Origin of the sequence: Faecalibacterium prausnitzii, assembly GCF_019967995.1 — a bacterium.
Lineage (GTDB): Bacteria > Bacillota > Clostridia > Oscillospirales > Ruminococcaceae > Faecalibacterium > Faecalibacterium prausnitzii_E.
The window spans coordinates 171,249-226,837 of record NZ_CP065377.1; the positions used below are offsets into that span (position 1 = coordinate 171,249).

General features: G+C 57.9%; 57 protein-coding genes, 2 tRNA genes and 1 pseudogene (2 of these 60 cut by a window edge). 24 read left to right on the forward strand and 36 right to left on the reverse strand.

The annotated features are described in order from the left end of the window. A protein-coding gene (locus I5P96_RS00835) for a DEAD/DEAH box helicase family protein (protein ID WP_411703352.1) crosses the window boundary here: on the reverse strand, positions 1 to 2,194 show its 5' end (the start). Its footprint begins 4,109 nt before the window's first position; 2,194 of the gene's 6,303 nt are visible here — the first part of the coding sequence; the start codon lies at positions 2,192 to 2,194; its stop codon lies off the left edge, out of view. Positions 2,195 to 2,355: 161 nt separating this feature from the next. After that, positions 2,356 to 2,709 (reverse strand): TnpV protein, encoded by a 354-nt coding sequence (locus I5P96_RS00840; RefSeq protein WP_117554805.1) that lies wholly within the window; start codon positions 2,707 to 2,709, stop codon positions 2,356 to 2,358. A 130-nt stretch (positions 2,710 to 2,839) separates the two neighbouring features. On the opposite strand from I5P96_RS00840, the gene I5P96_RS00845 reads away from it, so the two are divergent. Next, on the forward strand, positions 2,840 to 3,574 hold the full coding sequence (locus I5P96_RS00845) for a hypothetical protein (RefSeq protein ID WP_181968256.1): 735 nt from the start codon (positions 2,840 to 2,842) through the stop codon (positions 3,572 to 3,574). A 37-nt stretch (positions 3,575 to 3,611) separates the two neighbouring features. Here the strand turns inward: I5P96_RS00845 and I5P96_RS00850 are convergent, their stop codons facing one another. The 12 genes from I5P96_RS00850 to I5P96_RS00905 form a co-directional block, all read right to left on the reverse strand. Then, on the reverse strand, positions 3,612 to 4,019 hold the full coding sequence (locus tag I5P96_RS00850; RefSeq protein WP_117554806.1) for an arsenate reductase ArsC: 408 nt from the start codon (positions 4,017 to 4,019) through the stop codon (positions 3,612 to 3,614). Positions 4,020 to 4,051: 32 nt separating this feature from the next. Then, positions 4,052 to 4,870 (reverse strand): 4Fe-4S binding protein, encoded by an 819-nt coding sequence (locus I5P96_RS00855; RefSeq protein ID WP_097783386.1) that lies wholly within the window; start codon positions 4,868 to 4,870, stop codon positions 4,052 to 4,054. Positions 4,871 to 4,968: 98 nt separating this feature from the next. After that, on the reverse strand, positions 4,969 to 5,172 hold the full coding sequence (locus tag I5P96_RS00860; RefSeq protein WP_015537699.1) for a transposon-transfer assisting family protein: 204 nt from the start codon (positions 5,170 to 5,172) through the stop codon (positions 4,969 to 4,971). After that, positions 5,162 to 5,677: a YodL domain-containing protein gene (locus tag I5P96_RS00865; protein ID WP_117554807.1), complete on the reverse strand. Its 516-nt coding sequence runs from the start codon at positions 5,675 to 5,677 to the stop codon at positions 5,162 to 5,164. Before I5P96_RS00865 ends, I5P96_RS00860 begins: the two co-directional genes overlap by 11 nt. Positions 5,678 to 5,685: 8 nt before the next feature. Beyond that, positions 5,686 to 6,573: an LPD16 domain-containing protein gene (locus tag I5P96_RS00870; RefSeq protein WP_117554808.1), complete on the reverse strand. Its 888-nt coding sequence runs from the start codon at positions 6,571 to 6,573 to the stop codon at positions 5,686 to 5,688. Beyond that, positions 6,573 to 8,615 carry a DNA topoisomerase 3 gene (locus I5P96_RS00875; RefSeq protein ID WP_371290690.1) on the reverse strand — a complete coding sequence of 681 codons (2,043 nt, stop codon included), beginning with the start codon at positions 8,613 to 8,615 and terminating at the stop codon, positions 6,573 to 6,575. The genes I5P96_RS00870 and I5P96_RS00875 overlap by 1 nt, the downstream gene beginning before the upstream one ends. Before the next feature lie 99 nt (positions 8,616 to 8,714). After that, positions 8,715 to 9,446, reverse strand: a complete 732-nt coding sequence (locus I5P96_RS00880) for a DUF4366 domain-containing protein (RefSeq protein WP_117554913.1) — start codon at positions 9,444 to 9,446, stop codon at positions 8,715 to 8,717. Continuing rightward, positions 9,430 to 9,696, reverse strand: a complete 267-nt coding sequence (locus I5P96_RS00885) for a DUF4315 family protein (RefSeq protein WP_117477554.1) — start codon at positions 9,694 to 9,696, stop codon at positions 9,430 to 9,432. Before I5P96_RS00885 ends, I5P96_RS00880 begins: the two co-directional genes overlap by 17 nt. Before the next feature lie 14 nt (positions 9,697 to 9,710). Then, a complete protein-coding gene (locus I5P96_RS00890; RefSeq protein ID WP_223382760.1) occupies positions 9,711 to 11,444 on the reverse strand; it encodes a CD1108 family mobile element protein in 1,734 nt (577 codons plus the stop codon). After that, the gene (locus tag I5P96_RS00895; protein ID WP_223382761.1) at positions 11,441 to 13,834 is read right to left on the reverse strand and encodes a VirB4-like conjugal transfer ATPase, CD1110 family; all 2,394 of its coding nucleotides are present in this window, start codon (positions 13,832 to 13,834) and stop codon (positions 11,441 to 11,443) included. Before I5P96_RS00895 ends, I5P96_RS00890 begins: the two co-directional genes overlap by 4 nt. Continuing rightward, positions 13,806 to 14,171: a PrgI family protein gene (locus I5P96_RS00900; RefSeq protein WP_223382762.1), complete on the reverse strand. Its 366-nt coding sequence runs from the start codon at positions 14,169 to 14,171 to the stop codon at positions 13,806 to 13,808. Before I5P96_RS00900 ends, I5P96_RS00895 begins: the two co-directional genes overlap by 29 nt. 14 nt (positions 14,172 to 14,185) lie before the next feature. Beyond that, positions 14,186 to 15,052 (reverse strand): VirB6/TrbL-like conjugal transfer protein, CD1112 family, encoded by an 867-nt coding sequence (locus I5P96_RS00905; protein WP_223382763.1) that lies wholly within the window; start codon positions 15,050 to 15,052, stop codon positions 14,186 to 14,188. A gap of 292 nt (positions 15,053 to 15,344) precedes the next feature. Between I5P96_RS00905 and I5P96_RS00910 the strand changes: the two genes are divergently transcribed. Further along, positions 15,345 to 16,319 (forward strand): Fic family protein, encoded by a 975-nt coding sequence (locus tag I5P96_RS00910; RefSeq protein WP_223382764.1) that lies wholly within the window; start codon positions 15,345 to 15,347, stop codon positions 16,317 to 16,319. A gap of 34 nt (positions 16,320 to 16,353) precedes the next feature. Here the strand turns inward: I5P96_RS00910 and I5P96_RS00915 are convergent, their stop codons facing one another. The 14 genes and pseudogenes from I5P96_RS00915 to prmA form a co-directional block, all read right to left on the reverse strand. Continuing rightward, entirely contained in the window at positions 16,354 to 16,569 is a 216-nt protein-coding gene (locus I5P96_RS00915) for a Maff2 family mobile element protein (RefSeq protein ID WP_055186938.1), read from the reverse strand. 138 nt (positions 16,570 to 16,707) lie between these two features. Then, positions 16,708 to 18,474, reverse strand: coding sequence for a VirD4-like conjugal transfer protein, CD1115 family (locus I5P96_RS00920; protein WP_223382765.1), 1,767 nt, complete (start codon positions 18,472 to 18,474; stop codon positions 16,708 to 16,710). Beyond that, positions 18,471 to 18,929, reverse strand: a complete 459-nt coding sequence (locus I5P96_RS00925) for a PcfB family protein (protein WP_055186936.1) — start codon at positions 18,927 to 18,929, stop codon at positions 18,471 to 18,473. The genes I5P96_RS00920 and I5P96_RS00925 overlap by 4 nt, the downstream gene beginning before the upstream one ends. Before the next feature lie 30 nt (positions 18,930 to 18,959). Beyond that, a complete protein-coding gene (locus tag I5P96_RS00930) occupies positions 18,960 to 19,397 on the reverse strand; it encodes a DUF3846 domain-containing protein (RefSeq protein WP_317850518.1) in 438 nt (145 codons plus the stop codon). A gap of 126 nt (positions 19,398 to 19,523) precedes the next feature. Continuing rightward, positions 19,524 to 19,994, reverse strand: a complete 471-nt coding sequence (locus I5P96_RS00935) for a hypothetical protein (protein WP_223382768.1) — start codon at positions 19,992 to 19,994, stop codon at positions 19,524 to 19,526. Between the two features lie 67 nt (positions 19,995 to 20,061). Beyond that, positions 20,062 to 21,006, reverse strand: coding sequence for a ParB/RepB/Spo0J family partition protein (locus I5P96_RS00940; RefSeq protein WP_223382769.1), 945 nt, complete (start codon positions 21,004 to 21,006; stop codon positions 20,062 to 20,064). Beyond that, positions 20,963 to 21,790, reverse strand: a complete 828-nt coding sequence (locus tag I5P96_RS00945) for a ParA family protein (RefSeq protein ID WP_223383771.1) — start codon at positions 21,788 to 21,790, stop codon at positions 20,963 to 20,965. Before I5P96_RS00945 ends, I5P96_RS00940 begins: the two co-directional genes overlap by 44 nt. A 4-nt stretch (positions 21,791 to 21,794) precedes the next feature. Further along, positions 21,795 to 22,196: pseudogene (locus tag I5P96_RS00950) on the reverse strand (DUF6017 domain-containing protein); the annotation flags it as partial. Then, on the reverse strand, positions 22,196 to 22,825 hold the full coding sequence (locus I5P96_RS00955; RefSeq protein WP_223382770.1) for a helix-turn-helix domain-containing protein: 630 nt from the start codon (positions 22,823 to 22,825) through the stop codon (positions 22,196 to 22,198). The pseudogene I5P96_RS00950 and the gene I5P96_RS00955, both read right to left, overlap by 1 nt. Positions 22,826 to 23,500: 675 nt before the next feature. After that, the gene (locus I5P96_RS00960; RefSeq protein WP_223382771.1) at positions 23,501 to 24,079 is read right to left on the reverse strand and encodes a histidine phosphatase family protein; all 579 of its coding nucleotides are present in this window, start codon (positions 24,077 to 24,079) and stop codon (positions 23,501 to 23,503) included. 76 nt (positions 24,080 to 24,155) lie between these two features. After that, a complete protein-coding gene (locus I5P96_RS00965) occupies positions 24,156 to 24,593 on the reverse strand; it encodes a DUF188 domain-containing protein (protein ID WP_223382772.1) in 438 nt (145 codons plus the stop codon). Then, positions 24,590 to 25,258, reverse strand: coding sequence for an alpha/beta hydrolase (locus I5P96_RS00970; RefSeq protein ID WP_223383772.1), 669 nt, complete (start codon positions 25,256 to 25,258; stop codon positions 24,590 to 24,592). Before I5P96_RS00970 ends, I5P96_RS00965 begins: the two co-directional genes overlap by 4 nt. 164 nt (positions 25,259 to 25,422) lie before the next feature. Then, the gene (locus tag I5P96_RS00975; protein ID WP_097791732.1) at positions 25,423 to 26,166 is read right to left on the reverse strand and encodes an RsmE family RNA methyltransferase; all 744 of its coding nucleotides are present in this window, start codon (positions 26,164 to 26,166) and stop codon (positions 25,423 to 25,425) included. Between the two features lie 130 nt (positions 26,167 to 26,296). After that, positions 26,297 to 27,211: a 50S ribosomal protein L11 methyltransferase gene (gene prmA, locus I5P96_RS00980; protein WP_223382773.1), complete on the reverse strand. Its 915-nt coding sequence runs from the start codon at positions 27,209 to 27,211 to the stop codon at positions 26,297 to 26,299. Positions 27,212 to 27,554: 343 nt separating this feature from the next. On the opposite strand from prmA, the gene I5P96_RS00985 reads away from it, so the two are divergent. From I5P96_RS00985 to sstT, 16 genes are all read left to right on the forward strand, one after another. Continuing rightward, entirely contained in the window at positions 27,555 to 29,027 is a 1,473-nt protein-coding gene (locus I5P96_RS00985; RefSeq protein ID WP_223382774.1) for a PTS transporter subunit EIIC, read from the forward strand. Between the two features lie 185 nt (positions 29,028 to 29,212). Continuing rightward, complete coding sequence (gene nagB, locus I5P96_RS00990; RefSeq protein ID WP_118553740.1) at positions 29,213 to 29,941, forward strand: glucosamine-6-phosphate deaminase; 729 nt, start codon at positions 29,213 to 29,215, stop codon at positions 29,939 to 29,941. A 122-nt stretch (positions 29,942 to 30,063) separates the two neighbouring features. Further along, a complete protein-coding gene (gene nagA, locus I5P96_RS00995) occupies positions 30,064 to 31,191 on the forward strand; it encodes an N-acetylglucosamine-6-phosphate deacetylase (protein ID WP_223382775.1) in 1,128 nt (375 codons plus the stop codon). Continuing rightward, positions 31,188 to 31,790, forward strand: coding sequence for a GNAT family N-acetyltransferase (locus tag I5P96_RS01000; protein ID WP_223382776.1), 603 nt, complete (start codon positions 31,188 to 31,190; stop codon positions 31,788 to 31,790). The genes nagA and I5P96_RS01000 overlap by 4 nt, the downstream gene beginning before the upstream one ends. Before the next feature lie 159 nt (positions 31,791 to 31,949). After that, entirely contained in the window at positions 31,950 to 32,462 is a 513-nt protein-coding gene (locus tag I5P96_RS01005; protein ID WP_223382777.1) for a twin-arginine translocation signal domain-containing protein, read from the forward strand. A 13-nt stretch (positions 32,463 to 32,475) separates the two neighbouring features. Next, the gene (locus I5P96_RS01010) at positions 32,476 to 33,012 is read left to right on the forward strand and encodes a twin-arginine translocation signal domain-containing protein (RefSeq protein ID WP_118553736.1); all 537 of its coding nucleotides are present in this window, start codon (positions 32,476 to 32,478) and stop codon (positions 33,010 to 33,012) included. Between the two features lie 324 nt (positions 33,013 to 33,336). Beyond that, entirely contained in the window at positions 33,337 to 34,227 is an 891-nt protein-coding gene (locus tag I5P96_RS01015; RefSeq protein ID WP_223382778.1) for a phosphate ABC transporter substrate-binding protein, read from the forward strand. 6 nt (positions 34,228 to 34,233) lie between these two features. Further along, on the forward strand, positions 34,234 to 35,151 hold the full coding sequence (pstC, locus tag I5P96_RS01020) for a phosphate ABC transporter permease subunit PstC (RefSeq protein ID WP_207686675.1): 918 nt from the start codon (positions 34,234 to 34,236) through the stop codon (positions 35,149 to 35,151). Continuing rightward, entirely contained in the window at positions 35,141 to 35,998 is an 858-nt protein-coding gene (gene pstA / locus I5P96_RS01025; protein WP_223382779.1) for a phosphate ABC transporter permease PstA, read from the forward strand. The genes pstC and pstA overlap by 11 nt, the downstream gene beginning before the upstream one ends. Before the next feature lie 167 nt (positions 35,999 to 36,165). Continuing rightward, positions 36,166 to 36,930, forward strand: coding sequence for a phosphate ABC transporter ATP-binding protein PstB (gene pstB, locus I5P96_RS01030; protein WP_223382780.1), 765 nt, complete (start codon positions 36,166 to 36,168; stop codon positions 36,928 to 36,930). 16 nt (positions 36,931 to 36,946) lie between these two features. Next, positions 36,947 to 37,615: a phosphate signaling complex protein PhoU gene (gene phoU, locus I5P96_RS01035; protein ID WP_223382781.1), complete on the forward strand. Its 669-nt coding sequence runs from the start codon at positions 36,947 to 36,949 to the stop codon at positions 37,613 to 37,615. A 261-nt stretch (positions 37,616 to 37,876) separates the two neighbouring features. After that, the gene (locus I5P96_RS01040) at positions 37,877 to 38,260 is read left to right on the forward strand and encodes a helix-turn-helix transcriptional regulator (RefSeq protein WP_223382782.1); all 384 of its coding nucleotides are present in this window, start codon (positions 37,877 to 37,879) and stop codon (positions 38,258 to 38,260) included. Between the two features lie 150 nt (positions 38,261 to 38,410). Further along, entirely contained in the window at positions 38,411 to 38,920 is a 510-nt protein-coding gene (locus I5P96_RS01045) for an N-acetyltransferase (protein ID WP_411703355.1), read from the forward strand. Next, complete coding sequence (locus I5P96_RS01050; RefSeq protein WP_223382783.1) at positions 38,917 to 40,296, forward strand: Sapep family Mn(2+)-dependent dipeptidase; 1,380 nt, start codon at positions 38,917 to 38,919, stop codon at positions 40,294 to 40,296. The genes I5P96_RS01045 and I5P96_RS01050 overlap by 4 nt, the downstream gene beginning before the upstream one ends. 13 nt (positions 40,297 to 40,309) lie before the next feature. Continuing rightward, complete coding sequence (locus I5P96_RS01055; RefSeq protein ID WP_097791745.1) at positions 40,310 to 41,407, forward strand: dipeptide epimerase; 1,098 nt, start codon at positions 40,310 to 40,312, stop codon at positions 41,405 to 41,407. 259 nt (positions 41,408 to 41,666) lie between these two features. Then, positions 41,667 to 42,911, forward strand: a complete 1,245-nt coding sequence (gene sstT / locus I5P96_RS01060; protein WP_223383774.1) for a serine/threonine transporter SstT — start codon at positions 41,667 to 41,669, stop codon at positions 42,909 to 42,911. Positions 42,912 to 43,426: 515 nt separating this feature from the next. Here sstT and I5P96_RS01065 read toward each other — a convergent pair. Beyond that, positions 43,427 to 43,963, reverse strand: coding sequence for an ECF transporter S component (locus tag I5P96_RS01065; RefSeq protein ID WP_223382784.1), 537 nt, complete (start codon positions 43,961 to 43,963; stop codon positions 43,427 to 43,429). 384 nt (positions 43,964 to 44,347) lie between these two features. Here I5P96_RS01065 and I5P96_RS01070 point away from each other — a divergent pair, with 384 nt between their 5' ends. Beyond that, positions 44,348 to 45,199: a transketolase gene (locus tag I5P96_RS01070; protein WP_223382785.1), complete on the forward strand. Its 852-nt coding sequence runs from the start codon at positions 44,348 to 44,350 to the stop codon at positions 45,197 to 45,199. A 1-nt stretch (position 45,200) separates the two neighbouring features. Beyond that, positions 45,201 to 46,142 (forward strand): transketolase family protein, encoded by a 942-nt coding sequence (locus I5P96_RS01075; RefSeq protein ID WP_223382786.1) that lies wholly within the window; start codon positions 45,201 to 45,203, stop codon positions 46,140 to 46,142. A 58-nt stretch (positions 46,143 to 46,200) separates the two neighbouring features. On the opposite strand, the gene I5P96_RS01080 is transcribed toward I5P96_RS01075, so the two are convergent. After that, entirely contained in the window at positions 46,201 to 47,754 is a 1,554-nt protein-coding gene (locus I5P96_RS01080; protein ID WP_223382787.1) for a lipase family protein, read from the reverse strand. Between the two features lie 108 nt (positions 47,755 to 47,862). After that, positions 47,863 to 48,738, reverse strand: coding sequence for a LysR family transcriptional regulator (locus tag I5P96_RS01085; protein ID WP_097791752.1), 876 nt, complete (start codon positions 48,736 to 48,738; stop codon positions 47,863 to 47,865). Positions 48,739 to 48,995: 257 nt separating this feature from the next. Between I5P96_RS01085 and I5P96_RS01090 the strand changes: the two genes are divergently transcribed. Further along, on the forward strand, positions 48,996 to 49,721 hold the full coding sequence (locus tag I5P96_RS01090) for a TraX family protein (RefSeq protein ID WP_223382788.1): 726 nt from the start codon (positions 48,996 to 48,998) through the stop codon (positions 49,719 to 49,721). Positions 49,722 to 49,816: 95 nt separating this feature from the next. Here I5P96_RS01090 and I5P96_RS01095 read toward each other — a convergent pair. Together I5P96_RS01095 and I5P96_RS01100 are read right to left on the reverse strand one after the other, a co-directional pair. Further along, a tRNA-Ser gene (locus tag I5P96_RS01095) sits at positions 49,817 to 49,910 on the reverse strand. A 31-nt stretch (positions 49,911 to 49,941) separates the two neighbouring features. Then, a tRNA-Ser gene (locus I5P96_RS01100) sits at positions 49,942 to 50,029 on the reverse strand. Between the two features lie 229 nt (positions 50,030 to 50,258). Between I5P96_RS01100 and I5P96_RS01105 the strand changes: the two genes are divergently transcribed. The 3 genes from I5P96_RS01105 (at position 50,259) to I5P96_RS01115 (ending at position 53,086) form a co-directional block, all read left to right on the forward strand. Beyond that, positions 50,259 to 50,888 carry a LexA family protein gene (locus I5P96_RS01105; protein WP_097791754.1) on the forward strand — a complete coding sequence of 210 codons (630 nt, stop codon included), beginning with the start codon at positions 50,259 to 50,261 and terminating at the stop codon, positions 50,886 to 50,888. Positions 50,889 to 50,957: 69 nt separating this feature from the next. Further along, positions 50,958 to 52,316 (forward strand): putative DNA modification/repair radical SAM protein, encoded by a 1,359-nt coding sequence (locus I5P96_RS01110; protein WP_097791755.1) that lies wholly within the window; start codon positions 50,958 to 50,960, stop codon positions 52,314 to 52,316. Next, positions 52,295 to 53,086: a TIGR03915 family putative DNA repair protein gene (locus I5P96_RS01115; RefSeq protein WP_223382789.1), complete on the forward strand. Its 792-nt coding sequence runs from the start codon at positions 52,295 to 52,297 to the stop codon at positions 53,084 to 53,086. Before I5P96_RS01110 ends, I5P96_RS01115 begins: the two co-directional genes overlap by 22 nt. Positions 53,087 to 53,178: 92 nt before the next feature. Here the strand turns inward: I5P96_RS01115 and I5P96_RS01120 are convergent, their stop codons facing one another. The 3 genes from I5P96_RS01120 to I5P96_RS01130 all read right to left on the reverse strand — a co-directional run. Then, positions 53,179 to 55,071, reverse strand: coding sequence for a heavy metal translocating P-type ATPase (locus I5P96_RS01120; protein WP_223382790.1), 1,893 nt, complete (start codon positions 55,069 to 55,071; stop codon positions 53,179 to 53,181). A gap of 265 nt (positions 55,072 to 55,336) precedes the next feature. After that, complete coding sequence (locus I5P96_RS01125; RefSeq protein WP_097791758.1) at positions 55,337 to 55,558, reverse strand: cation transporter; 222 nt, start codon at positions 55,556 to 55,558, stop codon at positions 55,337 to 55,339. Between the two features lie 20 nt (positions 55,559 to 55,578). Continuing rightward, on the reverse strand, positions 55,579 to 55,589 hold the 3' portion of the coding sequence (locus I5P96_RS01130) for an ArsR/SmtB family transcription factor (protein ID WP_223382791.1). The gene runs 325 nt beyond the window's last position; 11 of the gene's 336 nt are visible here — the last part of the coding sequence; its start codon lies off the right edge, out of view; the stop codon is at positions 55,579 to 55,581.

Below are 55,589 nucleotides of genomic sequence, written 5' to 3' on the forward strand. Positions count from 1 at the left end.
ATCGAATAGCCCCCAGCAAATCGGCGCGTTCTGCCATGTGTTTGCGGGCAGTGCTGTCCTTGCTGTCCATGGTGTAGCGAGAAGTCACAAACGCCACGATGCCGCCCGGACGCACTTGGTCGATGGCCTTGGCGAAAAAGTAGTTGTGGATAGAAAACCCCAGCTTGTTGTACGCCTTATCGTTGACCTTGTACTGACCAAAGGGCACGTTGCCCACCGCCAAATCGTAGAAATCACGGCGGTCGGTGGTCTCAAAGCCAGCCACAGTAATGTCAGCCTGCGGATACAGTTTTTTTGCAATGCGCCCGGTGATGCTGTCCAGTTCTACGCCGTACAAGCGACTGTCCTGCATGGTGTCCGGCAGCATTCCAAAGAAGTTGCCCACGCCCATACTAGGTTCCAGAATGTTACCGCTGTGGAAACCCATGCGCTCCACAGCATCGTAGATACTACGGATGACGGTGGGGCTGGTGTAGTGGGCGTTCAGGGTGCTGGAACGGGCTGCGGAGTATTCGTCCTCGGAGAGCAGCCCTTTCAGTTCGGCGTACTCTTTTGCCCAACTATCTTTGCCGGGGTCAAAGGCATCTGCCAAACCGCCCCAGCCCACATATTGCGAAAGCACCTGTTGCTCCTCGGCGGTGGCACCCCGGTGCTCCTCTTCCAGCTTGAACAGGGTACGGATGGCTTCGATGTTCCGGGCGTACTTCTGTTTTGCTCCGCCCTCACCCAGATGATCGTCCGTGATGTGGAAGTTCCCGGCAGGCTCTGGCGCAGGATGTTCCGCTTCAACTGTGGGTGATTCTGTGCTTATCGTCTGAATTACAATGTCAAACGGCAGATTGTTTTCCTTGGCGGGGTATACGGCAACCGTTTTTTCAGTACGAACTGGCCGGGTAGAATTTGGTTCGTTCTGCCGCAAGCCCTCCTCGAATTGTTGCTTATTGACAACTTCGTTATCCCATGACTGCCCGTGCGCACTGGTGTCGATTCGCACATCCGTTTCACCCACATAGCCAACTTTCCCCTCAATAGTTCGAGTGGGGAGTTCGACCACAACATTGTCACCGATCTTGTAATCGGGCAGGGGGGATTCCATCATATCCTGCTCCTCGTACAACTCCAGGACAAGAGCCAGCGGTTCCTCCCGGAAAACTGGCATCCGCATTTCTGCCAGTGCCACATCCTGCAGGGTCACGCTACCCCTATCATAGTTTACCGTATCCACTCGGAAAGCCCGCCCTTCCATGTGGACGGTGGCACCCAGCGGCAGATAATCCTCCCGGCGCAGATACTTGGTCTGGTGGTGGGTGCCGTCCTCGTTCAGCCCGGCAAGGTAGACGTTCTCGCCGCGCTGCCATAGTTGTTTGGCACGGTACACCCACTGGTTACTGGGAAAGCCGGTGACCGGGACGGTGCCCAGTGCTGTTTCTTTTTCCAGAAGTTTGCCGCCCAGAAGTTCGCAGACCTTCCGGGCATCCTCACCGTAGAACTCATAGTATCCGTTCTGCTCAAAGCCTACCAGCGCATCCGGGTACTGTTCCTTCAGGGCGTTGTACTCGGTGGCGGCATCCAGCGGCAGCGGTGCCGGGCGTTCCTCTGCCTTGCTGTGATAGTGCTCCAGTTCCTCGTCTGTGACGCTGACCAGTTCCGAAAAATCCAGAGCCTCCAATTCGGTTTCGGTCAGATCTTCCAGACTTTCGTACTGGCGTTCATCTATCAGCACCTCGCCCAGATACCGTTCCACCCGGTATCCCACCAAATCTACATTAACTTGAATGGGGATTTCCTCATCGGTGGCGTTGGTGTAGGCAATGCCGATCTTGGTCAGGTCGGAGAAGTCTGGCTCGGAATCGTATTCTTCCTGACAAAACTCCCGGATCAGGTTTTTGGCACGAGCAAGCTCGACATCCGGCTTTGCGCTGACGGGCGAAGGGGGCGTGTAATGCTCCTTTTCTCTATCCGTCAGGTAGCGGTCGGACTGGATCATCAGGTCGATATACTTTTCCACCTGCGCCCATTTCAGGGTGATTTTCTGGTGGTCGGGGTAATGGTCAAATTCCAGCCCCTTCCAGTCGTGGTTCACAAAACCTCTACTGCCGTCCAGAAAATCGTGGGAGTGCCCACCAATGCCGTACTCCTTTGCCAGTGCTTTGGCACGGAGTTTGCGGTCAGGCTGGGTCTGGTACAGCGCCATAATGCGCTGCTTGCCGCCCGTAAATCCCGAACCGTGCCGCCGCAGTTCGTTCTCAATTTCAGCTTGAGATAACGAAAAAGCGGAGGGCGTTTTTTCGCTTTCCGCTTGGTCGATGGTTTCGATTTGTTCAGCTTCGGTAGGGATGTGGGCATCGAAGAAACTCAGCTGTAAATCAGTTCCGTCAGTACCAGTTCCTCGGCCTGTGCTTTCAGACTGTTCATGTGCTGCACCCATGCCATCTGATTCTGCTCCTTGTCCGGGGCCGGGTTCTGTTTCAGAAGCTGCGCCATGGTCTGCTGCATCCGGTTCTCTGCCGTCTGCTCCACCTCCATCAGGTGCGGGTACAGGCTCCCCGACAGGAGCATCGTGTTGTACAGTACCGGATGCTGCTGCTTCAGAAAGTTCAGGCGCATCCTGCCGTACTTGCCCAGCGGGTTCTTCGGCTGATGCAGGGTCAGGTTCGGGAGAAGATAATCCCCGGTCTGCGTGTAACTCAGATTGCTGCTCATATTCATGCTGGCTCCTTTCATTGTTTCGGCGGCGAATGGTGGTTTTTACGGTGCGCTCAATTTGGCGTAAGACCTCCCGGCTCATGTCGCTGACTGCTGCGCCGAGGGCGTAGACACTATCCGGGGTAGAAAATTCATGGATGGCTTGGAAATCATCCTTATCGAACCATCCGGCCGGCTCAAAGCCGCAGCGTTCCAGCAGCGTGTAGGTGACGCTGATGGCGGCAGCGGACTTGAACTGCATCTCCACCCCGGCTTCATCATAATCCATCAGCAGCGAGCTGTCAACGATGGCACGGATGTCCCCGCCGTTGTTGTCCCAGTAATCCGCCACCAGCTTCCCTGCAACGTCCGCAAGCTGCTGGCTGACACGCTCTCCGCTGATGCCATAGGTGGCGGCGAGCATTTCCGAAACCGGCTGTTTCAGGTCATCGTTGTACTGCCACACCTCCGGGTCACGGGAATTGCGGCGCACCCCGGTGTCCGACACATCGAAAACGTAGTGCAGGCGCGGAAATCCGCTGGATTCGTCCAGCAGGGCGATGCCCTTAGAGCCACGCCTGACATAGCGGTTCATCCGGTTGCGCCAAATGTCAAATTCGGCGCAGGCGGTGGCATCGGGCCGCTGAGCGTAGATCATCAACTGGTCTGCAAAGGGGTACTTGTACAACCGGGATGCGGTGGTCAGGTAGTCCGTCCAGCTTTCCCAGTATCGGGTCAAGCCGTTGGCCGTGCGCTGGGCAAGGGCGAGATATTCTTCGGTTTTGCTTGGCATAGCGTTCCTCCCTTCAATCTCGTTGTAAACAAAAAAGCGAGCGGCCTTTTAAGGTCACTCGCTTATGGAATTAAAATTGGTTTTAGTATAGCATGAATCGAAGCGTTCTATCAAGACCTCACTTTTGAGGATTTCAAAAACTGGAACCGCAAAGTTTCGATTTCAAAGCAAGAACGTTCTGACGAATCTGCTCTATGACTGCTTTGAATTCATCATCGCTTTTTCCAGTAGGGTCATCCAGACCCCAATTCTCATCAAAAGATCTGCCAATGAACGGGCAGCTGACATTGCAGCCCATGGAAATAGCGATATCCGGCTTTGGAATTGCAGAGATCAGCTTGGAATACTGTGTCTTTTCCATGTCGATGCCATATAGTTCTTTCATCAGGCGCACAGCATCCTGATTGATCTGCGGTTTGGTTTCGGTTCCAGCCGAGTAGCTTTCAAACACATCTGCGGCCAGTACCTTGCCAAAGGCTTCGGCAATCTGGCTGCGGCAGGAATTATGGACACAGATAAAGGCGATTTTGGGTTTTGACATATAGGTGTTCCTTCCCCACAAACTGGAAGTTGTCATAATGCGTCTTTGGGACAGTTCTTTACGCACTCCATGCATAGGATGCATTCTGTACCGTTTTTACGTTTCCTTGAATTATCTGTCACATCAACATTCATCGGGCAAACACGTTTGCATTTCCCACAGGAGACACATTTCTCCTTATCGCATTTCAGACGAATCAGAGAAAAATAACTCATCGGCTTCAGAAAAACAGTAATCGGACAGATGTACTTGCAGAATGCCCGGTTATCCTTGAAGAAAAATGCAAGGATAATTCCTGCCGTATAATAGAGAATGTTACCAATGATAAATGCCCAGAACATGATTCTCTCTAGGCTCCCCACATGAGCAAGGAACAATGCTGCAACAAAGATCAGCGAAGCCGCAAAGGTGATATACCTGATCCATCCTATTTTTCTTCGCGGCTCTTTTGGCACTTTGTAGGGCAGAAAATCCAGCACCATAGCTGTCCAGCAGGCATATCCGCACCATCCGCGTCCAAATATCAGCGGTCCGAATATTTTGGCTACGGCATAATGTATTGTTGCAGCCTCAAACACGCCTGTGAACAGATAATACCAGAATCCCTCGATCTGCATATTTTCGTTACATATCAACCCAAGATAGACAAGCATGTACAGACCGACAAGAAGTTGAACAATGCGCCTTGCGTACTTATATTTTTTAATATACAAAAAAACACCAAGTGAAATGGACAGACCAATGTAGCTGAAATTGAACAGATAGAACAGATTGTTCTTTGTCAGCCATAAGGTAATTGCGACCGTTTCGAATACAGCCAGCATAATGATCGGCATAGCATATTTCTTCATTTTTGCATCCCCAACAAACTTCGATTTGTCGAGTTCAGTATACCACACCGAATCCCATTGTAAAAGAGCCTATGTACGCCGCCCGCAGGCGGCGAAAGTCAGTCCGGGGGAAATTCCAGTTCGGCAAACTCGGCATCGGTCAGCAGTTTCAGCTTCTCGATAACACCTTCCGACAACTCCCGCAGGGCGGTCTCATCGGGCATCAGGTAGCACTGCATGAGCCGCAGTTCGTGGATAAGCCCCAGTCGGGTGCCGGTGTTGTAAAGCATCATCAGCATGAGTTCTTCATGGTCAAAGTTCATGGGCATCCCTCACTTTCCGACAGAAGGTGGGATTGCACTCCGGGGCATTGCACTTCTCCTTGAGAGTTTGCAAAACAGAAGGGCGCTCCGGCTGCTTGTCCAGAAACCCCTGTAAATCTTTGAAGCCGATGCTGTCCACATAATGCACAGACACCTCGCCATTGCGTTTGAGTGCGATTACATCGCTGACCGACAGGCTGTGCCCCTCAAAATCCTGCGGACGGGAGAGGTTGAACATCTGAAATAGTTCTTCCAAAACCTCGTTGTTCGGCACATCCTGCCACATGGCGGGCAAATCAGCATAGTAGGTGACCTCGTAATGCTCCGGGTCTGGCGTTTTGCCTCGACGATTCAACTCCCGCATAGAAGCAAATCTTTCATCGAGGATTTTTTCGTCATGCCGTAGTTGCATCACCATATAAACATCGCACCCTGCGTTCAGAAATTTCTGCGGGATGTCCGGCATGAGTTCGCCGTCAAAATTCTGATTCCATTTTTGCTGCATTGTCCACCTCACAGTTCTGGCGCAGACCGTGCAGAGGATTTTGGCGCAGACGTATCACTTGCCAGTTCTGCCAGCTTTTCCAGTGTGGAAGGGCGGTGGTCTGCGCTCAGTTCCTCAGCTTCCGCAACTTTATCCATGACGGCATCGTAGTCCTGCAACAGCCGCCGCCCCTTTTCCAAGTGGTGCGCTTCCAAAATCTGCTCACGAGCTTCCTGAATGGTCAGTTCCGGGGCATCCAGCTGCCCACCGTCCATTACGGAATAATCACTGTGGTAAATAGTGTAGTCCCAGCCGTCCTCACAGGACTGGATAGCAAGATAGCCCTTGCCGCCCAGTTCCCATGCAGCCTGCTCGTCCTGTGTCTGAATTTCGGGATAGAAGTCTGCATGGTTTCGTTCCATGACCTCGGCAAACTGGCAGATGTGGAACACATTGCCCAGACCGCCCATGTCAAAGTGGTAATCATCCAGATGTTCCACCCGTGCTGTAAAACTGCGCCCATCCGGGTAATCCACCTGAATCACGCCGCCATCTGGAATGCGATAGAGGTCATCATAGTGGCTGTTGATGAGACGAATATCCTTCGGCAGCGTTTCAGGCTCCCAGATGCGCCGTCTGCCGATACCAGCTTGCGGGATGTTTTCGAGGATCTTTACGCTTTCCTGTTGGATGACCTTGCGGTCATCGTCCGAAAGTTCAAACAGATACCAGTTCCGGGCGGCAGAAATGGCGTTCCTGCCATCGGGCGGCAGATTCTTTTCCGAGATCTGCCCACTTTCCAGCGGCTCGCCAGTTACCTTGTTATAAGTGGCAAAGCCGACCCCTGCACCGTTTTCCCGGAGATGCAGATAGCGTTCATCGTTGATAAGGTAGACCGCTTCTTTTATCTGCTCCATCAGCACCCACCTTCAAATTCCAGCGAAAACTTGCTGCGGCCATCGGCTTCACAGGACAGCAGCACGGTGGCATTGTAGGTCTTGCCCTTGGCACTCTTGCAGTCCTTCAAGCGGACACGACCATCCCGCAGCAGCTTGTCCGCCACATGAGCGTCCAGCCGTTTGCCCAGACGCTTGAAGAACGCATTGTCCTTCCACAGGACAAAACGGCACTCCCGGTTCTCGCAGAACCAGCCTTTTTCACGCTCCACGACAGGCTTACCACAGTTCGGGCAGACACCAATGATTTTGTTTTTCATAAGTGCATTCGCTCCTTTTTTCATTTCCGTGTTCTTTACCAGTTCGGTAATCATCGTATTGATCTCGGTCATAAATTCGCTCGGCTCCATTTCGCCACGCTCGATTTGCAGCAGCTTTGTTTCCCAATCGGCGGTCATTTCCGGGGATTGGATTTCTTCGGGCATCACAGTGATGAGGGCTTTTCCCTTATCCGTGGGCAGCAGCACCTTGGTTTTCTTGTTGCCCTTGCGCTCCAGAAAGCCCTTCTGCACCAGCTTTTCAATGGTGGCGGCTCTGGTTGCCGGAGTGCCGATACCCTGACGTTCTACGCCCTCCGGCATACTATCCGCACTGGCAGTTTCCATCGCATGAAGTAGAAGGTCCTCGGTAAAATGCTTCGGCGGCGAGGTCTGCCCCTCTTTCAGTTCGGCGTTGAGGATGCCGCACTCGTTTTCTGCCGCATTGGGCAGGGCGGTGAGTTCCTGTTTTCGATTTAGAATGTCTGCCAGTACCTTGCGTTCCACCGCTTTCCAGCCTTCCTCCAGAACCTCCTTTCCCTTGGCGGTAAATTCCTCCCCGGCACATTCGGTGGTCAGCAGGGTTTCCAGATAACGGAAGGGCTTGCTGACTGCCATCAGCGTCCGGGCGATGATGAGCTTCAGGACGTTCTGCTCGCCTTTAGGCAATGCTTCCAGATCGGCTTGCAGCATACTGCGGGTGGGCAGAATGGCGTGGTGGTCGGTGACTTTTTCCCGGTTGACGGTGCGCCGTGTCCGGGGCACCGCCTCGTCCACATCTTCCGGGGTAATGTCGAGAAAAACTTCCAGTTCCTCGGTCAGCTCCTCCAGCATCTCCTCGTCATCGTCGGTGATATAGCAGCTATCAGTTCTGGGATAAGTGGTAAGTTTCTTCTCATACAGGCTCTGCACATAGTCCAGCGTCTGCTGTGCGCTGTACCCCAGCAGGCGGTTGGCATCTCGCTGAAGGGTGGTCAGGTCGTACAGCGACGGCGGATTCTCGGATTTTTCCTTGCGGGTGATGCGCTGGATCGTTGCCACCATCTCCTTTCGGCAGGCTTTCAACAGGTTTTCTGCAACGGATTTTTCAGGAATGCGGCGGCTGGATGCCGTGCAGCCGCTGGTCAGTTCCAAATCCACCGTGTAGAATTTCTCCGGCACAAAGGCGGCAATGGCGGCTTCCCGCACCACCGTCATGGCAAGCACCGGGGTCATAACACGCCCTACCGCCAGCGGTTGACCGTACAAGCATGAAAAAAGCCGGGACGCATTGATGCCGACCATCCAGTCGGCACGTTCCCGGCAGAGTGCTGCATTGTACAGCGCATCGTATTCAGTTGACGGTTTGAGATGGGCAAAGCCCTCCCGGATGGCGTTTTCCTCCATGCTGGACAGCCACAGGCGGGTAAAGGGCTTTTTGCATCCCGCTTGCTGGTACACCAAGCGGAAGATCAGTTCTCCCTCACGTCCGGAATCCGTAGCACAGATCACGCTGTTCACATCCGGGCGGTGCATGAGCTTTTTCAAAATGCCAAACTGCTTTTTGGTGCTGGCAGACACAAGGTATTGCCATTTCTCTGGCAGAATAGGCAGGTCGGCCACACTCCATTTAACGTACTTTTCATCGTATACGTTGGGTGGAGCAAGTTCCACCAGATGACCCACACACCAGCTTACCAGATAGCCGTTGCCCTCAAGGTAGCCGTCCTGACGGCTGGTGGCACCGAGGATTTTGGCACAGGACATGGCAACCGAGGGCTTTTCTGCTACAACTAGAATTAAAATAAGCGTTCCCTCCAATCTGTTTTCATTTGGATATGTACGGCGGCAAATGCCGCCTTGAAATCAGATGGGTTCGGTATCTTCCTCTCCGGCTTCTTCCGGTTCATCCTCGGTGGGAATCTCAAAGTCGCCCTTGTCCTCGGTGTAGTTTGCATCGGGGTCAAGGGCTTCTTTTTCTGCCTGCTTTTTCTGCTTCTGCTTTGTGAAAGCGTAGAAGCCGCCGCCTGCCGCCAGCGTAATCAGCACGACTACGCCCAGAAAGCCGGATGCGATCTTTGTGACCTTGTTTTCCTTGGGCTGTTCCTCGCCGAATGCCGCCGCTTCTTCTGCGGCTTTCTTGGCTTCTTCCTCGGCTTTCAGCTTATCCTGTTCAGCCTGCGCCGCTGCTTCTTTTTCAGCGGTATAGGCATCGGCAGCATCTTCCTCCATCAGTGCCAGCAGGTCGGCTTCGTCCACAAGGTTCATAAAGTGGACGGTCTGCTGTCCTTTGGCGTTGCGGTCGATGACCAAGTAGAACGTATTGCCCGACTTGCTGACCAGCGTAATAAACTGCTGTCCGCTGCCATCGGAGTAGTTGGTGTAGTAATCGTCCACCAGCGTCAGATTGCCCTCCGGGGTCAGGGCACCAGAGGTTTCGTCCGTGACGGTGACAACATCTTTCTCCACGACTTCCGGCAGAACCGGCTGCTCCACCGGGGCAGCTTCGCCCTCAAAGGCAAAGGCGGGAGCCGCCATGCCAGCGCACAGTGCCGCCGATACCAGCAGCGCGCCCAGTTTCTTAATCTTCATCTGCATCGACCTCCTTCTCAAAAGTTGCACCCACGGCAGACAGCGCAGCCGGGTTCGGGATGGTGGTTGCGGACTGCCGCAGCAGGGCGGCAAGCTGTTCCGGCGTGACCTTTGCAGTCCGCACCATCTCGTTGACCTCGGCAGAATCCTCTTCCTGAATGCGCCGCTCCAGAATCTCGATGCGGTTGTTCAGCTTGATGCGGCGTTCCTTCTCTTTTTCCAGCATCGCCCGCAGCTTATCCGATTTTTCGCTCATAGTAATTCCTCCAATCATTTTGAAAGCCGTCCAAACCCGGCGAGATGCTTCTCCCAGTAGGACGAGTGAATGTTTGCGTACTTGATGGGGTCTCCGGCACTGACCATCATGCCGTTTCCGAGGTAGATGCCCACATGACTTTTCCCCGGCGTATCATACGTTCCTTCAAAGAAAACAAGATCACCGGGCTTTGCTTCGGCTTCGGAAATGTGCTGGCTTTTCTGCCATAATCCGTTGGCGGTGGTTCTGCCCACATCGTAGCCGTTCTGGTTGTAGACCCAGCAGACGTAGCCGCTGCAATCAAAGCCTGTTTCCGGGGTGGAGCCACCCCACACATAGGGCGTACCCACATACTTTTGGGCTTCCTTGTAGATGGCGGCAAACTCGCTGTCGGTCAGAGCTTCTGCCGGAACCTGATAGTCGATGCCCGGTGTGCCGGAGCCATCGGAGCCACCGGGCGGTAATCCGCCGTTGAACAGATAGGGTCTGCCGCCCAAGGTATCTTGGAAAATCTCGTACCGTTTCCACTGGTCGTTGTTCAGTTCCTCCCGGATGACCACCTCCAAGCCACGGTTCACCAGCTTGGTGTGGAAGATGCGGTACTCATAGGGCACCTGCGTAGGGACTGGAATTCCTGCCGGACTGATGACCCAGACGGTCTTATACCGTATCTGCACCTCTACCCATGTGGTCAGCTTGTACTGTTTTTTGAAGGTTTCCTTCAGCTTGCCCTGCACCTCCGACCGGGTGTAATCGTCATACAAGGTGGTCAGGAACGAGGTCAACTGCCACGGGTCATGCTCGATGGGGTCGAGATGGTACTGGTACTCGTTGTAGCCGGGATGGTCGGTGGGGGTGCGCTTGATTTTCTTGTCCAGTTTCTTTTCCAGCTTCTTGTAGTCCTGTTCTGCACCCCGGATGTCCCTGTCCTCGGCAGAGTACATGGTCTGCCCGGACACCTGTGTGCCGCCGGAAAAGAGGATACCGCAGGAGGAAAAACCAGACATCACCATGAGGATGAGCAAAAGAAAAACGCCCACGATCACCAGAACGTGTGCGTTGCTTTTGGCGGCATTCATCAGCCCCTTTACGGCAGTGCTGACGGCAGTTTTGCCTTTCTCCACCGCCTGTTCCACGCCTGACCGGGCAGCAGATGCGCCATTGGATGCCGCCTTGCCGCCTGCGGTCTGCGCCGCTGTGCCCGACCGGGCGGCAGCATAATAGCTCTGCCGGATATCCTGTTTCTGCCGCCACCGGGAAAGCCAGTTGGAGCCGCCCTCGCTGGTGCTGGATGCGCCTGCATCTTGTGGCGCAGTTGGCTCCCGTGCAGAAGATTTTGCGGTTTTGGTGCCTTTCCTGCCCTGCGGCTTGGCTTTTTTCTTGAGCTTCCGGGCGTATCTGCTCTTGGAAATATCCCGGACATTTCCAGCCGCTTTTTCGCCCTCGCTCAGAGCCTGTGTGCCCACATTGTCATCCTCGTATTGGTCAACCTCTCGGTGCACCGCAGACCGGGCGGCATGGGCGGCGTACATTTCCCGCTTCTGTGCCTTGCTCAACCGGCTCAGTTCGTCCGGGGTCAGTTCTGCCTTGCCGAACCGCAGATGCTGTGCCTTTTCCGCAGCTTTATCTGCATCGGTTTTCAGCTTTTTCTTTTTGGGCACCGACTGCTCCACCTTGGCTTTTTTCGGAGGAGAACGGGTCTTTTTGGTAGACGATTCCTCTTTGATGTTCAACTTCGGTTTGCTCATTTCTGTGCGCCCTCCGAAACTTCACCCAACTTGGTGGTCATAATACGGTAGAGTTCCAGATCGGTGGGGAAGCGGTCAACAAAGGGCAGAATCACATTGCCGAAAAACAGCAGCCCCTCGCCCTCGCCAGAGTGGGTCACATAGGAAAGCTGATGGGGCGAGATGTTGAGCTGTTTTGCAAGGATCTGCCGGTCTCCTGCCGCCTGATTCAGCATGATGATCATGTCACTGTTCTCGAAAATATTCTCGACTTCACGGGAAGAAAGAAGGTCTTTCACGTTCTGGGTCAGCCCCGTGGGAATACCGCCCCACTTACGGAAACGCTTCCAGATTTCTACGGAATACGCCGCAGTCTGTTCCTCTTTTAAGAGGAGGTGCATCTCATCCATATAATATCGGGTGGACTTGCCGCTGCTGCGGTTGGCTGTGACACGCCCCCAGACCTGATCCTGCACAATGAGCATACCGAGCTTCTTCATCTGCTTGCCCAGTTCTTTGATGTCATAGCAGACGATGCGGTTGTTGACGTTCACATTGGTGCGGTGGTTGAACAGATTCAGACTGCCCTTGACGTAGATTTCCAACGCCGTAGCAACATGGTGGGCTTCCTTCTCGTCCTGTTGGAGTAGGGCATTGTACAAGTCCTCAAGGATGGGCATATTCTCCGGGCAGGGGTCGGCAAAATATTTGCGGTAAATCAGATGCACACAGCGGTCGATGACGGTTTTCTCTACCGGCAGCAGCCCCTCCTTGCCACCCACCACAAGTTCGCACAGCGAAAGGATAAAGTCGGCTTTCAGGGACAGGGGATTATCTTCCTCGGAGTAGTTGGCATTGATGTCCATGGGATTGATGAACTGGGTACTGTTGGGCGAGATTTTGATGACCTGACCTTTCAGACGCTTCACAAGAGGGGCATACTCTCCCTCAGGATCATTGACAATAATATCATCGTCTGTCACCAGAAATGCGTTGGTGATCTCACGCTTTGCCGAGAAACTTTTGCCGCTTCCCGGAGTGCCCAGAATCAGGCCGTTGGGGTTTTTCAGCTTTTTGCGGTCCACCATGATAAGGTTGTTGGACAGGGCATTCAAGCCGTAGTACAGCGATTCCTTGCCAGACTGATAAAGTTCCTGTGTGGTGAATGGGATAAAAATCGCTGTGCTGCTAGTGGTAAGACCGCGCTGAATCTCAATCTGGTTATCCGCCAACGGCAACGAGGACATCAGCCCCTGCTCCTGCTGGAAATCCAGCCGGCACAGGTTGCAGTTGTGCTTCTGTGCAATGCTGGATGCCTGAAAGACATTGTTTTCCAGCTCCTGCTCCGTGCGCCCGGTGTTCAGAACCAGAAACGTGACAAGGAACATACGCTCATTCTGGCTCTGAAGTTCCTTCAAAAGAGCCTTGGCATCTCTGCCGTAAGTCGCCAAATCTGACGGTATGATGTCAATATCATACCCGGCGCGGATGGCTTTTTTCTGTTCCTCAATCTTGCTGCGGTCCAGTTCGGTGATGGTGCGCTTCACCGTCTTAATGGCACGATTCTGGTCAACGGACTGGATGTGCATGGTGACGATCTGGGACGAATCCATGTCCAGAAAGTCCTTCAAAAGCTGGTCGCTGATGTCGGAGGCTGTGATGCTCAGAAAGCTGACGGCGCAGAAGATACCGCCCATCTGGAAGGTGCGGCTGTTCTTGAACGCAAAGGCGGTGGGCGCAATGGCATCCTTCACCGAAAGGCCGCTTTTTACGAGGTCTTTCCAGTCAAAGTGAAACTTGCTGGCACCGTCCATGTTGAACATATCGTGCATGAGTTTCAGCCGCTGGACACCGTTCAGGGGCTTTGCTTGTACCCCAAGCCGGTGGAAGTTGTTCAGCAGGTCGTTCTGGATGTGGTCGAGCCGGGGCTTGACCTGCGCCATGCTTTCGCCTTCCACCCCAAAGGTGATGAACTTGGTCTTGGTCAGACCATTATTGCCCTTGGCAAGCTGCTGGCGCAGCATTTGCGAATACTCCGCACGCACATCGTCAAAACCGTCCTTCTGGAACGGAATTCGGATGCTCTTTTCAAACTCGGTGCTGTCGGTTGCCATGTTCACAAAGGACAATTCAAATTTGATGCTGGAATCGAAGAAGTTCAGAAAACTGCACCATTCCTCGAAAATGGCGGTCTTGTCCTCCTGCTGGGCAAGCTGGTAATTGATGTCCTGATACTGGATGGTACGGGTATAATAGTTTGCTTTCACACGGCAGGTGCCATCCTCAAACATCCGCTGCATGGGGATGGACTGTTGGGCGGTCCGGGGCACCGCAGGCTTTGCGTTCTGCCTGCGCTTCTGCACAGACTGCGGCTTGCTGTGCTTACCGGTCTTTTTCCAAAACGGAATCATGGGGCACGCCTCCCTTCATCAAAATCGCATAGTAATTGTTGGTCTTGTAGGGGCGAATTTTCGGGCGGACAAACCGGGACTGCACATAGTACGACAGCAGCTTTTCCAAGGGCTGGCCGTTTTTTTCGTACATCCCAAGGAAGAACGCCGGCAGCATCACCGCCATCATACCGAGGGTGGCGGCAGTGTTGCCGCCGGAATCCCGGAGAACAAAAAACAGCGGCACTCCAATGAGAGCCGCTGTGCCAAAGCAGACAAGCTGCCGTTTGGTCAGGTTGAACGCCACCTTGGATTTGACTTTGGTCAGATCACGGGGCACAGAGATATAAGCAGCCAATCAAACACCTCCTTTTAGTGCGCTCCGAGAACGGATTTTATCACGGAGCTGGTCTTGAACAGGCTGAAACAGAGCAAAACGGTGTAGCCCACAATGCTCCAAATGGAGTTGATGGCATCCCCGGAAATCGCCACGCTCTGGATCAACACAGCGTAAATCGCCACGCAGATAAGGATGAGAAAGCCCTGAAAACCCAGCGCAAACAGGCATTTCAGGTAGTTCTGTCCCATGTGGCTCTGCTCGTGGTTGCCGAAAGTCGCCATGGGGATGGGCGCAAGGCTTACCATGCAGTAAATTTCAATCATTCTTCCGTAGACGATGACAAAAATCACGATGGACAGGATGCGCATGGTGATGCCGATAAAAAAGGACTGCAAAAACAGCCCGAACAGGGGGCCGACGTCCATCTGCATCAAACTGGATTGCAGCATGGACAAACCAATGTCGTTGACACGGGTATTTCCGGCAATGATGCTGCTGGAATCGGACACCACCTTCTGGGTGACATCGAATACAGCCATCACGATGTCAAAAGTATTGCTGATGAGCCATACCGAAACAGCGGTCTTAAAGATCCAGCGCATGATAAGGGCAGGCTCAAATTGTGCCATATTGTTGTGCTGGGTGATCATCTCGATGAGTTCATAACAGGCGATGAAGGTCAGGATGATGCCCGCAATGGGCAGCACCACGTTCCGGGAGAGGGCTTCGATCATGGCGAACACTCTCGGCTCAAAGCTGGAAGGCTTGGTGCCCACCTGCTGGGCGATGTTGCCTACCTGCGTGTTCACATCATCGAACAGCCCGCTGAGATTGGACATAATGCCTGCCGTCAGGATGCCTTTGATCCAGTCGGCAATGGCTTTAAGAACGGTTTCCATTCAGTCACCGTCCTTAGCTGAAGTGGTTGATAAGGGTCTTGAGAAGATTCAGAAGAAAAATAATGTGGGTCAAAAACTGCATAAGACACCGCCTTTCGTTGATGGGTGGATAAAAACACGGCTTGGAGCACGAACATTCGATAAAACTGCAAACTGCAGAGGGCTATCCGCTGTTACTCAAGCCGCTGTATGGAACAATGACCTCATTTCATCTATCATTTTTTCAAAATTTTGATTGATGAATGATAGATGAAATGATATGATAAAAGAAATGATATGGGAGGTATACACCGTGCGAAACAAGAAACCGCCATTTGAAATCACAGAAGCAGCTCTTTCAGATGTTATGGAGATCAGCGAATTGGTAGGCAAAATTAGTTCCACCCAGAATCTTTCCACAAGTCCGATTCTGCGCCGCCAGAATCGCATCCGAACGATTTATTCTTCTCTGGCTATCGAGCAGAACACGCTCTCTTTGGAGCAGGTGACGGCTGTTCTGTCTGGAAAACGTGTGCTTGCCCCTCCAAAAGACATTGCAGAAGTAAAAAACGCCTACGAAATCTACGACCATCTCGCAGAGTTGAATCCATATTCGATGGATGACCTCCTGCTTGCACATCGGACGATGATGCAGGGTCTTGTCCGGGAGGCTGGCGAGTTTCGCTCCCGTCCTGTCGGCGTAGTAGACAACAAGGGTAATGTCCTCCATTTCGGCACCCTGCCGCAGTACGTTCCCTCTTTGATGGAAGAACTGATTCAATGGACGGAAAGCAGTTCACTCCCTATCCTAATCAAAAGCTGTGTGTTTCACTATGAATTTGAGGTGATCCATCCATTCGCAGATGGAAATGGTCGCATCGGTCGGCTCTGGCACACGCTGTTGCTTTCTCAGTGGAATCCGCTGTTTGTATGGCTCCCGGTCGAATCCATCATCCATGACCATCAGCCAGAATATTATGCTGCAATCAATCAGTCTAACGCACAGGGAGAAGGAACTGTTTTTATCGAGTTCATGCTGGGAATCATCAAAGAGGCTTTGACCGAAGCAATCAACGAACAGCCTGTTGCACAGAGTAAGGAAGAAGTGCGTTGGATGAAGATTGCAGCTTTTCTCCGCACGAACCATATTATCCAAAACGTCGATGTTCAGAATCTTCTCAATGTTTCTCCTGCCACTGCAAGTCGAGTCCTGAATACTTTGACAAAAGAAGGAAAGCTCGCCAAAGTGCGAAATGGCCGCTATTGGGCATATAAATTGGCAGATTGATTATGTACAGGCGGGATAAACCCGCCTGTGGCACTTAGCCGAACAGACCGCTCAGCAGGGGAATGAGGGTGATGCCCACCAGCGCAACGCCGCCGCCAGCCATGAGCTGCTTCATGCCCTGACTCTTGCTGCCGGGGTTGTCGTTGCCGTAACCTTCCAGCAGGTTGATGGCACCCCACACGCCGAGACCGGCACCCAGAGCGACAACCAGAGTCTGAAGAACTTCGATAGCAGAGTTAAAGAATTCCATAGTCGTTTCTCCTTTATAAATGAAAGTTGTAGACCGTCCGTACACACCTGAAGCTGCATAATGAAGCCGCAAACTGCGGCGGGAGTGGGCTTGCTGGTGTACCTCTCTGGTCAGGATAAAATAAAACCGCCTACCGGGTCAGGCAGACGGGAGCGAATCAGCGTCCACCACGATGAACTCATCACCGGGGTGGATCTTTTCTTTTCGGTTCAGATATTTTTCAATATCGAAGGTGTTTTTGGGGTCGTAGTCCGAGGTCAGCTTGTAGTTGGGGTGCTGGGTCAGGTCGTACTTGTCCGAAAGAAACGGTCTGACACCCCGCAACTGCAAAATGCACTTGCCGCCGTCCAGAACCGCCAGCTCATCCCGGCTCATCAGTTCGTGACCGAGTTTCTGGAACGATGTGCCATAGCTGGGGCTGTTGCCACGGGTGTCCGAAGTGTTGAACGAATCAATGGTTTCTTTGCCCAGTGTTTCGGACAGTTCTTTCAGGGTTGTCGGCTCACTGCCGCCCAGAAAAATCTGACTGTCCATGTTGCCCACGATGGTATCCGCATTGTCCTTGTAGATGGCCTTCAACTGGCTTCGCGCCTGCAAAACAAGGCAGGCCGAAATCTCACGGCTGCGGATGGTAGCCACCAGCTTTTCCAGATTGGGAATCTGCCCGATGTTGGCACACTCGTCGATCAGGCACCGCACATGGATGGGCAGCTTGCCGCCGTACACATCGTCTGCCTTGTCGCACAGCAGATTGAAAAGCTGGGTGTAGACCATGCTGATGAGGAAGTTAAAGGTGGAATCCGTGTCCGACATGATGAGGAACAGCGCTGTTTTCTTATCGCCCAGCGTGTCCAGTTGCAGCTCATCGTACATGGTGAGGTCGCGCAATTCTTGGATGTCAAATGGGGCTAATCTGGCACCGCAGGAGATCAGGATAGATTTTGCGGTCTTTCCGGCAGCCAGCTTGTAAAGTTTATACTGCCGCCCGGCAAAGCTGTTGGGCTTCTTTTTTGCCAGTTCTTCAAACAGCAAGTCTACCGGATTCTGGTATTCCTCATCGTCCTCCAGCACCTGCATGGTGTTGAGCATTTCCAGCAGGGTGGCGAAATTTTGCTCCTCCACCGGGGCTTCATAGTGGAGATACGCAATCAGCGCAGTCAAAAGCAGCCTTTCGGATTTTTCCCAGAAAGGGTCGCCGCCGGACCCTTCGCCCTTGGTGTTGGTCATCAGGGTCGTGACCAGTTTCAAAATGTCCTTTTCGCTGTGGACATAGGCGAAGGGGTTGTAGTGCATACTCTTGGAAAAGTTAATGGTATTCAGGATTTTCAGCTTGTAGCCGTTCTTCAGCAGGGCGTTCCCGCACTCGACCACGATACTGCCTTTCGGATCGGTGACAACATAGGAGCTGTGGCACTGAAGCAGATTCGGCTTCAGCCAAAAGCGTGTTTTACCTGAACCGGAGCCGCCCACCACCAGCACGTTTTTGTTTCGGGCGTTCTTGGGGTCAGGCGGGCGGTTGGACATCATCAACCGTTCCGTTTTGGTCAGAATGATGTTGTCGGAAAATTTCGGAGCCATGAACGGCTCAATATCCTTCGGAGTGCCCCACCGGGCAGAGCCGTACTCCATGCCGTGGCGGTACTTTTTGGCGTTTTTGCCACGCAAATAGACTGCCAGCCGTAACCCTGCGCCGCAGCACAAGCCCGCCAGAAAATCAAGCGGATGCAGGCTGGGCAGAGGATTTGCAAACGCCACCGGGATGGTCCCCATCATGGACATGATTTTCTCGCCCAGTTCCTTGCCCTCGGCAAGCCGCCATGCCTCGCCAAAGTTCGTTGCCACCAGTCCCAGCAGAAGATAGGGCAGATACAGCGCCAGCAGCTTTGTCAGCTTTTTCGTGGTCACAGTCCACGCTCCTGTTCCTTATGCCGGACTTTGCCGGGGAGTTCAGCCGCTGCCTGCACCAGTTCATGCAGTTTTGCCAGCACCGAGGGGCGTTTGTCTTTGTTCAGCAGAGATGCCGAATACTCCTTGAACGCCGAGTGGAAGGCTTCTGCGTCCGGGGCTTTGAAAAAGACCAGATACCGGGGCGGCACCTCGGAGGTGTCCTTGCGGATAGCATAGTCGATGCCGTACTTTTTGGCATAGCGTTCCAACCCACGGATGCCGGTCTTGCTGATCTCCACGCTGGAAACGCCCCTGTTTTGCCGCAGAAGGGTGCGGACGCTCTGCTTGCCTTGGGATGCCTTGGACTGGTACAGCCGATACGCCGCCTTTACCGCCCGGAGAACAGTCCGGGCAGACAATTTCGTGGTGGAGATCATCAGGTTGAAGGATTTCTGTTCGATTTCTTCCTGCACTGCCATCGCCTCCCTTGCAGCAGGGTGATTTTAGCGGTCATGCTCTGCCGTGGGCTTGGTGCGGTTTTTTTCTGCCGGAGGTTCATCGGGCACCGGCAGCACCAGCAGACGGTTGCCCAGTTTCAGAAAGGCTTCCGGCTGATGGAAAAGCTGCTCGTATTTCTGCGCCAGTTCCGGGGTCAGGGATGCAAAATCCTCCTCGCCCAGACCCACCACCAGAAAAGTCCCGGCAACGGCATCGCACATCTGCCCGTCCTCGTCCCGCAGGGCACGGTTCAACGGCAGCCCCATGAGCTTGCCGTCATCGTTATAAACGATGGCAACCGGATCTTCAAACGGGTAGCTTGCGCCGATAAAGCCGCCCACCGCCTGCTGCAAGGCTTTCAGGTCGTTATCGATTTCGACCTGCTGCGGATACTTCCCCGGTGCAATTTTCAGCACCGACAGGGTGTTTTCTTCCATGCGAATCCTCCTTTCCGTTCAGACTGATTTCGCCGCTCCGTGCCGCCTGCATCAGAGCCGCTACGAAGAAGCCGAAAAAAGCACCTGCTTCAAAAAATGCGAAATCGATAAAAAAGTTCAGCATGGCACACCTCAGTCAATACAGATGCAGGTCAGCTTGTCTCGGTCGATCATCAGGGTGACACTCTTGATCTCCAGATATTTCTGGATGGTGTACATATCGCCCATCGTCAGAGATGCGAAGTTGCCATCCTCATCGAAGCGGTGAAAAATGACCGGACCGACCAGATACCGCTGCCCCATCAGCTTGACAACCTGTTTAGGATTGTAACGGAAGCCCAGCGGCTCGTTCTCAGAGATGCCGATACCCTCATCTGCTTCATCGAAGCAAGCCAAAATGTGCGGCGCATCGTCAGGACGGATAACCGTCAGATCCAGAACCGGCGAGGTTGCGGCGAAATAAGGCTCTGCACTGCCAAGCTCGTTCTTCATTGCCATGTGCATGATTGAGAAGAAGCCGGTCACGGCATCGTCGATGTGGTCGAGCTTCTTGCTCATGCTGTCGATGGTCTTTGCGGTCTTGAAATCAATCGTGTTGTTCATAGGCGTTTCCTCCGTTATTTTTGCAAAATAAAAAGACCCGAATCGGGTCTCTTAGTTCAGTCTGCGCTCAACGCGCTTCTTCCTGCTTCTTCTGTTTTGCCTGCTGTTTTTTCAGCTGCCACTGGTCGAGCAGCTTGATGATGATGCTTTCCATCTGCCGGGGCGTGTAACTGCGCGGAAAGTATTTCCGCAGGGTTTCGTTTTTGATGGTCACAGTGTCCAGTTCGCTTTTCTTTTCCTCATTCATAATGTCGTAGACAGCATCATAACTGAACTCGCTTTGCTGCGCCAGCTTCTTTATCCGTATGGCTTGCGAAAGAGAGGGCGCATTCTGGGAAGCATCCATTGCTTCTAAAAAATCTTGCTGCTGTTTTGCATCAAGATAAGACAATTCGACCGCAGGGTTAAAAGAGATTTTCTTTTCGTCCACCATGTCCAGTAGTTCAGGGACAAGATTGGTGAGCCGAATGAAACGCTGGACTTGTCTGCCGCTTTCATCAGTGGCTTTTCCGACTTCATCAGCGGCTTCCAACTTCCCGACAACTTGTCGGGAAGTTAAATCTGACCTAGCACCTTGATTTTTTATCGCATCCAGCTTCATCTTGTACGCAAATGCCCGCTCACTCGGTAGGATGTGTTCTCTCTGCAAATTGGAATCGACCATCAATATCGTGGCGGCATCATCCTTCATATTGCGCACAATGACTGGCACGGTGTCCAGATGGGCAAGCTCTGCGGCGTGTTTCCGGCGATGCCCGGAGATGATCTCGTAGCCACCCTCTGGTCTGGGGCGGGCGATCAGCGGAGCCAGCACCCCGTACTGTGCGATGCTCTCTACCGTCCGGGTCATGGCTTCATCGTCCAACACCTTGAATGGGTGGTTGGTGAAGGGGTGCAGTTCGTCGATGGGAATTTGCTGTACCTGTTCCCGTTGCTCCTCCTGTCGGTTTTCCTCGGTGGAAAACAGGTCATCTAGCCCTTTCAGAGCTAAGTTTCCGCTGTCGATTGGCATCCGCCAGCACCTCCTTTGCAAGAGATTTGTAGGCTTCTGCCACCTTGCCTTTGGGGTCATAGGCAAAGATGCTTTTGCCTGCCGCACTGGTTTCTGCCGCACGGACGGAACGGGGAATGGTCTGCTCGAACACCTTCAGGTGTTTTCCGTATGCCTGCCGAATCAGGCTGCTGATCTGCTTTCCGTAGTTGGTGCGGCTGTCGGTCATGGTCAGTAGGATACCCTCAATTTTCAATTTCGGGTTGATCTGCCGCCGGACCTTCTGCACCGTCTGCAAAAGCTGTTCCAGACCTTTTGCGGAAAGGTACTGCGCCTGCACGGGAATCAGGGCAGCGTCTGCCGCCGCCAGTGCGTTGATGGTGAGCATCCCCAGCGAGGGCATACAGTCCAGCAGGATATAATCGTACTCCCGCTTTGCCCCCTCCAACACCTGTTTCAGCATCTTTTCCCGGTTCATGCTGTTCACCAACGCCACTTCCAGCCCTGCCAGTTCGATGTTGGCTGGAATCAGGTCAACGCCCTCCGCATGGTGCAGGATGCCTTCACCGGGCGGAATGGGCTGGTCGTTCATGGCTTTCTGCATCAGGGTGGAAAGGGTGGTGGGCAGTTCGTCCGGCTGCTGCCAGCCCATGCTGATGGTCAAGCTGCCCTGCGGGTCGGTGTCCACCAACAGGACTTTCTTGCCCTCCATTGCCAGCCCGATGCCCAGATTCTCACAGGTGGTGCTTTTCCCCACACCACCTTTTTGATTGGTGACTGCGATAATCGTAGCTTTCTTTGCGATAACATCACCCCGCCTTCGGTGAACCACGCGCAAAGTCGTGGTTCGTCTTGTTCTGATAGTAGAGGTTCATGGTGGTGGGCGCATTGTAGAGCATCGCCAGCAGATACTGCTTCATGTTCCGCACCGGGGCGGTGTTTTCTGCCAGAGAATCTAGCACGAAACGGATGTGGTCAGCATTCAGCTTTTTCAGCCGACTGCGTACCACCTCGGCAGGTTTGTCATCTCCGGCGATCCGCAACATCTTGCGTTTGGTAGAACAGGTGTCCACAAGCAAATCTACGATCTGGTAGATGGTTTTCTCCTCGTCCGGGCAGAGCCGGAGCAGAAGGTCTACCTCCAACGCCTGATAAAAATAATCTTCAAGCTGTTCCCGGATGCCCCCGGAATAGATAGGGTCCTGTCTGTTTAGTATGTAATGGTCATCGCGCCCTCGTGGCAGTCCTGTGCATAAGTGCGGAGCAGGTCAAGGTGCTTTGAGGATTTTCGGACGATTGCCGTTGCACGGTCGCCGGACATAAACTCAACAACCGCAAGCCGAGGAATCGTTAATGTGCCACGAATTTTGAATCCAACAAGAATCTTCTGATTGCACCATCGCTGGATGCTTTGTGCAGAGTAGCCCGTCAGTTCCGAAACTTCCGGGGTGGTCAGCAGATCATCATATCCAGCGGTGAGCTTCTCCCACATGGTATACAGCCCTGTCTTTTCCGGCTCTGTAAAATTGAAGCGGATGATCTCTGCGGCAGGCTTGTCCGGGTGCCGCTTGGAACAGCCGTTCTTTTCGATATAAAAGCCCGTTGGCACTTTATACTTTTCGGGATGATCTTCACGGTCGCACAAGTAGGTGATCACATCGTGGGTCGCAATATGGTATTTGCGTGTTTTCTTTCCTGTATTGATACACGGAACGAGACCGGAATCCAGAAGGTACTTTGCGTGTTGCTTGTTGATGCGGGCAACACGGTAGAACTGGTCTTTCGTCATTCCGTTGGGGTATTCTTCGAGAATTTTATAGCACTCTAACAGTGTCCTCATGTTCATCCATCCTTTGCTGCTTTGATTTGGTCAGCGTCAGAAGCAACATATTGTGTGGATGGATTCTGGCTCCCGGAATCTCTCTCGCCCGTTCTCTCCAACGGGCGTAAAATCTCTCCCAATTCTCTCCAAATGACAGATTTTTCTGCGTTTTGGAAAGTGGGTTCAAATCCGCATGGAGCCTAGTGATTTTGGATTTTGATGAAATTTTGAGCGTAAATTCGATGGTTCGTATCTTCTGGCAAAGTGGGCTAATTACCTCTATCTTCCACCAAGTACCGTGAGACAGGAAAAACTCGAAATCGTTTTGTCCTTAATCGGGCACGTGGGTTCGAATCCCACCATCTCCGCCAACAAAAGGCATCAGCTCAGGCTGGTGCCTTTTTTGCGGCTAAGATGGTGAGGATGAGAACAGGGCGGCGGCCCGCAGGCCGCAAGCAATCAGCCCTGTGGGCTGTTGCTTAGCCCGCGGGAGAATGCCCACCATCTCCGCCAACAAAAGGCATCAGCTCAGGCTGGTGCCTTTTTTGCGGCTAAGATGGTGAGGATGAGAACAGGGCGGCGGCCCGCAGGCCGCAAGCAATCAGCCCTGTGGGCTGTTGCTTAGCCCGCGGGAGAATGCCCACCATCTCCGCCAACAAAAGGCATCAGCTCAGGCTGGTGCCTTTTTTGCGGCTAGATGGTGCGGATGAGAACAGGGCGGCGATTTTCGATGTGCAGCACAAATCCATCAGCCTCCCAAAAGTGCCCATCCAACAGAACTTCGCCCTGAAATGTAATCCGGCGGAGCTTCTGTGCGGCGTCGGTCACCTCAACGGTGCAAAAGCGCTGCAAGTAGCTGCAAATAGCGGCGGCGTGGGAGACGACAAGGGCGTTCTGCCCCTCCGGGAGCGAATCCAGCAGTTCGTGGATGCAGTCTGCCATCCGGGCGCTGACCTCACGGAAGGACTCGCCGTCCGGATTTTTGAAGTCCGGGTCTTCGTATTGGTGTTTCCAGAACGAAGCGTCCTGCCCGGTCGTGTCGCCGGTGCGGCGCTCGGCAAGGCGGGTGTCCTGCCGGACGGGAAGCCCCAGCAGCTGTGCGGTCTGGAGCGCACGTAGCGAAGGGGACGACCAGACGAGCGAGACCGTGCGGAAAGCGTCATTTTGGAAGACTGCGGCGGCCCGCTGAAGACCTTCGGCAGAAAGGCCGGGGTCGGGGCTGGAACCGCCGCGCTCCGGGATGGAATGGCGCAGGAGAAGAAGGGTTGTCATGAAAGCCTCCGATTAAAAAAGTGACTTCAGTATAGCAGATTCGGGAAAGCAGATGCAAGAAAACGAGCTGTATGTATCAATAATTTTTGCTCAGAATCTTCTCAAGCGTGTCCGCAAACCTGACATCCTGCTCCTTCGTCCGCTTTGGGCTCCCCTTGGGGTGCTTTCCGGCACGGAGGAGCTTTTTGTTTTCATACCGCCGCAGCATGAGAGCGTCTATGTTGTCGGCGGTGTATTCCAGACCATTCTGGTTCAGCACGCGTGCGCACTTGGCAAGACACATGCTGGCCAGCCCGTAGTCCTGCGTCACAACCACATCTCCCGGTTTTACCCGGTTGACGAGAGCAAAATCCACGCTGTCCGCTCCTTTGTCGAACACCAGCGTCTGCGCACCTTCTCGCTCGATCTGGTGAGCTGTGTCGCACAGGATGATGACCGGAACGACAAACCGCTTTGCAATCTGCAACGTCAGATCGACCACGGGACAACCGTCTGCATCAATCAAAATGGTCATGTGTGTTCCTCCATCACCCACTGAAATGCTCTTGCGGTACGCAAATCGGCGTCTTTGAAATGCCCGCCGCTGTTCCACTCAAGGGTGCAGTCTGCGCCACGCTCTATAAGCCGGCTGTGCAGGGTGCGGATGTTATCGCCCACCGCAGCCATGACAGCATTTTTCGTATGCTCTTCCTTGTCGCCAAGGCTCAGATAAACGCGCTGTGCCTGTATCGGGTGCTGCTGTTCATACTCCATCCAGCCCGGAAACCATACAGAGGGCGAGGCGGCGGCGACACCGTAGAACAGATTAGTCTGGGTGGATGCCCACAAAGCAAACAATCCCGCCAGCGAATAGCCGCCCAGAATGATTTTGACGTTTTTCGGGAGAGGATACTGCTGCTTCAGTGACGGAATGACCTGATCTGTCAGGAAGCGCAATGTCTTCCCGGCCTTACCGCCAAACCCCTGCTTCCCCCACACGGCAGGAGACTTCCACGGAGAAAGTGCATCGTTCCAGCTTTCCACGGGCACGGCCGCAAACAAAAAGTGGTGCGCACTCTGTGCAATAGCGGCAACCTCGCTTTCCATGCTTTGCAGCTCGTGTTCGCCGGTCATTTGGAGCAGTAGGTATTCTGCATGGGCTTCGCCGTAAATGAGGCAAGGTCGGTTCCCGATTAGCATTGTCTGTGCGGTCATTGCGGCGTCCTCCCGAAAAAACTTTGATAAGCCCAGTATAGCAACTGAAAAATCATTTTGCAATTCAAAAGGCGTTCGCATTCGCAGACCCATTATAAACAAAACAGGAGGGACAGCTTGCGGGCTGTCCCTCCTGTTTTGTAAAGCGCTTATTCCAGATTCCCCGTCAGGGTCATGACGGCGGAGAGAACGGCCAGAGGGGCCGTCTCGCAGCGGAGGATGCGGGGGCCGAGGCCGACTGTTTTGGCACCGGCCTGGGCGGCCATCTCGGCTTCCTCGGCGGCAAAGCCGCCCTCGGCACCGGTGATGACGGCGATCTTCGGCTTTTTGCCGTCGGCGGGGCGGACATCGGCCAGCAGCTCCCGCAGCGGGGCACCGCCGCACTCGTAGCAGAAGAGCACGAGGTCGTACCCTTCCAGACTGCGGCAGACCGCGCCGAAGTTGGGCAGCGGCAGGGCCACATCCGGCAGGATGCCCCGGCCGCACTGCTTGGCGGCCTCGAAGGCGATGCGATTGTAGCGCTCGTTCTTCTGCTCCTCTTTCTTGGGGGCGGCCACGCAGTAGCGGCTGAAGAAGGGGACGAAATGAGCGCAGCCCAGCTCGACGCCGTGGCGGATGACCTGTTCCAGCTTGTCCTGCTTGGGATAGCCCGCAAAGAGGGTCACTTCCACGCTGGGTTCGGCGGCGCTGGGGTAGCCCGGCTCCACCGAGAACTCTACGGTCTCCGGGCCGAAGCCGGTGATGACGGCGGTGTATTCGACGGCGTTGCCATCGCAGAGGATGACGGTGTCGCCCAGCTTGCCCCGCATCACGCGGGCGAGGTGGTGGGCGTCCGCACCCCGCAGGGTGGCGGTGCCGTCGGCGATCTCAGTGGTAAAATAGCGGTGCGGCATAGTGGCTCCTATCCTGAACTTGCTCGCTCCAAAACGTTCCGAATCAGAAAGTTTTGTTCGGCTTATACAAACTGTATCCGACTGCCAAGAGCTCCCCGAACAGGGGAGCTGGCGCGGAACGCCTGAGCGATTATTTCCTGCGGCAGACGATGCACTCCCAGCCGCGCTTTTCCTTGACTTCCTGCACGGCGAGACCGGCGGCTTCCAGCCCGGCGATGACCTCATCCTTCCGGCTGTCGATGATGCCGCTGGCGATGAAAACGGCATCCTCGGCCATCAGGCCGGGGACGGCGGGGGCCAGAGACAGGATGGCGTTGGCGACGATGTTGGCGGTGATGATGTCATACGTGCCGCTGGCCTTGTCGGACAGGTCGCCCACCAGAACGGTGAGCTGGTCGGCCACGCCGTTCAGTGCGGCGTTTTCCCCGGCGGTGCGGACGGCCACGGGGTCGATGTCCACGCCTTCGGCAGAGGCCGCGCCCAGCTTGAGGGCGGCGATGGCGAGGATGCCGGAGCCCGTGCCGATGTCCAGCACCCGCTCGCCGCCCTTCACCCGCTCGTCCAGCGCTTCCAGGCAGAGGCTGGTGGTCTCGTGGCCGCCGGTGCCGAAGGCCAGACCGGGGTCGAGGATGAGCTTGACGCGGTCGGTGTCATATTCCTGCCAGGAGGGCACGATGGCGAGCCGCTGGCCAATCTCCATGGGGTGATAGTATTTGCGCCAGCCGTTCTGCCAGTCCTCCTGCTCCACACCCTCGGTCTCGACGGTGTAGGCGATGCCTGCCGCCTCCATCCGGGCGGCGATGAGGGCCAGCGTCTCCACCGGCGAAGCGCCCGGCTCCAGATACAGGTGGATGATGACCTGGTCGCGGGGCTTGTCCAGCAGCTCCTGCTCGATGAGGTCTACGTGTGCGATCTCGGCCACCTGCTGTTCGATGTCGCTGTAGTCTTCGATATAGATGCCGCCTTCGGCGATCATCGTGGCGACGGCCTCGGCGTTGTCAGCGTCGGCTTTGGCCACGGTCAGGCGGATGTCGGTCCATTCCATTGATAAAACCTCCTTCGGGATGTTGTGCACGGTTCGGGAATACCTATATAGTAACATAGACGCCGCCCCGGTGCAAGAAGTGCGCGGCAGAGGCAGCAGAATATAGAAAATTCACAAATAAGAAAATTATTTTCAAAGAGGGAGCTTGTATCCCATCAAAAACCCCAAAAACTTTTGACTGAAAAATGCAAAATCAAGGATTTTTGTATCATTCGCAAAGAAAGTGGCGAAAACCCCCTTTCTTTTTTTCTTAACATGTGTTAAGATATTGTTACGCAATTATGGACAGCCTGCAACCAGGGGCCTCCATAACAACAACATTCTTTAAGGAGGAATGTGTCTTATGATGAAATATCTCCAGAAACTGGGCAAGGCACTGATGCTTCCCGTCGCGGTCCTGCCGATCTGCGGCATCCTGATGGGTCTCGGCTATGCCTTTGCTCCGGGCGTTATGGGTGTGCCCGGTGCAGCAACTTCCGGCGCAGCTTATACCGTTGGCTTCCTGCTGGTCAAGGCAGGCGGCGCTCTGATCGACAACATGGCCTGGCTGTTCGCAATCGGTGCAGCAGTTGGTCTGGCAGATGACCACGATGGTACCGCTGGTCTGGCTGGCCTCGTCAGCTTCCTGATGATGCAGCAGCTGCTGAGCCCCGCCGTCGTCGGTGCAGTCCGCACCCTCGAAGAGGGCACCGCTACCTACATCGCTTTCCAGAAGGTCGCTGGCAACTCGTTCATCGGCATTCTGGCCGCTGTGGTGGGCGCGACCTGCTACAACAAGTTCAAGAACACCCAGCTGCCTGACTGGCTGGCGTTCTTCTCCGGCAAGCGCTTCGTTGCAATTGCCACCGGCCTGATCTCCATTGTGGTCTCTGTTGTTCTGCTGTTCGTCTGGCCCGTCATCTTCGGCGCGCTGGTCGCTCTGGGCAAGGGCATCGCAGGCATGGGCGGCATCGGCGCTGGTCTGTACGCCTTCCTGAACCGTCTGCTGATCCCCACCGGCCTGCACCACGCTCTGAACAACGTGTTCTGGTTCGATACCATCGGCCTGGGCGACCTGTCCCACTTCTGGGCTGGTGAGACCTCTGCGGATGTGGGCTGGAGCCTCGGCATGTACATGTCCGGCTTCTTCCCCTGCATGATGTTCGGTATTGCCGGTGCTGCTTTGGCAATGGTCAAGACCGCTAAGAACAAGAAGGCTGCCATCGGTCTGGTTCTGTCCGCTGCGATCTGCGCTTTCGTTTGCGGCGTTACCGAGCCGTTCGAGTTCGGCTTCATGTTCCTGTGCTTCCCGCTGTACGTTGTGTACTCTGCTCTGTACGGCATCTTCACCGTCATCACCTACTACTCCGGCTTCCGTGCTGGCTTCTGCTTCTCTGCTGGTGCGACCGACCTGGTCTTCTCCGCATCCCTGCCCGCAGCTGCTAAGACTTGGATGATCATTCCTCTGGGCATCGCTGCTTTCATCGTGTTCTATCTGGTGTTCTACTTTGCCATCACCAAGTTCGACCTGAAGACCCCCGGCCGTGAGGACGAGGACGCTGAAGAGGCTGAAAAGAAGATCACCCTGGCCAACAACAACTACACCGAAGTTGCTTCTGGTGTGCTGAAGGCCATCGGCGGCAAGGCAAACGTCTCCAGCGTGGACTACTGCGCTACCCGCCTGCGTTTCACCATCAAGGACTACACGCAGGTCGATGAAAAGGCTGTCAAGGCAGCAGGCGCAGCCGGTGTCATCCGTCCTGACAAGACTACCTGCCAGGTCATCATTGGCACCAAGGTCCAGTTCGTGTACGACGAGCTGAAGAAGATGCTGTGATCGCATCCTGAACCGTAATTTTATGCAGGAGACTGGTTGATCCTGCATCCGTTCCCGAAGGGCCGCTGAGGGCGGGCGTTCACGCCCATCTTCGGCGGCCCTTTTTTGTTCACACAAAACCGTTTTTTGAGCACTGCGACTGTGCTATACTGAAGACAACGAGAAAAAATCAGGAGGTTCCCACTATGAAGATCATTCGTGCAAAGGATTACAAGGATATGTCCCGCAAGGCGGCAAACATCATCTCCGCGCAGGTCATCATGAAGCCGAACTGTGTGCTGGGCCTGGCCACCGGCGGCACCCCTGTGGGCGCGTATGCCCAGCTGGTGGAGTGGTACAACAAGGGCGATGTGGACTTCTCGGAGGTCACCACCGTCAACCTGGACGAGTACCGCGGCCTGCCCAAGGAGCATCCGGAGAGCTACTGGAGCTTCATGCACAAGAACCTGTTTGACCATGTGAACATCCGCCCGGAGGCCATCCACCTGCCCGACGGCACCAACCCCGATGCAGCAGACGCCTGCGCAAAGTACAACGAGATCATCCACAGCGTGGGCGGCATCGACCTGCAGCTGCTGGGCCTTGGCCCCAACGGCCACATCGGCTTCAACGAGCCGGGCGAAGCCTTTGAGCTGGAGACCCACTGCGTGGACCTGACCGCTGCCACCATCGAGGCCAACAAGCGCTTCTTTGACGGCAACGAGGACCTCGTGCCCAAGCAGGCCTACACCATGGGCATCAAGACCATCATGCAGGCTCGCAAGGTGCTGGTGGTGGCCAACGGTCTGGCCAAGGCCAAGGCCGTCAAGGCCGTCGTGTCCGGCCCCGTCACCCCGGAGTGTCCGGGTTCCATCCTGCAGATGCACCCCGACTGCATCCTGGTGGCTGACGAAGAGGCACTGAGCCTGCTGTGACCCTCTCAGGCAAAGCCTTGCGGCTTTGCCAGCTCCCCCAAAGGGGGAGCCATTGGCAGCAAGGCATTGCGGGAGCGTAAAGAAAAACAGCAGCAAACAGCTCGATTATAGAGGCTTCAATTATGATCATCAAACATGCAAAGATCTATACCCCCCGTCATACGTTCGAGGAGGGGGACCTGTTCATCCGGGAGGGGCGCATCGTGCCCTTTGCACAGCCGGAAGCAGGCGAAGAAGTTCTGGATGCCAGGGGCGCTTATGCCCTGCCCGGCCTTGTGGACATTCATTTCCACGGTGCCATGGGCAAGGACTTCTGCGACGGAACGGAAGAGGCCATCCAGACGCTGGCCGACTTTGAAGCCAGCAAGGGTGTGCTGGCCATCTGCCCCGCGACCATGACCTTCTCGGAAGAGATCCTGAACGGCGTCATGGATGCGGCTGCGGCCCACCGGAACGGCAAGGGCGCAGACCTTGTCGGCATCAACATGGAAGGCCCCTTCATCAGCCCGAAGAAGGTCGGCGCACAGAACCCGGAATACCTCCATCCTGCCGATGTGGGGATGTTCCGCCGCTTGCAGAAGCGCGCGAACGGCCTCATCAAGCTGGTGGACGTGGCCCCCGAAGAGCCGGGTGCGCTGGAGTTCATCCGGGAGTGCCGCGGGGAGGTCCGCATCTCCATCGCCCACACCTGCACCAGCTACGATACCGCCTGCGCGGCTTTTGACGCCGGTGCCACCCACATGACCCACCTCTACAATGCCATGCCCGGCATCACCCACCGCGCGCCCGGCCCCATCATTGCGGCGCTGGAGCGCGACGCAGAAGTCGAGCTCATCACCGACAATGTCCACATCCATCCGGCCATGGTCCGCTTCACCTTCCGCACCTTCGGCGACGACCACGTCATCCTCATCGCCGACAGCATGATGGCCTGCGGCCTGCCCGATGGGCAGTACAGCCTGGGCGGACAGGCGGTCACGGTCAAGGGCCCGCGCGCCACGCTGACCGAACAGCCCGGCACCATCGCCGGAAGCGCGACCTGCCTGTACGACTGCATGAAGCGGGCTGTGCTGGAGATGGGCGTCCCGCTGGAGAGCGCCGTCCGCGCCGCCAGCGAAAACCCCGCCCGGAGCATCGGCATCGACAACGACTACGGCAGCCTGAGCGCCGGACGGTACGGCAATGTCATTCTGGCCGACGAAGCGCTCAACATTCAGGCTGTCGTCCAGAAAGGAACCCGCATCCTATGAATCCCGTGACCCTGACCTGGCGGCTGCTGACCGCCGAAGAGCTGACGAAGGTGTACCTCGACGAGATGCGCCGCGATTTTCCCCAGAGCGAGCTCAAGCCCCTGAGCATGATCCTGAACAGCGAAGCCGCCGGAACCGCCCACACCTGGGGCATCTACGACGGCGATGCACTGGCCGCCTATCTGCTGATGGTGCGCCCTGTGGGCTGCGCCATGAGCCAGCTGGACTACTTTGCCGTCCTGCCCCGGTACCGGGCCTCCGGTCTGGGCGCGGCATTGCTGGCAGAGCTGCCCGGCCACGAAAACGGCTGTCAGGCCATCCTCATTGAGGCTGAGTGCCCCGAAAAAGCCGAGGACGAGGCCATGGCCGTCCGCCGTCTGGGCTTCTACGCCCGATGCGGGGCTGTGGATGTGGGCTGGACGGAGCATCTCTTCGACGCCTGGTTCCGGGTGCTGGTGCTGCCCTGCGGCCGGACCACCCCGGATGCGGAGACCACCGTGCAGGGGCTGGCTGACTGCTACCGCCGCACGATGGGCGATCCGCAGTGGAAAAAACACGTCACATTCTACCGCCCGGATGGGGCCGAAGCCCGGTTCTGACCAAAGTTTGCATTCAAACTGTGCCGCCTGCCTCTGCACCTTGCGGGGGTGGGCGGCTTTTTACTGAAAAAAAGACGCTTGACAGGCTGGAACAATATGGTATGCTTAACTTGACAAACGACTGAAAATGGATCAGACCGGGCAAGGAGGAAACAAGATATGGAACAAACATTTTCCCGCCGCGGATTTTTGAAGGGTGCCGCCGCTGCGGCGTTGGCCGTCTCGGCCATGGGCCTGACCGGATGCAGCACAGATGCCGGATCAGAGCCGTCCACGGCGGTGATCCTGGGCGACTATAAGGTGGATCTGGACCTGAAGCGCTCCGTACTGGGCAAAAACGGGGATGGCAGTGCGACCGTCAAGCTGTCGGTCTTTGTGACCAACAACGACGCCGGTGCCGCCGCGATGCCCTTCATCCGGAGCATGTTCCCCTCGCTGTATGCCGGGGAGACGGAGCTGAAAGCGGGCAACTCCAAGACGGAGTTCGCCACTCTGCCGATGCGGGTGCCGACCGAGTGCACCCCAAGCTTCATCATCGAAGACGCCGACCTGTACCAGCAGGTCAACAGCGGCGCGGTAGACCTGAAACTGACCGTCAAGCTTTCAGGCCAGACGGCTGTGTATACCCTGAATTTTGGTACGCTGACCAAAACGGTCGAAAAGATTGGATAAGGAGGAACCGAAGATGGAACTGACCCGTCGTGGATTTTTGAAGAGTGTGGGCGCAGCAACGCTGGCTGTGGCCGCTGTGGGTCTGCTGGGCGGCTGCGAAGGCGGCGAGATGGTGGGCAACGCCAACGGCCTGAACGATACCGCTGAGCTGAAGGGCATCAAGATGACCGTGCGGTCTCTGGCTTACGCAAGCTATTCGGACGGCACCTTCTATCTGGTGCCGGAAGTGCTCATCAACAACGGCAGCGCGGCCGGGATCCCGCTGAATCCCACCGGCGGCAGCTTCAAGCTGCGGGTGAACGGCTCGGAGGAACTGGACATCAACTCCGACACCATGGCCATTCTGAACAAGAACTCTAAGCTGAACGCTCTGGATACCCGCACCCTGAACCGCGGCCAGTACGCAAAGGGCCATCTGTGCGGCAAGGGCAGCGGCGTGTCGAAGTTTAATTACGTGCAGGTGCTGTTCTACCCGAACCCGCAGGACGCCAAGACCTACCTGTGCTGCAAGATCGCAGCCAAGGAAGCTTCCCTGATGCTGGGCATCTGAGCGCCAGAGCAAACCCCTCCAAGCCGGAGCTGTGCGAGCCGCACAGCTCCGGCTTTTTTGATTGTGTAGTCTGCACAAGCAGAGCGGGGCATTTTTGGCAGTTGGCGCGGAACTGTAAAATCCGGCGCAACGATTTTCACACCGGAAGAGCCGGAATTTTACAAAGCAGGAAAAGCCTGTGCAAACAATTTACTTCGATTTTTCCCGCGCGTGGTCGCAGCGGCAGAAGGACGGCGGTACAATAAAGGCGTTCCAAGGGAAAACACAAAAAGGAAAAAAGGACCGGGAAAATACGACCCGGATATGGTCATGGAGGAAAACATTATGAAAAAGATCGCGCGCCGTTCGTTCCTTGCTGTTTGTGGTGCCGCAGCCGCTGCTGCTGCCCTGACCGCCTGCGGCGGTTCCGCTTCTTCCACTGCGGCTTCTTCCGCCGCTGCATCCACGGCCTCTTCGGCCGCCTCCACTGCTTCCGGCAGCCTGTCCGGCAATGTGGCCACCGGCGGTTCCACTTCCATGAAGAATGTCATCGCCGCCCTGACCGAAGGCTTCGCGGAGGTGGAGCCGGGCGTCACCGTCAGCTATGACCCCACCGGTTCCGGTGCCGGCATCACCGGTGCGACCGATAAGACTCTGGACATCGGCCTGTCCTCCCGCGCCCTGAAGGACGACGAGAAGAACGATGTGGACGGCACCATCATCGCACTGGACGGCATCGCCATCATCGTGAACAAGGCCAGCAAGGTCGAGGACCTGACCGTCGATCAGCTCAAGCAGATGTTCACCGGCGAGATCACCAACTGGTCTGAGGTCGGCGGCGACGACGGCGAGATCGTTCTGATCGGCCGTGAGGCTGGCTCCGGCACCCGCGACGGCTTCGAGAGCATCGTGGATGTCAAGGACTCCTGCAAGTATGCACAGGAGCTGACCGCGACCGGCGCTGTCATCAGCGCCGTCGAGGCCAACCCGCTGGCCATCGGCTACGCTTCCCTGTCTGCCGTCGGCGAGACCGTGAAGATGGTCACGGTCGGCGGTGTGGCCTGCAGCGAGGAGACCGTCAAGGACGGCAGCTATGAGGTCCAGCGTCCCTTCGTCTTCGTCACCAACAAGTCCGTCACCCTGTCCGAGCAGGCGCAGGCCTTCTTCGACTTCGCCACCAGCGCCGATGCTGCGGACCTCATCCGTACCGCCGGTGCAGTGCCTGTGAATGAGTAATCGAGTATGAAACAAAACGCTTCGCTTCTGAAAAAGATCGAGCTGCCCCGCACCCCCGCCGAGTGGCTGGAAGCTGTGATGAACTTCCTCTTCTTCCTCTGCGGCATCCTGGCAGTGGGCTGCGTGGTGCTCATCTCGGTGTACATGATTGCTTCGGGTGTGCCGGCCATCCGGAAGATCGGCCTGTTCCGCTTCCTGTTCGGCACCGAGTGGGCCTCCACGGCCGCAGACCCGAAGTACGGCATCCTGCCCTTCATCCTGTCCAGCGTGTACGGCACACTGGGTGCGACCCTCATCGGTGTGCCGGTGGGCCTGCTGACGGCGGTGTTCCTCTCGAAGGCCGCCGGGCCCCGTGTGCGCACGGTGGTCGTCACGGCCATCGAGCTGCTGAGCGGCATCCCCAGCGTCGTGTTCGGCCTGCTGGGGATGCAGGTGCTCGTCCCCGCAGTGGCCAGGGCCTTTGGCAAGGCATCCGGTGCCTGTCTGCTGAGCGCCATCGTGGTGCTGGCCATCATGATCCTGCCCAGCATCGTGTCCGTGTCGGTCACAGCGCTGAACGCCGTCCCGCCGGAGTATGAGCAGGGCAGCCTGGCGCTGGGTGCCACCGACACCGAGACCTGGTTCAAGATCAGTGTCCCCGCCGCGAAGAGCGGCATCGCCGCCGGCATCGTGCTGGGCATCGGCCGCGCCATCGGCGAGGCCATGGCGGTGATGATGGTGGCGGGCAACAGCCCCAATATGCCGGACAGCCTGTTCCGGAGCGTCACCTTCCTGACCACCGCCATTGCCAAGGAGATGAGCTACGCCAGCGGCCTGCAGAAGCAGGCACTGTTCAGCATCGCGCTGGTGCTGTTCGTCTTCATCATGCTCATCAATGTGGTGCTGAATGTTGTGCTGAAGGGAGGAGACCGCGATGAACGCTGAGTTCTCCCCGGCCCGCAGGGCCTGGAACCGCTTCTTCACCGCCGCTGTCTGGGCCGCTGCCGTTCTGGTCATGGCGCTGGTGGCGGGCATCATCGGGATGGTGCTGGTGCGTGGCCTGCCCCACATCAGCTGGAAGTTCCTGACCACCACGGCCAGCGTCCTCAAGGGGACGGACGGCATCCTGCCGGCCATCCTCAACACGCTGTATGTCATCGTGCTGACGTTGCTCATCGTGCTGCCGCTGGGCGTGGGAGCTGCGGTCTACCTGACCGAGTACGCCACCAACCGCCGCATCATCGAGGTCATCGAGTTCACCAACGAGACGCTGGCGGGCATCCCCAGCATCATCTATGGTCTGGTGGGTATGCTGGTCTTCGCCCAGGCGCTGGGCTTCCAGACCTGCCTGCTCTCCGGCTGCCTGACGCTGGTCATCATGAACCTGCCCACCATCATCCGCACCACCCAGGAATCCCTGAAGACGGTGCCCCAGGGCTACCGCGAGGGGGCCATGGGGCTGGGCGCGGGCAAGTGGCACATCATCCGCACCATCGTGCTGCCCTGCAGCATCGACGGCATCGTGACCGGCTGCATCCTGGCCGTGGGCCGCATCGTGGGCGAAAGCGCCGCGCTGCTCTTCACCGCCGGTGCTGCCGAGGTCATCGCCAAGGGCGTTGCAAAGGCCTACACCTCCAACGGTGCGACCCTCTCGGTCCTGCTCTATCTGCGGGCCTTTGAGGACGGCGACTTCGATTCCGCCTGGGCCATCGGCGCGGTGCTGCTGGTGTTGGTGCTGGTCATCAACCTGGCTGCCCGCCTGGCCAGGACCAAGTTGAAACAGAAACAATAAAAGGGAAAAAGAACCCTCTCCGTCAGTGCTTCCGCACTGACACCTCTCCCGAAGGGCGAGGTTCAGAAGTGCCGGTCAATGCAGAACAAAAGCTCTCCCTTTGGGAGAGCTGGCGAGCGCAGCGAGACTGAGAGGGTCGTTTCCAATCAAATACGAGGATTTTGTCTATGACAGAGACTGCTCCCATCATCACCGCTAAGGACCTCAACCTCTGGTACGGTGATTTCAAGGCACTGAAGGATATTTCGCTGGATGTGGGCGAGCGCGAGATCACTGCGCTCATCGGCCCGTCCGGCTGCGGCAAGTCCACCTTTCTGAAAACACTGAACCGGATGAACGACCTGGTCCCCGGCGTCCGCATCGAGGGCGATGTCCGGCTGCGGGGGCAGGATATCTTCGCCCGCGAGATGCAGCTCACCGAACTGCGCCGCCGGGTGGGCATGGTGTTCCAGAAGGCCAACCCCTTCCCCATGAGCATCTACGATAACATCACCTACGGCCCCAAGCTCCACGGGGTGCACAACAAAGCCGAGCTTGACGAGCTGGTGGAAAGCTCCCTGAAGGGCGCTGCCCTCTGGAACGAGGTCAAGGACCGCCTGAAGAAGAGCGCCCTGGGCCTTTCCGGCGGCCAGCAGCAGCGCCTGTGCATCGCACGCGCTCTGGCCGTCAAGCCCGAAGTGCTGCTGATGGATGAGCCCACCAGCGCCCTCGACCCCGGCTCCACGATGAAGGTCGAAGAGCTGATGAGCGAGCTGAAAAAGGACTACACCGTGGTCATCGTCACCCACAACATGCAGCAGGCGGCCCGCATCAGCGACCGCACCGCGTTCTTCCTGCTGGGCGAGCTGGTGGAGGCCGGCCCCACGGCGCAGATCTTCAGCACCCCGCAGGACAAGCGCACCGAAGATTACATTTCCGGCCGGTTCGGCTGATGAGGGAGGTCACAGTATGACAGTTCGCACACAATACGAGGCCGACCTTACCGCCCTGAAGGCGGCGCTGGTCGAGATGGGCCAGAACTCCGCCGACGCGGTGGAGGCCGCGCTGGAGGCCCTCTGCACCGCTGACGCCGCGGCTGCTGCCGCTATCGTCAAGGGCGATGGCCGGATCAACAACATGGAGCGGGACATCGAGCATCGCTGCATGACCCTGCTGCTCCGCCAGCAGCCGGTGGCGGGCGACCTGCGCCGCATCTCCACGGCCATAAAGGTCGTTACCGACATCGAGCGCATGGGCGACCATGCCGCCGACATCGCGGAGATTATCCCCCACCTCGTCACCGTCCGCAGGGACGGCGACCCGGCGGTCAGCCAGGCCATCCGGATGGGCCAGAAAGCCCACAAGATGATCCTGGACGCCCTCGCCGCCCTGGCCGGGGAGGATGAGCCTGCCGCCCAGAAAGTCATTGCCGCCGACGACGAGGTGGACTATGACTTCAACGCCATCAAGCACACCCTCGCTGAGGAGATCGCCGCCGACCCCGCCAAGGTGGACGCCGCGCTCGACCTGCTGATGGTCATCAAGTATCTGGAGCGCATCGGCGACCACGCCGTCAACGTGGCCGAGTGGGTGGAGTTCGTCCGCACCGGACGCTACCACAACGAGAATATGTTTTGAGTTTCTCCCGGAAGATTTTGTGTTTTCCTCACGTTTCCGGAAAAGCTGCCGCCTGTGCCGGGCGGCGGCTTTTTTGGTGTGAAATTGTGAAAGTTTTGGTCTGCTCAAAATTTTAGGGAACTGCTGCAATCTTTTGCCAGGTACGACCGTATTATGGTCAGAAGGGCTTCCCAGAAAGCCCATGGAACTGGCAGCGGCGGGCGTCCGGCATCCCCCTTTTGTCCCCTCGCCCGCCGCGCCGCAACGGAGGACCAGATTCTTATGAAACACATGCAGAAATTTCCGCTGGAAGCGCGCGGCGAGACGGTCAGCCGGGAAGCGCTGGTCCAGGCGGCCTTACAGGAGATCACCCAGAACTACCGCGAAGCAAGTCTTTCCAACGTAGCGCGCACCTATGGCGTTTCGCTGGCCTATGTCAGCGAGTGCGTCCGCACACAGACCGGCAAGACCTACAAGGAACTGCTTCAGAAGCACCGGATGGAGACGGCGGCCCGCCTGCTGCGCCGCAGCGATTTGAACATTCAGCAGATCATCACCCAGGTGGGCTACGAGAACACGAGCTACTTCTACCGCCTGTTCCACGAGCGCTACGGCCAGAGCCCCCGCGAGTACCGCAATGCCCGCCAGCGCCGCCCCCGTGCGTGATGTGCGGGTTCCTTTCCGGCGGCCCTCTCCGCTTTTTGGCGGAGGGGGCCGTTTTGTGTCCGGACAAAACTGGAATTTCGGCCCGGATTGTGATAAAATGAGACCAATAGACTGGATGCGTCGGTTTCTGCGCATCGCAAGAGAGGGTGAATGAACATGTTTCGTGGAGCGAGACGCTCTGATCTGGACGCTATCATGCAAATTTATGCCCGCGCCCGGCAGGAAATGGCCGCCAGCGGCAACCCGACCCAGTGGGGGACGAGTTTTCCCCCGCAGGACCTGATCGAAGAGGACATCGACACCAACCGCCTGTTCGTATATCTGCACAACGGTGAGATGGAGGCCGTGTTCGCCTTCGTCCTCGGCCCGGACCCGACCTATGCAAAGATCGAAGACGGCCAGTGGCTGAACGATGCGCTGCCCTATGGCACCATCCACCGGCTGGCCTCGGCGGGCAAGCGCCCCAGCGTGGCGACCGATGTCATCAACTGGTGTCTGGAGCACTGCGAGAGCCTGCGGGCCGATACCCACGCGGACAACAAGATCATGCAGCACCTGCTGGAAAAGAACGGCTTCACCCGCTGCGGCATCATCCATGTGGCCGATGGAACGCCCCGCATCGCCTACCAGCGCCTGTCGCGGGAAGGGATGGCACGATGAACGAAGCGCTGAACGAAGCCGTTGCCGCCCTGCGGCCGGAGATGACCGCCGCTTTGCAGCGGCTGGTGCGGAAGAAGAGCGTGGAAGGGCCGGAGCTGCCCGGCAAGCCCTTCGGTGCAGATGTGGACGCCTGCTTTACGGAGGCGCTGACCCTCTGCCGTGAGCTGGGGTTCGAGACGACCGACCTCGACCGGTACATCGGCTGGTGCGAGATCGGTTCCGGCGACAAGATGGTGGCCGTGCTGGGCCATCTGGACGTCGTGCCCGAAGGCGAGGGCTGGCACCACCCGCCCTATGGGGCCGAGATCGTGGACGGTCGGCTCTTTGGCCGGGGAGCCATCGACGACAAGGGCCCGGTGGTGGCCAGCCTGTTTGCGCTGAAGGCCATCCGGGACCTGAACATCCCGCTCCGGCGCCGGGTGCGGCTGCTCTTCGGCCTGAACGAAGAAACCAACGACCGGGATGTCTTCTATTACCGCGACCACGGCGGCGAGATCCCGGTGCTGGGTTTTACGCCCGATGGTGAATATCCGCTCATCAACGGCGAAAAGGGCATCCTGAACGAGAGCTATGCGGTGCAGCTGCACCAGACCGGGGCCTGGAAGCTGGTCTCGGTCCGGGGCGGCGTGGCCGGCAACGTGGTGCCGGACTACGCCTGCGCCGAGCTGACCGCTCCGGCGGGGGCTTCCCTTCCGGCGGCTGCGCACATCACCTGCACCGCCATCCCCGGCGGCTGGAAGGTGGAAGCCGACGGCGTTTCGGCCCACGGCAGCCACCCCGAACAGGGGCAGAATGCCATCGGGCGGCTGGCGCTCTATCTGGAACAGCTCCCGCTGGAAGGCGACGCCGGGAAGGCCGTGGCCTTCCTGGCAGAAACGCTGGGCATGGACCCCTACGGCGAACGGCTGCTGGGCCACCGGCTGGAAGACGACCTCTCCGGCCCCATGAGCTGCAATCTGGGCCTCATCGAGGGCGACGAGACGCACCTCTGGGTCAAGCTGAACTACCGCTACCCCGTCACCAAAACGGTGGACGACTGCGCTCCCGCCGTCAAGGCCGCCTTCGAGGCCGCCGGCTGGGCGCTGGACCAGTCCGTCCATAAACAGAAGCTCTATTACCCGGAGCAGGCCCCGCTCGTGCAGGCGCTGCTGGGCGTCTACCGCGACGCCACCGGCGACCGGTCTGCCCCCAAGTGCATCGGCGGCGGCACCTATGCCAAAGTCCTGCCCAACACGGTGGCCTTCGGCCCCCTCTTCGACGGCGACCCGGTGACGGAACATCAGCCGGACGAGTTTATCGACCTGGACCGTCTGGTGCAGAACGCACAGATCATCGCGCAGGCTGTGGTCAAACTGGCCAACCTGCCGCTGGAATAAGGAGGATGGGCGTATGAAGATCACGCAGGTGCGGCTGGGCCGCATTTCCACCCCGCTGCGGGTGCCGTTCAAAACGGCACTGCGCACCGTCAACAGCGTCGAGGACGTCATCGTGGAGCTCCACACCGACACCGGTGCTGTGGGCTACGGTGAGGCACCGCCCACCGGCGTCATCACCGGCGACACGGCCGGGGCCATCATCGGGGCCATTCAGGACCACATCGCCCCGGCCATCCTCGGCCATGACATCGACGAGTTCGAGGACCTGACCGCTGCCGTGCAGAAGGCCCTCGTCCACAACACCAGCGCAAAGGCTGCGGTGGATATGGCACTGTGGGACCTACTGGGCCAGAAGTACAACGCCCCGGTCTACCGGATGCTGGGCGGTGCCCGGAAGAACATCGTCACCGACATCACCATCAGCGTGAACCCGCCGGAGGAGATGGCGCGGGATGCCCGCACCGCCATCGCCCGCGGGTACGACTGCCTGAAGGTCAAGGTCGGCATCGATCCGGAACTGGATGTGGCCCGGCTGGCCGCAGTCCGCGAGGCGGTGGGCAGAGAGGTCTGCATCCGCATCGATGCGAACCAGGCCTGGAACGCCAAGCAGGCCGTCCGCATCCTGAATCAGATGCAGGACAAGGGGCTGGACATCGAGTTCGTGGAGCAGCCCGTCCCGGCGGCAGACCTGGAGGGGATGCAATACGTCACCCGCCACGCAGACGTCCCGGTGCTGGCCGACGAGAGCGTGTTCAGCCCGGCGGATGCCCTGAAGATCATGCAGACCGGCGCGGCCGACCTCGTGAACATCAAGCTGATGAAGTGCGGCGGCATCACAAACGCGCTGCGGATCGCGGCGGCGGCAGAGGTGTACGGCGTCGAGTGCATGATCGGCTGTATGCTGGAAGCAAAGATCTCGGTCAACGCTGCCGTGGAGCTGGCCTGCGCCAAAAAGATCATCACCCGGATCGACCTCGACGGCCCGGTGCTGTGCAGCGAAGACCACATCCTCGGCGGTGCCGTCTTTGACGAAAAGAACATCACCGTCTCGGATGCGCCCGGCCTCGGCATCCAGGGCTTCGTCCCCGGCAAGGTGCAGTATCTCGGCTGAACTGTGAAAAAACGGACCTCCTCCCACCTGGAAACAGACGGGAGGAGGTCTTTTTTTATTGAATTGTATTTTATACAAGGACAATAAAAAACTTTGTGTTTGGAGATGAATGGATGAAAAGTCGAAAAAAGCGGGCGAAATCGTTGACTTTTTGGGAGCAGGAGGCTATAATTACACATGTTCCGTGTAGAGGAATGGGAAAATCTGTGCGCAATGGGCGCACAATCAATGGGAAGAGGAGTGTTTGAATATGAAAACGCTGAAGGCTCTCGTGGCAAAGTACAATGCCGCCAGCCTCATCCTGCGCATTCTGGTGGGCCTGCTCGTCGGCGTGGTGCTGGCGCTGGTGGTGCCCGGTGCAGGCTGGGTGGAAGAGTTCGGCAACCTGTTCGTCGGTGCGCTGAAGGGCATTGCCCCGGTGCTGGTCTTCGTCATCGTGGCAAGTGCACTGGCACAGGGCACCTCCAAATTGGACCGCCGGTTCGGCACGGTCATCTGGCTGTATATGCTGACCACCTTTCTGGCGGCAGCCATTGCGGTCATCACGAGCTTTCTGTTTCCGCAGACCATCGTTCTGGCAGAGGCTGCGGAGTCGGAAGTGGTGCCGCAGGGCCTTGGCGAGGTGCTGAGCACCCTGCTGACCAACTTTGTGGCAAACCCCATCAGCGCCCTGCTGAACGGCAACTACATCGGCATCCTGTTCTGGGCCTGCCTGTTCGGTCTGGCAATGAAGAAATACGGTGCGGAGAGCACCAAGGTCTTCCTGGCCAACACCGCCGACGCGGTGTCCCAGATCGTCCGCTGGATCATCAATCTGGCTCCCTTCGGCATCATGGGTCTGGTGTATACCAACGTGGTGAACAACGGCCTGTCCATCTTCACCCAGTACGGCAGACTGCTGGCCCTGCTGGTCGGCACCATGCTCTTCATGGCATTGGTGGTCTCGCCGTTCATCATCTTCCTGTATCTGCACTGCAATCCGTATCCGCTGGTCTTCCGCTGCCTGCGTGAATCCGGCCTGACGGCCTTCTTCACCCGCAGCTCGGCCGCGAACATCCCCGTCAACATGGCCTTGTGCGAAAAGCTGGGTCTGGACAAGGATATGTATTCCGTCTCCATCCCGCTGGGCGCGACCATCAACATGGACGGCGCAGCCATCACCATCACCATCATGACGCTGGCTGCGGCCAATACGCTGGGCCTGCAGGTCTCTCTGCCTGCGGCCATCCTGCTGTCGGTCATGTCGGCACTGGGCGCCTGCGGTGCCTCCGGTGTGGCGGGCGGCTCCCTGCTGCTCATCCCTATGGCCTGCTCCCTGTTCGGCATCTCGAACGACATCGCCATGCAGGTCGTCGGCGTCGGCTTCATCATCGGCGTCGTGCAGGACTCCGTGGAAACGGCCCTGAACTCTGCCGGTGACGTCGAGTTCGCCGCCACCGCCGAGTATCACCAGTGGAGCAAGGCGGGCAAGCCCCTGCCGGAGTTCCTGGGCGGAAAAGAGTAAAACGAAAACGCACATCGGCCTCCCTGCTGTTCTGGCAGGGAGGCCGTTTTTGCTGCATGGGTCTGGGACGGATCACAGGTTTTCGGCTCCAGAATAATGGAACGGCCATGTGCTCGTCAATGTATACAAGAAGTTTCGCGCAGAGGAAAAACCTTTTGTGAACGGGAAACAATGAACGAAAAAACGTAAAAAATGCAACCATAAATTCATAGAATGTTCATAGTTCGTTCTGCCTTTCTTCATAAATAGATGGCATAATATGGCCATCCCAAGAGGGAAAGGAGATGAAAATTATGAAGGTTCTGAAGAAGATCGCTCAGATCATCGGCGAGGTTTGCTCCGTCAACGCTGGCATCGATTTCTACGCTGGCTAATGAAAAGTTCTGGTTCCTGTGGGAAAGTGGAACACGAACTTTTGAGCAGATAAAAAAGCAAAACGCTTTGATGATAGAACAAAGGGGAGCCCCGCAGCCATCTGGCTTGCAGGGGCTCCCCTTTTTGTGTCCGGGAATGGGTCAGTCGATGAAGCTGGCCTTTTGCAGGGCGGTCAGGATGAGCGGGATGAGGATGAGCTGGGCGATGATGCCGGGGATGGCGGTGAGCAGCGCACCGGACAGGAACGCCGAGAACGGGAAGGCCGAGCAGGACAGACCCGCCAGCACGAACCGCACGGCACCCCAGACCAGACGGCCCGCTACCATGGCGGTGACGAGGGTGGCATACATCATGGGCAGCGTGTGCCGGACTTTTTTGTACATCCAGCCTGCCACAGCGCCGTAGGTGGCCAGCTCAAAGGCCATGGCGATGGCGATGGGGTACAGCGGGGGCATCCCGAACAGCACCGAGCGCAGCAGCGGCGCGAGGAAGCCCAGGGCCAGGCCCCAGGGGCCGCCCAGCACAAAGCCGGCCAGCAGCACCGGAAAGTGCATGGGGCAGAGCATGTTGCCGACCTGTGGCACATGGCCGGTGATCATGGGCAGGACGAAGGCCAGCGCCAGAAACAGCGCGGCCAGAACGAGATCCCGTGCGGGAGAGTGGGTCTTGGTGTTCATGAATGGTTCCTCCTCTGGGCAGACAAAAAAGGGGCCTGCCCCGGCATTCCTCGCCAAAGGCAGACCCCTTCATGGTGTCCGTTCAACAATCTGCAATGAAAAAATGAAGCCGGGCTTCGGCCCGGTGCCCGGCTTCGTGCCGGAATTGTGAAAATTATAGCAGATGCGGCGAACGCTGTCAAGATGGAAGGAAGCCTTGCAATTTTCACAAAAACGGAAGCGATTGAGCGGATTTTTGCTAATTGATGTACATTTTGACGAAAGAACCTTGACGTTTTTACATAGAATAGATAATATATACTTGAAAAATAGCGTATTGGGGCGCAACAGCCCGCTGCGCAGACATTCCGATGCAAACGCTGAGGTTCATACGGGAGGACCATCATGACAAATGCAGAAAAACTCACCCTGGCAAAGCACGCCTGCCACATTCGCATGGGCGTGATCGAGGGCACGCACAGCGCCAAGTGCGGCCATCCAGGCGGCAGCCTGGACATCGCCGAAGTGCTGTCCTACCTCTATTTTGTAGAGATGAACGTCGATCCGAAGGCTCCGAAGGACCCGGACCGTGACCGTCTGGTGCTCTCCAAGGGCCACGCAGCCCCCGGCCTGTACGCAGCGCTGGCCGAGCGCGGCTTCTTCCCGGTGGAAGACCTCAAGACTCTGCGCAAGATCGGCAGCTACCTGCAGGGCCACCCCAATATGAACAGTGTGCCGGGCGTGGATATGTCCACCGGCAGCCTGGGCCAGGGCATCTCTGCCGCCGCCGGCATGGCACTGGGTGCCAAGCACGCAGGCAAGGCCCTGAACGTCTATGCCATCGTGGGCGACGGCGAGGTCGAAGAGGGCGAGTGCTGGGAAGCCTTTATGTTTGCCGCACACTACGGCCTGTCCAACCTCTGCGTCTTCCTGGACCGCAACCGCCTGCAGATCGACGGCCCCACCGAGAACGTCATGAGCAGCGAGCCGCTGGAAGACAAGCTCCGCGCCTTCAACTTCAATGTCCTGACCATCGACGGCCACGACTACGACCAGATCGAGAAGGCCATCGCAGCCTTCCACGCAGAGAGCGAGAAGCCCACCTGCATCCTGCTGGATACCACCAAGGGCAAGGGCGTCTCCTTTATGGAGAACGCCGTTGACTGGCACGGCAAGGGCCCCAATGACGAGGAATATGAGATCGCCATGAAGGAACTGACCGCAGCCTACGCCGCGCTGGAAGAGGAGGAAAAGTAAGATGGCAGATGTGAAGAAGATTGCGACCCGTGACAGCTACGGCAACACCCTGAAGGAGCTGGCTGCAGAGGGTCACGACGACATCGTGGTGCTGGACGCCGACCTGGCCGCCGCCACCAAGACCGGCATGTTCCGCAAGGAATATCCGGACCGCCACTTTGACTGCGGCATTGCCGAGGGCAACATGATGGGCGTGGCTGCGGGCCTGGCCACCATGGGCTATACCCCGTTCGTTTCCAGCTTTGCCATGTTCGCTGCGGGCCGTGCCTTTGAGCAGATCCGCAACTCCATCGCCTACCCCCGCCTGAACGTTAAGATCGGCGCGACCCACGGCGGCATCTCCGTCGGTGAGGACGGCGCTTCCCACCAGTGCTGCGAGGATTTTGCCCTGATGCGCAGCCTGCCCGGCATGACCGTCATCTGCCCCGCCGATGACGTCGAGGCCCGCGCAGCCGTCCGCGCCGCGTATGCGATGCAGGGCCCGGTCTACCTGCGCTTCGGCCGTCTGGCAGTGCCCGTCTTCCACGATGAGGCCAACTACCACTTCGAGCTGGGCAAGGGCGAGCAGCTCACCGAGGGCAACGACATCGCCATCATCGCCACCGGCCTGATGGTCAATGAAGCCCGTCTGGCGGCAGAGCAGCTGGCCGCTGAGGGCATTCACGCCCGCGTCATCAACATCCACACCATCAAGCCGCTGGATGAGGAGATCGTCATCCAGGCGGCAAAGGAGTGCGGCAAGGTCATCACCGCCGAGGAGCACAGCGTCATCGGTGGTCTGGGCGAGGCCGTCTGCGCCGTCCTGAGCGAGAAGTGCCCCACCCCCGTCCGCCGCGTCGGTGTGCAGGACAAGTTCGGCTGCTCCGGCCCGGCCTGGGATCTGCTGAAGCTGTACGGCCTCGATGCCGCCACCATCTGCAAGACGGCCCACGAGATGCTGTAAGAAAACTGCAAATCCAAAGCGCCTGTCGGCAGATGCTGACAGGCGCTTTTTGCTGGGTTCAGATGCGGGTGAAGGGCACCATGCCGTGCTCTTCGGGGGTGTAGTATTCCATGAGGGCCAGATAGTTCTCGCCCTCGTGGCAGTAGGCGGCGCGGAGGACGCTGTCCAGTTCGCCCCGCATCGAGACGAGCTTGACGATATACTGCGCCATGATCCGGACGATGTTGGACTCGATGCCGTAGCACAGGCCGACGGCCAGCACCGGGATGATGATCTGCTGGGCCAGCAGGGGCACGTTCTGGCCGAACCGCTCCAGAATGGGGCGGCTCATTCTGGAGGCGGCCCAGACGCTGCGGGCGATGGTCCAGAAATCGAACTGGTGCATGTTGGAAAGGCTCTGCAGCCGGAGGACGATCTCCTCGTCGGACAGGATCTTGCCGTAGAGCGCCTCGTCCTCGGTGCGGATGAAGGCGCATTGCAGCATGTCCATGATGGCGGGTTCGAACGTTTCGTGGAAGACCTCCTTGCTGCCGCAGAAGTTCTCGACCGCGCGGATGACGGCGGTGGCGTCCTCGGCGGTGGCAAGGCTGCTGATCTCCAGCGGCACCGGCCCGTAGGAAGCGCCCAGAGCGTCGAGGTCGGCCAGCTCGGTCCGGTTCCGGGTGGCGGGCAGGAAGCGGTCGTTGCCGTTGCGGTGGTAGCCCCAGTCGGAGGGGAGCACGCGGGTGACGAGGTCGCCGCTGGAAAGGATGTTGAAGATGTTGCTCTCACCCCAGGTGACGCGCAGCGAGCCGTCGGCCTTGTGGTTGTTGTCGAAATCCAGCTGCATGTCCGGCTGGTCGGCGGCGGTCAGGGCCGCAGGGGTGGCAAAGGTGTAGACGAAGCAGTTGGCCTTTTCCAGCTGCGGCAGGGCGTTCAGCGCCTTGGCGGCAAGGAGGTTCGCGATGATGGCCCCGCGGCTGTAGCCGCCGATCCAGAGCTTGAGCTCTCCGGGGTCTCCCTCCTGTGCGATCTGCGCCAGATAGGCCTTGAGGGAGGCAAACACGGCGGCCACCGGCGTCGTGAAGCCGTAATGGGCGCTGGTGGAGCCGGTGTGGACGTTGCTGGCCCACTCGCCGCCATAGCCGCCGCCCCGCAGCATCAGGGCCACGAGGGTGCGTGTTTTGCCGTTGTGGATGCAGCGCTTCCGTGCCAGTGAGTAGCCCACGAAATCCCCGGCCTTGCCGGTGTCGATGTCGTAGTTGTAGAAACGGGCATCCCCGAAGCCCAGCAGCTCATAGGCTGCAGCGAGGTTCGCCTCGCGGCCCACAGAGCCGTTGACCCAGTACTGCGGGATGCTGACGGCCGCAGTGAACGCGGCCATGACCATGCCCAGCGTCACGAAGGCCAGCTTGTGGTCGTACTCGGTGGCCGGGTGGTCGAACAGGCTCTCGGAGTAGTAGAAATCGTGGGTGATATCCAGATTGCTCAGGATGCTGAGAAACGGCAGCGGATAGGTGCCGTCCGGCACGGCATGGCCCACCGGCTGCGCCGCAGCGGCAGAGCCAGCCGGGAGCAGCAGCCCGCCGACGGCCGAAAGCCCCAGCGCCTTGCAAAAATCCCGTCGCTTCATACGATGTCGTCCCCTTCCTCAGTTTTTTCTAGTATATCGCATCCCGGCATCAAAAATCAACGGGGCAGCTGCATTTTGCAGCCGCCCCGCGGTGTGTTATCATGAGATTCAGTCGAGGTGCTGGCAGTACTCGACGATGTGGCGGAACATCTGTTCCACAGCCGGGGCCATGGCGGTGGGCCGCTGAACGGCCAGACCGACCACACGGTCTTCTTCCGGCTGGATGGGGTAGATCTTGACCCCGGCCGTGCACTTGCGCAGCAGCATCCGGGGCATGATGGAGATGCCCAGACCGGCTTCCACCATCGCGATGTTGGACTGGTCGTCGATGACGTGGCAGCGGCGCTCAGTGGCGATGGAATATTTCTTGAGGAACTGGCGCATCTCGGCGTCGGTGGCATCCCACTGGACGACAAAGTTCTGGCCGTTCATCAGCTCCGGCGTCATCACGCCGCGGGGCGGTTCGGGCCAGTCCATGGGGGTGATGCAGAGCAGCGGCTCACGGAACAGCTCGGTGAGGGTGAACTCCTCCCGGCAGTTGTTGGAGAGGAAGGCCATGTCCACCTGCCCGGTGCGCAGCCACTCCTTCACGTCGTCGTAGGTGCCCTGATAGACCTCGACCTCGATCTGCGGGAACTGGGCCATGAAGCCCTTGAGGATGTCGGGCAGCAGCCCGGCACAGACGGAGTTGAAAGCGCCCAGCTTCACTTTGCCCTTCTCCAGGCCGTTCAGCCGTGCGATGCTCTGCTGCAGGGCCTCGTCGCTGTTCAGGACGGCCCGGATGGACGGATAGAGCGAGGCACCGTAGCTGGTCATGGTGACGCCGTTCTTGCCGCGGTTGAATAAGGTAAAGCCCAGCTCAGCCTCCATCACCGCAATGGCGTGGCTGATGGCAGACGGGGTCAGGTGCAGCTGCTGGGCGGCTTTGTTAAAGCTGCCCTGCCGCGCGACTGCGTCAAAAATTTCATAGGAAAACAGCGTCATATCCCATGCCTCCTTCCGTTTTCTCGTTCGGAGACGCTTCATTCTCTGTGAATCTTTTTCATCTTTGATTTGAGATAGTTCAATTATCTTCTTGATTGTACTATTCCAGGCTCGTTCTGTCAAGCATTTTCGGGCCGATTTCTGGGCACGGCAGGCGGATCTTGTCAAATCGGATGCAGGATTTGGAGAAGAGAGATCGTATAAAACAAAAGAACGAAAAAAGACACGGTACAAACGATCGAAATGAGGGAAATTGAATGGAAACACTTCAGACACAGACCCGGCCGGGCCTGAGCGGAACGGCGCTCAAGCTCGCTGCCTGCATCACCATGCTCATCGACCACATCGGGGCCTCCTGCATCGAGGCGACCTATGGGGGCGCATACCGGACGCCGCCGCAGATCGTGCAACTGGATCTGGTGCTGCGGCTCATCGGGCGGCTGGCCTTTCCCATCTTCTGCTTTCTGCTCGTGGAAGGCTTCCTCCACACCCATGATGTGAAAAAGTACATCGGGCGGCTGTTCCTGTTTGGGCTTCTCAGCGAGGTACCCTTTGACATGGCCTTCTTCAAGACGCCGTTCCGTTGGGGCAATCAGAACGTGTACTGGACGCTGGCGCTGGGCGTGCTGGCCATGGCGCTGCTGCAAAAATCCGAGGATGCCGACGGCAATGCGGCCTGGACGGGCCGTCTCGCGGCGCTGGGCTGTGCAGTGGTGGCCCAGCTGGCGGGGACAGACTATGGGGCCATTGGGGTGGCCCTCATCGTGGCTTTGTACCTGACGAGGAACTCCCGGCAGAAACAGTGCATCCTTGGGGCCGTGCTGATGCTGTTTGAGATCACGGCCCCGCTGGCGTTCGTGCTGCTCTGGTTCTACAACGGTGAGCGCGGCCGCTGCCCGCAGTGGGCCAAATGGGCGTTTTACGGGTTCTATCCTGTGCACCTGACGCTGCTGGCGCTGGTGACGAATCTGCTCCTGGCATGAAAAAACAGCCGCCCCGGAAGCCCCGGAGCGGCTGCTTTTTTGTGTCCGACAATGGAAAAAGCCCGATGAACTCAAAGGATCATCGAGCTTTTTCTTGGCGGAGTAGGAGGGATTTGAACCCTCGCGCCGTTGTTTAGACGACCTACGCCCTTAGCAGGGGCGCCTCTTCGGCCTCTTGAGTACTACTCCAGAGCAAAGTGTGTTACACTGATTCAAAAAATGGCGGAGAGAGTGGGATTCGAACCCACGGTGCGTTGCCGCACGGCAGTTTTCAAGACTGCTTCCTTAAACCACTCGGACATCTCTCCTCGTGGGCACCCGCACACGCCGTACCGAATGCCTATTTAATTTACCAGATTTCCAGCCTGCTGTCAACCCCAAATTAAAAATTTCTCCACGATGCAGACCAAAAATGATTTTGCGACAACTTTTTTTCGAGCCAAAACAAAACTTTCTCTTTACTTGCACAGCCTTTTGTTGTATAATAAAAACAGCAAGAAACAAACCCGACGGACGAGAACAGAGGAGTGTTGAACGATGTCGTTTCCGGAGCTGTTACGGCAATGCCGCAAGCAAAAGCATATGAGCCAGGCGGAACTTGCGTCACTTTTGGGCGTTACCCAGCAGGCAGTGGGCAAATGGGAGAGCGGGAAAAGCTCCCCGGACCCTGCCACGGTGGCCAAGCTTGCCGAGATCCTGGATACCACCGCAGACTACCTGCTGGGTCTGTTCGATCCCGCCAGCGAGGGCCAGACCGAGGAGCGCTTCTTCGGCAGCTATGTGTACAGCCTGATCCCGGTCATCGGCACGGTCAAGGCCGGTTACGGCGCGCTGGCCTATGAGGAGGACTACGGCAAGGAATATGCCCGCGTCAAAGACCCCTCCAGCTACTTCTATCTTGTGGTGCGCGGCGACAGTATGGAGCCCCGCATCCACGATGGCGATCTGGCTCTGGTGCACCGGCAGGATACGCTGGAAAACGGCGACCTGGGCGTCCTGATCTACGGCGACGAGGGCGAAGGCACCCTCAAGCGGTATCTGCAGCGGGGCAACTGCGTCGTGCTGCAGCCCTTCAACCCGGCTTACAAGGAGCTGGTCATCAAGGGCGAAGACCTGAACCGCCTGCACATCGCAGGCCGCGTGGTCGAGACCAAGGCCAAGTGGTAACCAATTTGCGCTGAAAAGGCTGCTGCAAGGATGCGGCAGCCTTTTTTGATAAACGAACGGAGGTGCGGCATGGAACAGTCGCTGATGGAAAAGCTGACCATTCTGGCAGACAGCGCGAAATACGACGTGGCCTGCACGTCCAGCGGAGCGTCCCGCGCGGCAAAGGCGGGCAGCATGGGCAGCTGCTACGCACCGGGCTGCTGCCATGCCTTTACGGCGGACGGCCGCTGCGTCAGCCTGCTCAAGGTGCTGATGACCAACTGCTGTGCCTTCGATTGCAGCTACTGCGTCAACCGCAGGTCCAACGATGCGCCCCGCGCTACCTTTTCGCCGTGGGAGCTGGCCGAGCTGACCATCGAGTTCTACCGCCGCAACTACATCGAGGGGCTGTTCCTGTCCAGCGCGGTGCTGGTCAGCCCGGACTACACCACCGAGCGGATGCTCAAGACCCTGCGCCTGCTGCGGAACGAATACCATTTCGGCGGGTACATCCACGCCAAGGCCATCCCCGGCACCAGCCCGGAACTGCTGGAGCAGCTGGGTTTTCTGGCCGACCGCCTGAGCGTCAATGTGGAGCTGCCCAGCGAGAGCAGCCTGAAACTGCTGGCCCCGGACAAGGGGCGGCACTCCATCTTCCGGCCCATGAAGCAGATCGCAGTGGAAGGAGCCGCCAACCGGGAGGAACTGACCCTCTACCGCAAAGCACCCCGGTTCGCGCCCGCCGGTCAGAGCACCCAGATGATCGTGGGGGCTTCGCCGGAGACGGATCATCACATCCTCAAGCTGACCGAGGGAATGTACCAGAAATACAGCCTCAAGCGGGTGTTCTACTCCGCCTACATCCCTGTGGCCGAGGATACCCGCCTTCCCGCGCTGGACACCAAGCCCCCGCTGCTGCGGGAGCACCGGCTCTATCAGGCGGACTGGCTGCTGCGGTTCTATCAGTTCAAAGCGGACGAGATTTTAGACGCCGATCACCCGAACTTCAACCCCTATCTGGACCCGAAATGCAACTGGGCGGTCCAGCATTACGGGCTGTTCCCGGTGGACGTGAACCGGGCCCCCTTCGAGATGCTGCTGCGGGTGCCGGGCATCGGCCCCAAGAGTGCCCGGCGCATCTGGCATGCCCGGAAACAGGCCTCGCTGGGGCTGGATGAGCTGAAGCGGATGGGCGTGGTGCTCAAGCGGGCCCAGTATTTCATCACCTGCCGGGGCTTTGCCGGGGCGCATCCGGGGCGGGGCAGCGCGGGCCGGGAGCGGATCACGAGCGCCCTCATCGACCCGAACGTTTTCAGCGGCGGCGTGGAGCAGCTGAGCCTGTTCTCGCCGCCTGCCGTGGACAAGCTGGTGGCACAGGGAGTGCCGCCCCACGCGGCTCAGAAGCTGGTGCGGGAGGAGGCAGTGCAATGTTTGGCCAGAGCGCTGTGAACCCTGCCCGCAAGCTCCACGATGCCGCAGTCGTTTACCTCTACGACGGCAGCTTTGAGGGCTTTCTCTGCTGCGTCTTCGAGAGCTTTGCCCAGCACGAGATCCCGTTTGCGGTCTGGACGCCGGAGCGGGAGACCGCCACCCTCTACCCCTTCAAGGACATCGCCACCGACCACGAAAAGGCCCGGCGGGTGTTTGCCAGCTTTGGCCGGAAACTGGGGGCCGAGACGGAATACCTCGTCACACGGGACTTCCTCTCCGGCCGGGAGGACAAGGAACTGCTCCTCATCCGGTTTCTGCATCTGGCCTTCGCGCTGGGGCCGGGCACAGTCAAGCGGGCAGGCCACCCGGACGTCGCGCCGCTCTACGAGATGAAAAAGAGCCTCGACTGGGAGGTGGACAAATTTCAGGGTTTCGTCCGCTTCGAGGAACACGACGGGATGCTGGGTGCGGTCATCCACCCGAAAAACTACATCCTGCCGCTGCTGCGGGGGCATTTCTGCGGCCGCTTTCCGGAGGAAGACTTCATGATCTACGACGCGGTGCACCAGGCAGTGCTGCTGTATCGGGATCACCGGCCGCAGCTGCTGGAACTGGCCGAGCCGCTGGGGCTTCCCCCGCCCAGCGAGCGGGAGCAGCAGTTTCAGGCGCTCTGGAAGCAGTTTTACAAAACGCTGGAGATCCAGGCCCGCCACAACGAGCGGGGCCGCATGACCCACTGCCCCAAACGCTTCTGGGCCGATCTGACGGAGCTGCGGGAGGAACTGTGAAGCAGCGCGGAACGGCTTGTATTGTGCCGAATGCTGTGATAAAAATCAGAACCGGGAGATACCATGCGGCATCTCCCGGTTTTTGTTGTGGGTCACTGCTCGTTCTTCCGGGCAAGGTCTTTGGTGTAGAGGGCGCGGGTGGCGTTGAGGACGGCCAGCACCATGACGCCGACGTCGGCGAAGATGGCGGTCCACATGCTTGCCAGACCCAGAGCGCCGAGGATCAGGCAGGCGAACTTGATGGCCAGCGCGAAGACGATGTTCTCGTAGACGATGCGGAGGGTGCGGCGGGCGATGCGCATGGCCAGCGCGATCTTGGCCGGGTCGTCGTCCATCAGGACGATGTCCGCGGCCTCAATGGCGGCGTCCGAGCCCAGTGCACCCATGGCGATGCCGAGGTCGGCGCGGGACAGGACGGGCGCGTCGTTGATGCCGTCGCCCACGAAGGCGAGGTTCTCTTTCGGGCCTTTGGCGGCGAGGAGCGTTTCGATCTGGTCCACCTTGTCACCGGGCAGCAGACCGGCATGGTATTCGTCCAGACCCAGCTGATTGGCGACCGCTCTGGCTACAGGCTCGGCGTCGCCGGTCAGCATCACAGTCTTGCGGACGCCTGCGGACTTCAGGCTCCGGATGGCCTGCGCGCTGTGGGGCTTGACCACGTCCGCGATGAGCAGATAACCGGCGTACTGCCCCTCGATGGCCACATGCACGAGGGTGCCCGGCTCGGTCACTTCGGGGGCGGTGAGGCCCAGTTTTGCCATCAGGCGGGCATTGCCGGCGGCAACGGTTTTGCCGTCCACCTTTGCTGTCACGCCGTGGCCGCCAAGTTCCTGGACATCGGTGACGCGGCTGGCGTCGATCTCCCTGCCGTAAGCGGCCTTGATGCTCAGGGAGATGGGGTGTTTGGACCAGCTCTCGGCCAGGGCGGCGGCCTCCACGAGGGCGTCTTCGGTGACACCGTGTTCGGGGTGGACGCCCACGACCTTGAAGGTGCCCTGGGTCAGGGTGCCGGTCTTATCAAAGACCACGATCCCGGTGCGGGCCAGCTCTTCCAGATAGGTGGAGCCTTTGACGAGGATGCCGCAGGCGCTGGCACCGCCGATGCCGCCGAAGAAGCTCAGCGGGATGGAAATGACCAGAGCGCAGGGGCAGGAGATGACGAGGAAGGTCAGGGCGCGATAGACCCAGTCGCCGAAGCGGGCGGGCTGGCCCATCAGCAGCAGGACCACCGGCGGGATGAACGCCAGAGCCAGTGCGCTGTAGCAGACGGCGGGGGTGTACACGCGGGCAAAACGGGTGATGAAGTTCTCGGTGCGGGCCTTCTTCATGCTGGAATTTTCTACGAGGTCGAGGATCTTGGAGACCGTGGACTCGCCAAATTCCTTGGTGGTGCGCACCTTGAGCAGGCCGGTCATGTTCACACAGCCGCTGATGACCTCATCGCCGGTCTGCACATCGCGGGGCAGGCTCTCGCCGGTCAGGGCTGCGGTGTTCAGGGCCGAAGTGCCCTCCACGATCACGCCGTCGATGGGCACACGTTCGCCGGGCTGGACCACGATCACGGTGCCGACTTCGACATCATCGGGGTCCACCTGTTCCAGCTTGCCGTCTGCGTCCTCGATGTTGGCGTAGTCGGGGCGGATGTCCATCAGGCTGGAGATGCTCTGGCGGCTCTTGCCGACGGCCACGCTCTGGAACAGCTCGCCGATCTGGTAAAAGAGGATGACGGCGCAGCCCTCGACATAGTCGCCCAGTGCGAACGCGCCCACGGTGGCAACGGCCATCAGGAAGCACTCGTCGAACGGCTGGCGGTTCTTGATGCCCTTGAGCGCCTTGCGCAGGACATCCCAGCCCACCACGAGGTACGGGATGAGGTAGAGCACCAGCTCCACCGGGGTGGGGAATGCGGGCAGGAGCTTCAGGATCACGATCAGGATGACCGCTGCGATGATCTGATACAGTACCTTTTTCTGCTTTTTGGTCATACGAAACTCTCCTTTTGACGGATGGCTGGGGGCGGTTTCAACAGGTTTTCCCCGGAAAGGAAACTTTTCCACGTTTTCCCCCATGTTTTCCACGAGGTTTTCCCGAAGAAATCTGACTTTTTCGCGTTTGTTTTCAAACTTTTCCGCAAAAGCTGTTGAAAACCCGGTGGAAAGTGTTGAAAACTGGTTTTTCTTTCAACAGGAAATCACCGGGGGAAGGAAACGGCTCCCCCGCAGGAGGAGCCGTTCTCATCGGATGCGTTGCTCAGATATCAAAGATCTCGCAGTCGTCCTCGACCTTTTTGCAGGCGGCCAGAACGTTCACCATGGTGTCGTGGGGGTCTGCGCCCTCTGCGAACTCCACCTTCATCTTCTGGGTCATGAAGCTGACGGTCGCATTTGCCACACCGGCCACGGTGTTGGCGGCGTCTTCCATCTTCTGGGCGCAGTTTGCGCAATCGACCTCGATCTTGTAGCTCTTTTTCATAATAAGTACCTGCCTTTCGGTTATTCTTCGA

What these genes read in the sequence shown, in the direction of transcription:
- I5P96_RS01115 (WP_223382789.1), top strand. Translation starts at nt 52,295, where the DNA reads ATGTTTGGCCAGAGCGCTGTGAACCCTGCCCGCAAGCTCCACGATGCC.
- I5P96_RS00975 (WP_097791732.1), bottom strand. Translation starts at nt 26,166, where the DNA reads ATGCCGCACCGCTATTTTACCACTGAGATCGCCGACGGCACCGCCACC.
- I5P96_RS01120 (WP_223382790.1), bottom strand. Translation starts at nt 55,071, where the DNA reads ATGACCAAAAAGCAGAAAAAGGTACTGTATCAGATCATCGCAGCGGTC.
- I5P96_RS01110 (WP_097791755.1), top strand. Translation starts at nt 50,958, where the DNA reads ATGGAACAGTCGCTGATGGAAAAGCTGACCATTCTGGCAGACAGCGCG.
- I5P96_RS01005 (WP_223382777.1), top strand. Translation starts at nt 31,950, where the DNA reads ATGGAACAAACATTTTCCCGCCGCGGATTTTTGAAGGGTGCCGCCGCT.
- I5P96_RS00935 (WP_223382768.1), bottom strand. Translation starts at nt 19,994, where the DNA reads ATGAACAACACGATTGATTTCAAGACCGCAAAGACCATCGACAGCATG.
- I5P96_RS01040 (WP_223382782.1), top strand. Translation starts at nt 37,877, where the DNA reads ATGAAACACATGCAGAAATTTCCGCTGGAAGCGCGCGGCGAGACGGTC.
- I5P96_RS00865 (WP_117554807.1), bottom strand. Translation starts at nt 5,677, where the DNA reads ATGCAGCAAAAATGGAATCAGAATTTTGACGGCGAACTCATGCCGGAC.
- I5P96_RS00970 (WP_223383772.1), bottom strand. Translation starts at nt 25,258, where the DNA reads ATGCTAATCGGGAACCGACCTTGCCTCATTTACGGCGAAGCCCATGCA.
- phoU (WP_223382781.1), top strand. Translation starts at nt 36,947, where the DNA reads ATGACAGTTCGCACACAATACGAGGCCGACCTTACCGCCCTGAAGGCG.
- I5P96_RS01105 (WP_097791754.1), top strand. Translation starts at nt 50,259, where the DNA reads ATGTCGTTTCCGGAGCTGTTACGGCAATGCCGCAAGCAAAAGCATATG.
- I5P96_RS01010 (WP_118553736.1), top strand. Translation starts at nt 32,476, where the DNA reads ATGGAACTGACCCGTCGTGGATTTTTGAAGAGTGTGGGCGCAGCAACG.
- I5P96_RS00850 (WP_117554806.1), bottom strand. Translation starts at nt 4,019, where the DNA reads ATGTCAAAACCCAAAATCGCCTTTATCTGTGTCCATAATTCCTGCCGC.
- I5P96_RS01065 (WP_223382784.1), bottom strand. Translation starts at nt 43,963, where the DNA reads ATGAACACCAAGACCCACTCTCCCGCACGGGATCTCGTTCTGGCCGCG.
- pstA (WP_223382779.1), top strand. Translation starts at nt 35,141, where the DNA reads ATGAACGCTGAGTTCTCCCCGGCCCGCAGGGCCTGGAACCGCTTCTTC.
- I5P96_RS01045 (WP_411703355.1), top strand. Translation starts at nt 38,411, where the DNA reads ATGAACATGTTTCGTGGAGCGAGACGCTCTGATCTGGACGCTATCATG.
- I5P96_RS01125 (WP_097791758.1), bottom strand. Translation starts at nt 55,558, where the DNA reads ATGAAAAAGAGCTACAAGATCGAGGTCGATTGCGCAAACTGCGCCCAG.
- I5P96_RS00840 (WP_117554805.1), bottom strand. Translation starts at nt 2,709, where the DNA reads ATGAATATGAGCAGCAATCTGAGTTACACGCAGACCGGGGATTATCTT.
- I5P96_RS00940 (WP_223382769.1), bottom strand. Translation starts at nt 21,006, where the DNA reads ATGCCAATCGACAGCGGAAACTTAGCTCTGAAAGGGCTAGATGACCTG.
- I5P96_RS00890 (WP_223382760.1), bottom strand. Translation starts at nt 11,444, where the DNA reads ATGAGCAAACCGAAGTTGAACATCAAAGAGGAATCGTCTACCAAAAAG.
- nagB (WP_118553740.1), top strand. Translation starts at nt 29,213, where the DNA reads ATGAAGATCATTCGTGCAAAGGATTACAAGGATATGTCCCGCAAGGCG.
- nagA (WP_223382775.1), top strand. Translation starts at nt 30,064, where the DNA reads ATGATCATCAAACATGCAAAGATCTATACCCCCCGTCATACGTTCGAG.
- I5P96_RS01085 (WP_097791752.1), bottom strand. Translation starts at nt 48,738, where the DNA reads ATGACGCTGTTTTCCTATGAAATTTTTGACGCAGTCGCGCGGCAGGGC.
- I5P96_RS01070 (WP_223382785.1), top strand. Translation starts at nt 44,348, where the DNA reads ATGACAAATGCAGAAAAACTCACCCTGGCAAAGCACGCCTGCCACATT.
- I5P96_RS00965 (WP_223382772.1), bottom strand. Translation starts at nt 24,593, where the DNA reads ATGACCATTTTGATTGATGCAGACGGTTGTCCCGTGGTCGATCTGACG.
- I5P96_RS01055 (WP_097791745.1), top strand. Translation starts at nt 40,310, where the DNA reads ATGAAGATCACGCAGGTGCGGCTGGGCCGCATTTCCACCCCGCTGCGG.
- I5P96_RS00915 (WP_055186938.1), bottom strand. Translation starts at nt 16,569, where the DNA reads ATGGAATTCTTTAACTCTGCTATCGAAGTTCTTCAGACTCTGGTTGTC.
- I5P96_RS01075 (WP_223382786.1), top strand. Translation starts at nt 45,201, where the DNA reads ATGGCAGATGTGAAGAAGATTGCGACCCGTGACAGCTACGGCAACACC.
- I5P96_RS00860 (WP_015537699.1), bottom strand. Translation starts at nt 5,172, where the DNA reads ATGAACTTTGACCATGAAGAACTCATGCTGATGATGCTTTACAACACC.
- I5P96_RS00870 (WP_117554808.1), bottom strand. Translation starts at nt 6,573, where the DNA reads ATGGAGCAGATAAAAGAAGCGGTCTACCTTATCAACGATGAACGCTAT.
- prmA (WP_223382773.1), bottom strand. Translation starts at nt 27,211, where the DNA reads ATGGAATGGACCGACATCCGCCTGACCGTGGCCAAAGCCGACGCTGAC.
- I5P96_RS01090 (WP_223382788.1), top strand. Translation starts at nt 48,996, where the DNA reads ATGGAAACACTTCAGACACAGACCCGGCCGGGCCTGAGCGGAACGGCG.
- pstC (WP_207686675.1), top strand. Translation starts at nt 34,234, where the DNA reads ATGAAACAAAACGCTTCGCTTCTGAAAAAGATCGAGCTGCCCCGCACC.
- I5P96_RS00960 (WP_223382771.1), bottom strand. Translation starts at nt 24,079, where the DNA reads ATGACAACCCTTCTTCTCCTGCGCCATTCCATCCCGGAGCGCGGCGGT.
- I5P96_RS00845 (WP_181968256.1), top strand. Translation starts at nt 2,840, where the DNA reads ATGGATGGCTTGGAAATCATCCTTATCGAACCATCCGGCCGGCTCAAA.
- I5P96_RS01000 (WP_223382776.1), top strand. Translation starts at nt 31,188, where the DNA reads ATGAATCCCGTGACCCTGACCTGGCGGCTGCTGACCGCCGAAGAGCTG.
- I5P96_RS00875 (WP_371290690.1), bottom strand. Translation starts at nt 8,615, where the DNA reads ATGTCCTGTGCCAAAATCCTCGGTGCCACCAGCCGTCAGGACGGCTAC.
- I5P96_RS00985 (WP_223382774.1), top strand. Translation starts at nt 27,555, where the DNA reads ATGATGAAATATCTCCAGAAACTGGGCAAGGCACTGATGCTTCCCGTC.
- I5P96_RS00855 (WP_097783386.1), bottom strand. Translation starts at nt 4,870, where the DNA reads ATGAAGAAATATGCTATGCCGATCATTATGCTGGCTGTATTCGAAACG.
- I5P96_RS01080 (WP_223382787.1), bottom strand. Translation starts at nt 47,754, where the DNA reads ATGAAGCGACGGGATTTTTGCAAGGCGCTGGGGCTTTCGGCCGTCGGC.
- I5P96_RS00885 (WP_117477554.1), bottom strand. Translation starts at nt 9,696, where the DNA reads ATGAGCGAAAAATCGGATAAGCTGCGGGCGATGCTGGAAAAAGAGAAG.
- I5P96_RS00955 (WP_223382770.1), bottom strand. Translation starts at nt 22,825, where the DNA reads ATGAGGACACTGTTAGAGTGCTATAAAATTCTCGAAGAATACCCCAAC.
- I5P96_RS00880 (WP_117554913.1), bottom strand. Translation starts at nt 9,446, where the DNA reads ATGCAGATGAAGATTAAGAAACTGGGCGCGCTGCTGGTATCGGCGGCA.
- I5P96_RS00895 (WP_223382761.1), bottom strand. Translation starts at nt 13,834, where the DNA reads ATGATTCCGTTTTGGAAAAAGACCGGTAAGCACAGCAAGCCGCAGTCT.
- pstB (WP_223382780.1), top strand. Translation starts at nt 36,166, where the DNA reads ATGACAGAGACTGCTCCCATCATCACCGCTAAGGACCTCAACCTCTGG.
- I5P96_RS01015 (WP_223382778.1), top strand. Translation starts at nt 33,337, where the DNA reads ATGAAAAAGATCGCGCGCCGTTCGTTCCTTGCTGTTTGTGGTGCCGCA.
- I5P96_RS01050 (WP_223382783.1), top strand. Translation starts at nt 38,917, where the DNA reads ATGAACGAAGCGCTGAACGAAGCCGTTGCCGCCCTGCGGCCGGAGATG.
- I5P96_RS00905 (WP_223382763.1), bottom strand. Translation starts at nt 15,052, where the DNA reads ATGGAAACCGTTCTTAAAGCCATTGCCGACTGGATCAAAGGCATCCTG.